Genomic DNA, 43,175 nt, shown 5'->3' with positions numbered 1-43,175 from the left:
GTGGCGGCCGGGTCGTGTTCCACCTCGACGCTCAGCGTGGACGAGCGGCTCTCCGGATCGGTGACCGTCGCGTACAAGCCCGGCGTCAGCGTGGTAGCCGCACCATTTCTGTGGGGCCAGACGTTCAACGCCGACACGGAAGGCTTGGAGAGCTCCACACTGAAGGTGGACCAGAGTGACCAGGCGCCGTTGACTCCGCCGGCGGTCGCGCGGGCGCGCCAGCGGAGTTTCCAGCCGTCGGACAATTTGCCCGCCGGGACCGTCACACTGGCTTCCGTGCCGCTGGTGGAGGGGCTCTGGGATGTGCCGGACCAGATCAGGCCGCTGCCTTGGCCGGTGGCGGCCGGGTCGTGTTCCACCTCGACGCTCAGCGTGGACGAGCGGCTCTCCGGATCGGTGACCGTCGCGTACAAGCCCGGCGTCAGCGTGGTAGCCGCACCCTCCTTGTGGGGCCAGATGTTCAACGCCGACGCGGTGGGGGCATTGGCGGGTGGCGGTGGCTCCTCGGTGGTGAATGTCCATGTGTGCGGAGTCATGACGTTGCCAGCCGTGTCGGTGGCACCGTTCACCTCGACTGCATAAACCGTGGTTCCCGAGAGCGTCTGAGCCGGCGTGAACAGCAACGTGGTGACGGTGCTGGCCGTCGTGTCGCCGGTTACAGGATTGCCGGTCGGCCCCTTGACGGTGATCTGGCCGTTCGTGACCGGTTCGCTGAAGGTGACCGCTACTTTGCTGGATAGCGTGACGTTCGTGGCACCTGTGGCCGGGACCGTATTGATCACCGTGGGAGCCGTTGTATCTAGCTGGCCCGTTGTGAAGGACCAGGTATAGGGCGCTTGCATCGTATTGCCGGAAGCGTCCTTGGCTCCGCTGACTCGGACGGCGTAGGTGGTCTCCGCTGCGAGTGGACTGCCCGGAGCCAGCACCCACCTTTTGCCCTCGTCTTCCACGGTTACGGCACTAGGAACAGGTGTTCCCGCGGCATCGGTCATGACGATCTCGGCATCTGACACCGGCTCGTTGAAGGTGACGCTTACCTTGGTGCTTGGAGCGACGCCCGTCGCGTCCTTCGCGGGGGCGGTCTCGACGACCGCCGGTGCCGTGCCGTCGGTGGTGAAAGACCACTGATAGGGAGACTGCGTGTTACCGGCCTGATCCTTCGCGCCGCTCACCTCCGCCTGGTAGGTCATTCCGGCGGCCAGCCGATTGAGCGGCGCGAACTCCAGCAAGGTCCCCCATGTGTCCAGGTTCCCTTGCCCCTCGACCGGGTTTCCCTGGTCGTCTTTGAGGGTGAAGACGGCTCCTGTGACCCGCTCGTCGAAGCGGACCATGACGCGGGACGACGTTGAGGTGTTCGTCTCGCCCGTACCGGGGACCGTGTGGGCCACCTGCGGGGGAGTGGTGTCCGTTTGAGGGTCACCTTCGAGCGGGGGTTCGGCGGGAAGGTCGTCGGCCTTCATCTCGAAGGGGTTGACCACCTGGGTCTGCAGCGCCTGAAGCTGCTGATGGCTCACCGGTTCCACGGGCACGGGCTCGGGGTAGGTCTCCACCTTCCAGGCGAGCGCCTGCTCGTAGGAGGGGGGCTCCGCCAGCGGTGGACCGTTGTGGCGGAAGATCACCGTCTCGGTCTCGGGCTCTGCCGGGATGTATTCGACCATGAGGGTGGGTGGGTGGCGGAAGCCCGGGTAGGAGGCGCCGCCGTATTCGCTGGAGTAGTACTGGCGCCAGTTGATCGCCGGGCTCTCGGTGACCGCTCGTAGCACCAGCCCGTGGTTGTCCGTGCCCTGTTCGATCCAGGCGCGGGCCATGCCGGTGATCCGGTGCACGAGCGCCGCTTCACTGGCGCACCAGGTGCCGCTGGCGTCGATGTTGTAGCCGGCCTTGTTGCCTGAGCCCCCCATGATGCCGGCGCTGGAGGGCTGGTTGGACCAGCTCAAGCCGGTGGTAGTCCAGACAGAGGTGATGAGCGAGGCGGCGATGCCCGACCCGATCTCGTTGCCGCACAGCTGGCCGTTGGGGCCGCCGGACTTGTAGTTCCAGACATACAGATCCGCATCAACCACCGTGGCGCCCTCAAGCTCCGGGACCTCGGTGTCATACCTCAGGTACACCCGAGCGATGTCGGCACTGGTCTGGGTGGTGCCGGCACGCAGCCATCCGGCCGCAGCGTTGTTGCTGCTCGGGCTGTTCTTGTTGACCCAGGCGTCGTCGGGGGTACCGCCGCCGAACCATTCGGAGGCGGCGGCGATCGTCACCGGATAGGTGACCGCCGGGTCGGCCAGGAACGTGGCGTCCGGTGTGAACACCAGCTGCGAGGTCTTGCCGGAGCTCTCCACCCGGGCGGTGACCGGGGAGCTCTTGCCCTCCTCGGGGGAGGCTTCTACCTTGGCGTCCATCGCGGTCAGCACGACCGGCGCCGCCTTAGCCTGCCCCTTGGCGTCCTTCAGCTGCGGCAGCCCCTGGGGACCCTTGCCGAACGAGGTGCCCTTGGGCAGCGTGAGCGGCAGCCGCACCGTCACCGGGCCGTCCGGCTTGCGCCGGAAGACCACTTGGGAGACGAAGCCGTCGGCCAGGGCCAGCACCACCAGGTCGGCTCCCGGTGCGACGGCGTCGGGGTAGGTGATCGTGTTGCTGGAGATCTTCGGCTCGGGAAGTGCCCGGGTCACCCCCAAGGCGACCTTGCCTTCTTCCTCGGCCGCTGACACCAGATGCTTCGTGCCGCGCCCGCCGAAGGTCAGCGGCGTCTTGACCCGTGCGGCCTGCAGCGTGCCGTCGCGGGTCACGATGCGGGTGTCGACAGGTTCCCAGGCGCCGCTGGCCTTGTTCTTGAGCTGGACGGGCCGGGTGTGTAGCTCGGCTCGCAGGTTCTTGCCGTCGGGGTTGGCCCAGACCTTCATGGTCTCGGTGAACCGGGAAGGCACCTCAACGGGTTTGCCGGACGTGGCCGCCTTCTCCCGGGCGGCCTTGAGTCCGGGATCGGTCGGTTGAGCAGTCGCCGCCGACGTCGGCGTAGGGGTGGGGGTGGGATCTGCGGCTGCCGGTGCTGCCGCCAGCGTGACGGGCATCAGAACCGCCAGCGCCATCGCGAGTAACCGCGAACGGCGTAATCTTCCTGAGACTCTCACTTACCACCTTCAACCAGGTAAAACGCGGGCAAAACAGATCATTTTTATCCCGGCTTTACCTGGAGCCACAACCCCTAGAGGCGAACTAGTTTTCGAAAGAAGCGGACGTGCCGTGTGCTTCATGCGCCGACCCAAGACGCCGGGGCCCCGAGCATGGCTCTCCGCTCGGGTCGGTGTCATAGGCCGCAGACAAGTAGGGGCGTATCCCCAGGTCAGGACAGCGCGCCGACGCCTGTCGAAATCCGCTCACCGACCCGTTCACCGACGTTGATTCTCGGCACGAGTTCTCGACGCTCACTACCTGCGACCTCGTAGTTTCCCGGCGGAGTATCGACAGACGAGGGTCTGTCGATGGTGGGAGCGATGGCGAGCCCAAGCGGTGGCTGAGGACGTGCGGACCGTCCCCGAGCGCGCCCGGATCGATGCGCCGACGCCGTCCCGGACGGGGATCGCCTCCATGGGATTCGGTCGTGATCTACGTCGACCGGTGGCCGATCTCGCCCAGGCGCGCCAAGAGCTCACGGTCGTCCGCGGGGAGATTGCCCTGCGCACGCTGCCGGCACCATCACCGCGATGCTGGCCGCCAAGCCGGCACCCCATGGTCGAGCACGTCGAACGCCCACGCCATACCTCCGCACCGCAAACGAGCGCACGACACTCGGCACCCGAAAAAGCACACATACAGGCGATTTCGAATGCTGGCCTATGAACAGGCGACAAACAAGATCATCCTGGTGGGGAGATCGCTACAGACAGTTGTCAACATGAGCGAGTCAAGACCGCAAAATCTCTTTGTTGCTGATCAGAGGTGTCGTGGAACCTGGCAGCCGCCCATGAGAAACCTGAAAGAAAGCTGTGTGATCTACATCGCATTGATGACTTAGGGGTGGGCGATGTGAAGGTTCGGGATGAACCTAAAAATCGGGCATGCGCTAAAGGGGTTTGTCAACAGGTCATCGCATCAGGAGCGGCGGGAATAGCCATTCCCGTGAGTTAGCGGTCACCGGGCAAAACGGGCACCACCACCCCCGTCACTCCTCGTCGAGCCCGGGGCCATTCTGCTCTGGAGACGCCGACCCGCCTTCAGGACGCGTCGGTGACCCCGACCTGGGCCGCAGATGCGCAGGCAGGCCGATGACTCCAGCGAGGTGCGCGTTGGTGAGGTTCGTGCCGCTGAAGTGCGCGCTAGTGAGGTTCGCGTTGGTGAGGTCCGCGCCAGCGAGGATCGCGTCGATACGGTACGTCGGCCGATCACGGTGAGAGCGGCTTCAAGATCCGTCCGCAGCCGCGCAGTCTGCGGCGGCGCGATTGGCGCTTCGCCGGTTGTGACGTCTCAGGAGTGCTCCCGGATGAAGGCGGCCAGCACCTCCATGACTGTGGGGTAATCGCGGGCGATGCGCTCCAGTGCGTAGATACCGCCTAGATGATTGAGTCCAAGGGGTCTGGCCACATTTAGTGGTCATAGGCGATCAGGGATCGTTTGATCGGCTGGCCGGTCTTGTCGTTGTGCCAGATCGCGGCGGTCAGCGCGAGGACCCGGATCAGCACGCGAATGACGACGCCCGCTGGGGTGCGTGCACGATGTCGTTCCAGGTCGAGCTGTCCTTTAAGGGTTTGGTTGATCGATTCGATGGTCTGCCGTAACGGTTTGAACAGTGCTGCTCCGGCCCGTTCGGGCTCGCCCTTGCGGGCCGGCCGTAGCAGCCGCACCTCACGCTCGGTGAGAGCCCGTTCGAAGTCACGGCCGTAGTAGTTCTTGTCAGCGATGATCGTCTGACCTGGGTGGGCGGCCATCAACTCCGGAGCGGCGTCCAGCATCCCCAGCAACGTCTCGCGCTCGTCGGCCTTGGCGCCGGTGAGCGCGAACGCCACCGGCAGCCCGCCCAGCGTGCACAACAGGTGCAGCCGCAACCCCCAGAAATAGCGGGAATGACTGGCGCAGTAGCCATAGGCCGCCCATCCGGCCAGGTCGCTGCGCTTGACCGTCTCGCGGGAGCGGCCGCACTCCACCAGCACCCACGCCGCGCCTGGACCAAGCGGTTCACCGACGAGCGCATGCCCGGCCCGGCCTGCATGGTCGGCGTCAGCGGCTGGGACCCCGGCGCCGCCCCCCGACCGGAGCCCGCTCACCTGTCGTCACTGCCTGAAACTCACCCACACCGAGCCCGCCGGCCAGGTCGCGCCCGAACCAGACGGAGCCTGACCCCACCGCCGGTCGCCGGCCCGTTTCCGGTGGGCGGGCCGCTGCCCCGTCCGAAGCCGGGGGCGGCCATCACCCCCGGGCGTGTTTCCTATTCAGGAGCGATGCCCTGGACCGCCGTCCCTACAATTTCCTGCCGTCTCAGAATTCAAAGTTCTCTGGCAGGGGGATCAAACCGGGCCTCGGATGCGCGCAGATCGATCCGGGTCAGGATGTGGCGCGTCCACGGTGCCACGCGCATCCTTTCGTGATCGCCAGGGACGATGAAGCGAAACCGGGCCACTTCCTCCCCGTCGGCCACCGGATCGCCGGCGGTGATCCGGCAGGCGAACACCGTCGTCACATATTCGACACGGTCACCGTTGCGATACTCGATGACGAGCTCGGGACCACCGAACACCCCGAGTACGGCTTTCGGCTCAACGTCAACGCCGAGTTCCTCCCACATCTCCCGGACGAGAGCGTCCGCCGGCCGCTCGCCAGGATCGATCGACCCGCCGGGCAGGGTCCACCAGTCGGTGTCGATGTCCTCTACCAGCAGGATGCGGCCCTCCTCATCGACGATGACGGCTGTCACCGCCGGCATCAGCACCAGGGCATGACCGACTCGCTGCCGTAGCCACTTCAGGTAGGCGGAAATCGCCATGGGGTCTCCTCGTTCAGCGTCCACCCTGCCCAGGGGCTGTGACGGCGATCATGCCTCAGCCCCGATAACAGACCGCGCGAATAGGGCTTGGGTCGGAGGGCACAAGTGGCTACGTGCCTCGGCTGTCGATCATCATCGTGACCAGGCTTGACCTATGCTGAGCCGATGACCGACAACGGCGCACCCACGAGAAGCTCGGGCGCTGAAGAGCCTGGCGTTGACGCGAAACTGCCCGCGACCGTGCGTATCGCCGGGGTTGTGTTGAGAAGGATGGAGAGCCCTTCATCGCTGGCCTGCTGGACCGGTTACTTCCCGGAGCCGACAGGCGCGGTCGAGACCGGGATGAGTCTGGTGATCGAGCCAGCCGCCCCGCCAGAAGAGGCCACCCTCCATTTCGCTCACGACGTCGTGAGCCACTTCGATGTCTTCGTCGACCAAGCTTTGGAGTACTGCCGCACCCGACTCCGGGAATCGCACTTCGAGCTCACAACTGAGGAACTGAGCTGGCTCGACCTTCCGGAGTTGCCACTGGCAGTTCCCGAAGCAACCGTGTGGGCCGACCAAACCTGGGCAATCCGTTTCACGGAGAGCAGGCTCCGGCTGGCGGACCCCTACGGAATCCTCGTGACGTTCAACGGAAGGCAGCCTGTCGACGTTGAGGGCCTCGACGTCGAGCAATGAACCGCTCGACGCGCCATCGGGCGTGTGTTCACGGGTGGCGGTTGGGTCGGTTGTCCCAGCGGTGGGTTGTCCAGGTCCGGTGGATCAGGCTGCGTACGGTGATGACGGTGTCGGCGAGATCGAAGAACGCGTTAATGACCGTTGCGTGGTGTTCGTGGCAGCGGGCGAGGCGCTGGAAGGCGTTCTGCCAGGCATGGGTACGCTCCACATGCCACCTGTCGCTTGCCTGGACCGGTGCCTTCTCGCCCTTGTGCGCGATCCGGCCGTCCAGGCCACGTTCGGCGAGCAGGGCGCGGGTCTTGTCGGAGTCGTAGCCGGCGTCCAGGTGCACGGTGATGTCGTCGGGCAGGGGCCGGAGGTCGTCCAGCAGGTCCAGGGTCGCGGCGAGCGGCGGGGAGTCGTGACGGTTCGCTCCGGCCAGGACACGGCCCAGCGGAATGCCGTAACCGTCCGTCATCCCGGAACGCTTCAAGCCCTGCTTGCCGCGGTCGACCGGGGAACGCCCCGCCACCTCACCACCACCAGGCGCCTTGGTGATGCAGCCGTCCACAGCAATCCGGTCCAGGACCAGGCCGACGATCCGGTCGTAGGACTCCAGCGCGATCCGCTTGAACTGCGCGAAGACATCCAGACGTATCCACTCGTCATGACGGTTGCGGAGCGTCGTGGCCGAGCACGTCGCATCCGCGATCGCCTCGTAGGAACAGCCGAAACGCAGCAGCTGCAGCAGCTTGTCGAAGACGACCCGGTCACCGATACGCCTGCGATGACAGCCCAACGGATGGCCCGGGTGGAACTCCGGCCGCATTGGCAACAGGGCCGCGAACTGCTCCCGCAGCGGTTCGGTCAGCCAGGACGGCAGAACAGGCACAAGTCTCCCCAACGATCACACAATGTCGCCACTCCATGATCGCCAGGACTCGTACCCGCTCTGCCACCAGTCTCCCCAACCGCCCCTATCCGCGCAGCCACTAAGTCAGGCCGGCCCGGGTCGGTCAGGGGTGGTCCAGGCGGCGTCCTTGGCCGCCCCGGGCTGACAGCGGGTCGCACCGAGGATGCGGGTTGTTTCCCGATTCTGCCGGTCTGACGGCCTTTCGAGATCCGACATCGCCCGGAGGTGAGGCCCGGCACGCGCCCGGTGACGACGGGTCCGCGCACCGGGCGCCTCCGTGGGGTCCCGCCGCTCAGCTGCCGCCGGGCACGCGGGTGAGACGGCGCCGGAACACCCAGTAGGTCCACCCCTGGTAGGCCAGCACCAGGGGCATGAAGATGACCGCGACCCAGGTCATCACCGTGAGCGTGTACGAGGTGGAGGAGGCGTTGTCCACGGTGAGGCTGTTGGCCGGGTCGAGTGCGGGCATCACGTTGGGCCACAGGCTCGCGAACAGAGTGACGGTGACCGCGACGATGGCCACCGTGTTGGCGGCGAACGACCAGCCGTCGCGGCCGCGCAGTGTCGCGACCAGGGCGCCCGCGATCGCGACGGCGGCCACCGCGACGCTGCCCCAGGTGGCGGGCTTGCCCACCATCAGCTGGGTCGTCACGAGGAAGGCGCCGCCGATGACCAGGGCCGCCAGTCCGATCACGCGGACCAGCCGCCCGGCGCGCTCCCGCAGCTCCCCGTCGGTCTTCAACCGGATGAAGACCGCGCCGTGCAAGGTGAAGAGCGTGAGCGTTGCCAGGCCGCCGAGCAGCGCGTAGGGGTTGAGCAGGGTGAGCAGCGAACCGGTGTACTCGTGGTCGGCGTCCAGCGGGACACCGCGCACGATGTTGGCGAAGGCCACGCCCCACAGGAACGCCGGCCCGAGCGACCCCCAGAAGAACGCCCGGTCCCAGCCGCGGGTGCTGTCGCTCTTGCCGCGGTACTCCAGGGCGACGCCACGCACGATGAGGGCCAGCAGGATGAGGAACAGCGGCAGGTAGAAGCCGGAGAACAGGGTGGCGTACCACTCGGGGAACGCGGCGAAGGTCGCGCCCCCGGCCACGATCAGCCAGACCTCGTTGCCGTCCCACACCGGCCCGATGCTCCGGACGAGGGTGCGCCGGTCGGACTCGTCGCGGCCGAGCAGCGGGAGCAGGATGCCGACGCCGAAGTCGAAGCCCTCCAGCACGAAGTAGCCGGTCCACAGAACGGCGATGAGCAGAAACCAGACGGTGGTGAGTTCCATGGCAGCTTCTTCAGTAGGACAGGGCGGGGACGGTGTCGGTGGGCTGGTCGGGCTCGCCTTCGGCGTCGGGGCCGATCCGGATGAACTTCAGCAGCAGCCGGATCTCGACGACCGCGAGCACCGCGTAGACCAGGGTGAAGCCGACCAGGGTGATGGCGACCTCGGTGACGTCCACGCCGGGTGAGACCGCGGCCGCGGTACGCATGATCCCGAAGACGGTCCACGGCTGGCGGCCCATCTCGGTGAAGATCCATCCCATCGAGTTGGCCAGGAACGGCAGGCCGATGCCCAGGATCGCCAGCCGGTGGAACCACGGGTTGTCCGGAAGCCGTCCGCGCCGGGTGGCCCAGAGGCCGGCGAGCGCGAGCAGCGCGGCCAGCATCCCGAAGCCGATCATGAGGCGGAAGGACCAGTAGGCGATGCCCACGACGGGCTTGTAGTCCCCGGGGCCGTAGGCGGCCTCGTAGCGGGTCTGGATGTCGTTGACGCCCTCGACGTGGCCGTCCAGCGTGTTGGTGGACAGCAGGCTCAGGCCGTACGGGATCTGCAGGTTGATGTGGTTGCGGCCGTTCTCGACGTCGCCGACGGCGAACAGCGAGAAGCCGGCGGAGTTCTCGTCCTCCCACAACGCCTCGGCGGCGGCCATCTTCATCGGCTGCTGCTCGGTCATGATCTGGGCCTGCCAGTGGCCCGACAGGGCGACTCCGATGGAGGCGACCAGGGTGACGGTCATCGCCGTGCGAGCGGAGACGCGGAACAGTTCGACGTCCTTCTTGCGCAGCAGGTGCCAGGCGCTCACCCCCGCGACGAACGCCCCGGCGGTGACGAACGCCCCGAAGATCACATGCGGGAACGTCACCAGGGTCGTGGAGTTGGTGAGCACCGCCCAGATGTCGGTCAGCTCGGCCCGGCCGGTGACGGGGTTGAGCCGGTAGCCGACCGGATGCTGCATCCAGGAGTTGGCCGCCAGGATGAAGTAGGCGGAGAGGTTCGTGCCGATCGCGGCCGCCCAGATCGTCGCCAGGTGGAGCCTCGGCGACAGCTTGTCCCATCCGAAGATCCACAGGCCGAGGAAAGTGGACTCCAGGAAGAAGGCCATGAGACCTTCCATGGCCAGCGGGGCACCGAAGACGTCCCCGACGAAGCGTGAGTAGTCGCTCCAGTTCATGCCGAACTGGAACTCCTGCACGATGCCGGTGACCACGCCCATCGCGAAGTTGATCAGGAAGAGCTTCCCGAAGAACTTGGTCAGCCGCAGGTAGGCGGGATTCCCGGTGCGGTGCCAGGCCGTCTGGAATCCGGCAACGATGATCGACAGGCCGATCGTCAGCGGCACGAACAGAAAATGGTAGACGGTCGTTATGCCGAACTGCCAACGAGAGAGGTCCAAGACGTCCATCGCGCTCCAAGTCATCAGTGAGTCACTGAAGCCTCACCGAAAAGTCAGGGTCCGCCGTAGGGCCGGCGGGCCCTGCTTGCAGGGACCTTGGTCCCGGCCCGTGTGGGGTGGACACCTGGACCGATGAGGTCGCCCGGCCGTGACGGGCGGGACTTTCGGCCCTGCCCCCGCGCCGCGCCGTAACGTAGCGTCCCGGCTGAGAAGACATCCACCTTCCGTTGGGGGAATCCCATGACCGAACGCATCACGGCCCCCGGTGACCTCGGCCGCCGGATCGCCCGACGGCGCGAGAGCCTCGGCCTCGATCGGGAGCGGCTGGCGCGGCGGGCCGGTATCGACCCCGGCTACCTCGCCTATCTGGAGGAGACGGCGGCCTCCCCCGCCGCCGAGACCGTGGGCCGCCTGGCCTCCGCGCTGGAGACCAGCGCCCAGGAGCTGCTCGGCGGGACCATTGATCTGCCGCCCGGGCACGGACGCCCCGCCGCCCTTCCCGAGTTGGAGAAACTGGACCCGGAGGAGTGCCTGCGGCTGATCTCCCCCGGAGGGGTGGGCCGGGTGGCCTTCAACGATCTCGGCGGCCCGGCGATCCTGCCGGTCAACTACGTCCTGCACGAGGGGTCCGTGATCTTCCGGACCGCCTTCGGCGGCCCGCTCGACGCGGACCTGCGCACCGGGATCAAGGGCGTCGATTTCAAGATCGCCTTCGAGGTCGACCGAATCGACGACGCCAACCGGGAGGGGTGGAGCGTGCTGGTACGGGGCGGTCTCCACCATGCCGCCACCTCCGAGGWGGAGGCGGCGGCGGCGGCCTCGGGGGTCCAGCCCTGGGCGGGAGGCGACCGCGGGCTCTACGTCAGGATCGTCCCTTCCGAGATCACCGGCCGCCGCATCCGGCGCGGGCACGACCTGCCCGACGGCCCGCCTCCTCCCGCCGGCGGCTGAAGCCGGACCGGGTGGTGACCGAGGCCGGCTCCGCCCTCAACGGCCGCCGCATCCGCCCCGCTCCTCCGACGCCGCCGGGGTGCTCTGCCGGGAGGCCGCCGGCCGTTCCCCGGCGATCAGGCAGGCGGTCGCCTCCACCGCCGGCGTCGTCGACCACGCCGGCCGGGTCAGAGGACTTCGCGCAGGCGGGCGGCGTAGGCGTTGGGGTGGGTGGTGTTGCCGTTGTGGCCGCCGGGGAACCACTGCAGGTCGGCGCCGAGCATGTCCGCCAGCGCGAAGGCGCACTTGTTGTCGAAGACGGTGCGCGGGGTGGTACGGCCGGCGATCGGCACGATGCGGGTCGGGGTGCCGGTGAGCGCGGCGACGTCGAGGGTGTCGCGGATGACCGCGGTGAAGTCGTGCTCGACGAAGAAGTCGAAGTTACGCATCCGCTGGGGGGTCATCGGCTGCGGGGTGAGGCCGGGCTCGACGTCGGGGCTGGCGGGGTCGATGCCGAGCACCTCGGCGATCACCTTGAAGGTCGCGGCCAGGCCGTCGCGGCGGTGGACCCGCTGGATGTGCTCGAGTTCCCTCTCATGATGGGCGCGCTGGTCGGCGGGCAGCAGCCGCGGGGTGACGGGCTCGTGGGCGATGAGCGTGCTGATCTGACCGGGGTGGTCGACGGCCAGATGGAACCCGATGGAGGCGCCGAGGCTGCAGCCGAGCATGAGCGCCGGCCTGTCGGTGAGGGCGGTCAGCAGCCGGTGCGCGTCGTCGGCGTGTTCGGTCATGGTCACCCCGCGGGCGGGGTCGTCCGGCGTGCTGCGGGACAGGCCGCGGCGGTCGTAGGTGACCACGGTGTAGTCGGTCACGAGTCGGTCGACCAGGTCCTTGCTGCGCCCGGCGTCGCCCTCGCCGCTCTGGGAGATCAGCAGCACCGGGCCGGTGCCACGGACCTCGTAGTAGAGCGTGGCGCCCGGCACCCGCAGCAGGCCCGTCGTCGGCTCTGTCGTCGTGGCGGTGTCCATCGGCAATGTCCTCTCGGCCAGGACCGGCCGGTTCCGGCCGGTCCTGGCCGACCATAAAGCATCAAAATAGATACATCAAGTTCGATGCATCTAAAGTGATGCGTTTTGGCGGGTGCGCGCTGCCCGGCTGGTCCTTTTGCCCCGCTTCCAGGGCACGGGGATCGAACCGTCCGGGCGTGGGAGGCGGCGCCGGGATGCCCGGCCCGCTTGACGAGGCGGACGGCGACGCCCGGCGGGCCGTCGCAGGCGAGGGTCAGGCCGGTGGCGCCGGAGCCGGCGACGTGGACGGGACCCCGAGCGCCCCCAGCAGTGGCAGCCACACCTCGTCCACGAACTCGATGATCGACTCGTCCGGCACCGCGCGCATCGTCATGAACATGTCGTGGCGCAACAGGTCCAACGGCAGGTTCACCACGCGGGGCGAACGCGGCACGTCGGGCAGCTCGCCGCGCTCGACCGCGCGGGCGACGATCATTATCCCCGAAAATCGCGAAACCGGCCGCGCCGGGGGTGCGGCCGGTTTCGCGAAGCGTCAGGCCATTCCGCGCTCGATGGCCTCGATGATCCGCGGCCGCAGCTCGGCGGCGCCGATGATCGCGTCCACCGAGCCGACCTCGACCGCGCGCTGGATGCTGTGCACCCGGTCGAACTCGGCGGCGACCTCGCCGAGCTTCTCCGCCCGGACGGCGGACTGCAGCTCGGCGAGCCGGGCGTTCAGCGCCGCCCGCTCGGCGCCGCTGGCCGCCGAGACCTGTGTCTGCAGATCGGTCACCCGCAGGTCGGTCGCGGTGCGGTTGTTCACCTCACCGGAGAACACCACGGCAGCCGCCGGGGCGCCGCCGAGCACCGAGGCGAACGAGCCTTCCAGTGCCAGCACGGTCATGTTCGGGTTGAGCGCCTTGGAGAACACCACGAACGCGCCGCCGTGGTAACGGGAGATCACGCAGAACACGATCGGCCCGTCGAAGTTGACGATCGCCCGGCCGATCTCCGCGCCGTACTCCAGCTGGAGCTTGCGCATCGACTCCGGCGAGCCGTCGAACCCGGACAGGTTCGCCAGCACCACCAGCGGCCGGTTGCCGGACGCCGAGTTGATCGCCCGCGCGGTCTTCTTCGACGACCGCGGGAACAGCGTGCCCGCGGTGTAGGTGTCCGGCCCGTCAGTGGGCGGGAAGCCGCGCCGCGGCACCGACCGCGACTCGATGCCGATCAGGCAGACCGGCCAGCCGCCGATGTGCACGTCCTGCACCGCGGACGTCTCCGCGTCAGCCATGCCCGCCCAGCGTTCCAGCACCGGGTGATCCTGGTCGGACAGGGCGCGCATCACCGTGCGGATGTCGAACGGCTTCTTGCGGTCCGGGTTGTGCTCGGCCGAGAAGATCTGGCCGACGGTGGTGAAGTCGCTGCCGACGATCGCGTGCGGAAACCCGGAGACGTCGCGGTCGACCGGGTCGGTGGTGCGGGCACGCCGCGGCGCCGTCTCGCCGGGCACGACGTAGGTGTGGTCGTAGTGCGCCATCAGCACGTCGCGGGCGGACTGCAGGTTGGGCGCCCAGTACTGCGCCTGGCCGTTCGGCCCCATCACGCGGTCGTAGCCGCCGATGCCGAAGTTGTCCTCGGCCGACACGCCGCCGGAGAAGTCCAGCGACTGCTTGCCGGTGAGCACCATCGCCGAGTCCGGCGTCATCACCAGGATGCCCTTGGTGTGCATGAGCATCGTCGCTTCGGCGTTCCAGTACGGCTGGGCGCCGACGGTGATCCCGGCGACCACGATGTTGATCTCGCCGCCGTCCTGGGTGAACGTGACGATCCGCTTGAGCGCGGCCGCGACCCAGTCCATGTTCTCGGTGCCCGAGGTCATCGAGATCCGCGCGCCCGCCGACAGCGCGAACCACTCCAGTGGGACCCGCATCCGCTCGGCGAGGTCGAGCGCGGCGATCACCCGCGAGCACTCCGGTTCCGACAGCGCGCCCAGCGCCTTCGTCGGGTCGCCGAGCAGGACCACACGGGTGACGCCTTCGGGGTGCCGTTCGGTCGGCGTCGTGACGACGCCCGCCACGATCGCCGCGGCGTTCCTCCCCTTCGGCCGGTCCACCGGCACGAGCGCGCCGTGGTCGTCGAGGTCGTGCTCGACGAAGCTGCCCTCCGGCCCGGCGAGCAGGCCGGTCAGCTCGTACGGGTAGACGTTCCCGCGCCGGGCCGCGCGCAGCACCTTCTGACGGTAGTCGTCCAGCGGCTGCACCGGCTCCGCCGACGGCGCGCCGACGTGCAGGCGCGCGCCGTGGCCCGGGTCGAGGGTGATCCGCACGGCGACCTCGGTCAGCTCGCCGGCCGCGGTGCGCCGGCGGGCTATGCACTGGACCTCCTCCAGCCCCGCGCCCGCGGTGGTCGGCAGGATGCGCTGGACCAGCGCGTTCAGCTCGTCGGTGGACAGCTCGGTCGACGGCCAGACGTACAACATGATCCGGTTGGTGTCGAACCGCTTGTTCTGGGGGCGCTGCGCCTGGATGTTGCGGATCGCGTCCAGGCCCGCGGTGATCGCGTCCTCCACCGCGGGCAGTGCGACCAGCCTGCCGTCGGCCTCGCGCAGCGGTGTCAGGTCGCGGACCTGGCCCATCGCGATGAGGCGCTCGTCGGCCGGATTGCTGCGCGCCACGGCCTTGAACAGGTAGATCTCCTCGTCCGCGGACGGCAGCCGGGTGAGGTCGAACTCGCGCAGCCGCTGCAGCTGCAGGCGCTCTGCGATCTGCGGGTGCAGGCCGCGGATCAGCCGGTCCTCGACGAAGCCCGCGCCGTCGGGCCGGAAGGTGAAGTGGTGGTGCATCACGGCGCCGCTGGTGCCGGCGACGGTGGTGGTGATCCGGCGGACGCCCGCGGGCTGCGGGTGCTCCGCGAGGAGCTGTCCGAGCCGCACCGCCATCGCGTCGGCGTCGGGCTGGTCCTCCCAGGTGACGTAGAGGTCGGCGACCAGCCCGTGCTCGTCGGCGCCGGCGTCGGCGGCGAACGTGCCGATGGCGCCGATGGCGCCGGGCAGGGCGGCGATGTCGACGGCGGTGGTGAGCACGCGTGTCACGCCGCCTGAGCCGGTGTGCTCGGCGGTGACGAACCGGCAGCCCGCGGTCTCCCGTACGGTGACCTCCGACAGCCCGCGGTTGCCGTAGTAGCGGCGGGTCAGCACCTCCAGCAGCGGCGCGTGGTCCCGCCCGAGCCGGCCGATCCGCTGACCGATCAGCCGGACCAGCGGCTCGGCGCTGGCCACCATGACCTGGATACGCTCGGCGCGGTCCGGCGCGTCCGGGTTGTGGTCCAGGTAACGCAGCTCATCGCGCACCGCGGCGTAGACCTTGGCGCGGTTGCGGCGCAGCAGCGGCTGGGCGAACCAGCGGAACACCACACCCCGGGCCAGGTCGGACACCATGGGGAAGCGCACCTGCGTGGCCTCGACCAGGTGTTCGAGGGTGAGCCCGACGCGCTCGCTGAGCGACTCGAGCGGCGGCGCGCCGGCCAGCCACTGGCGTAGCAGCTCCGACACGATCGCGACGTCGGTGCTCATCTGCTGCTGGGCCAGGAAGATCCGGAAGACCGCGGCCTCCAGCTCCGGCGTGCGGTCGAGATCGGCGATGCCGTAGTGGGCAAGGACCTTGGTGAGCTTGGCCTGGAAGCTCTCGGTGACGCCGGCGCGCTCGACGTCGAGGCTCCGCAGGTAGCTGTGGAAGAACTCGCGCGGGCTGTGCACCGGGCTGTCCGGCTCGACGTCGAGCTCGCCGCCCGGCTTGTTGCGGCTCAGCTCGGACAGGTCGGCGAACACGGTGAGCAGGTCCAGCTCGCCCTCGAGCGGCCGCCCGCCCAGCTCGGCGCGCGCGGCCAGGTAGTCCGACAGCACCCGCTTGTGGTCGTGGGGGTCGGCGTCGAAGCCGAGCAGCAGGCTGCGCAGGTCCTGCAGACCGCGCTCGACGCGCTCGGCCGCCGATGCCCCCGCGGGCTCCGCGGGCAGCTCGATCTCGATGGTCTCGGCGGCCGGCTCCCCCTCCTCGGCGCCCTCGTCGGACAGCGGTTCCAGCCGCATCAGCGGCGCGCCGGTCTCGACCTGGCTGCCCACCGACACCGGGCACTCACGGACGCGGGCGCGGAACGGCGCGCGCAGCACCGTCTCCATCTTCATGCTCTCCAGCACCAGGAGCGGAGCGCCCGACTCGACCTCGTCACCGACCGACAACGGCGTCGCGACCACCAGCGCGGGCGCGGGAGAGCGGACGACACCGCCCTCGTCGCGGCTGATCCGGTGCGTGACGCCGTCGACCTCGACCAGGTGGATCGGCCCGTGGGTGGCCGACATCAGCCGGAACCTGCGGCCGTTGACCACGATCCGGCCGCTGTGCGCGTCGAACCGCTCCACCTCGACGTCGGCCGGGGCGTCACCGCCGGAGAGGCCGACGCGGAACCGCCTGTGCCCGACCCGGGCCACGCTCACCCGGTAGCCGACACCGCGGAGCTTGAGGGCCAGCGGGCGGCCCGAGTCGTGCTGCACCTGCGGGCGCCCGCCGCGCGCGGTGGAGAGCAGCCGCTGGCGGCTGACCTCCTCCTCGTCCTGGTAGGCCTCGATCGCGGCGGCGGCCAGGGCGATCGCGGAGTGCCGATGGTTGACCAGGCGGCCTTCGGCGCGCACGCGGTCGATCCAGCCGGTGTCGGCGCTCGCGTCGATCACCTCGGGCTGGTCGAGCAGGTCGAGCACGAAGCTCTTGTTGGTGGCGCCGCCCTCGATGATCACCGTGGTCTCGGCCATCGCGCGGCGCAGCCGGCCCAGCGCCTGCTCGCGGTCGCGGCCGTAGGCGATGATCTTCGCGATCATCGAGTCGAAGTCGGCCGGGATGGTGTCGCCCTCGCTGACGCCGGTGTCCACGCGGATGCCGGGCCCGGTGGGCAGCATGAGACGCGCGATGCGGCCCGGGGCGGGCGCGAAGTCGCGGTCGGGGTCCTCGGCGTTGAGCCGGGCCTCGATGGCGTGGCCTGCCTCGACCGGCTGGGCGCCTTCCAGCTTCCCGCCGTTCGCCACATGCAGCTGCAGCCGGACCAGGTCGGTGCCGGTAGTGATCTCGGTGATCGGGTGCTCGACCTGCAGCCGGGTGTTGACCTCAAGGAAGGCGAACAGCTTCTCGCCGGGGTGGTAGAGGAACTCGACGGTGCAGGCGCCGCAGTAGCCGACGGCCACGGCGAGCCGCTCGGCCGACGCCTTCAGCTCGGCGGTCTGCTCGATCGTCAGAACCGGGGAGGCGGACTCCTCGATGACCTTCTGGTTGCGCCGCTGCACCGAGCAGTCCCGGACGCCCAGCGCCCACGCGGTGCCCTGCCCGTCGGCGATGACCTGGACCTCGACGTGCCGGGCGCCGGTGACCAAGCGCTCCAGGAAGACCACGCCGGAGCCGAACGCGCGCAGCGCCTCCTGGCTGGTGCGCTCGTAGGCGTCGGCCAGGTCCTCCTCCGAGGCGACCATGCGGATGCCGCGCCCGCCGCCGCCCGCGGTCGCCTTGAGCATCAGCGGGTAGCCGATCTCGCCGCCGGCGCGCAGCGCGTCCTCGAGGGTGGCGACCTCGCCGCGGCTCCACGGCGCGACCGGGACGCCGACCTCCTCGGCGATGAGCTTGGCGCCGATCTTGTCGCCGAGCTTGCGCATCGCCTCCGCGCTCGGCCCGACGAAGGTGACGCCGATCTTCTCGCACAACTCGGCGAACGCCGGATCCTCGGCGACGAACCCCCAGCCGACCCACGCGGCGTCGGCCCCGGTCTCGGTCAGCGCCCGCTCCAGGACGGCGTGGTCGAGGTACGGGCGGGCAGAGGCGGGGCCCAGCGAGTAGGCGACGTCCGCTTCACGGACGAAGGTCGCGTTGCGGTCGGCCTCGGTGTAGAGGGCGACCGTCTCGATCCGCGCCCCGGTTTCCGCCGAAAGTTCGCGGACGGCGTGGATGAGCCGCATCGCAGCCTCTCCACGGTTGACGATGGCGACACGACTGAACACCAGCTGAGACTCCCAACTACCCACGCACAGAAGGCGACGCCCGGGACCCGGAGCGTCGCCTGTACCTGTCTACACCCTGCTTGATTACCGCCGGGTACACCAATGTCCCCCATCGTGCATGGCGGAGCTGCTTCGTTGTGGGAACTCCACAAAAACCGTACCGGCCACACCGCCCGGCCGCCGTTTCACGCAAGGTCTGCCACAAAACACGACTGCGCCCTGCGACATGGGTGACCGGAGAGACGCCCGGATCGCGGGGACCGGCCAGGCGGCCGGACCGAATGTCCGGTCCGCCGGCTGTCGGCCGGGCGGCCGTAAAACCGTTTGTGCGCACGGCGCGCGGCTCCCTAGCCTGAGCCGCATGTCGTTCACGTGCCACGCGCCCCAGTTCTTCATCCGCTTCCGCCACAACCCGGCCTCGGGCCGGTAGAGAAGGCTCCTGCCTCTCTCTGCGCGAGCCCTGGGCCTCCGAGACCACTTCCTCTCGGACCCGAAAGGGCAACACCTGTGGCGCAGTCCTTCGCTCACGGAAACTACTCGCACACCCAGAAGAAAGCCCGCGGCGGCGGTGGCAGAACCGGCCGCGACCAGGCCAGGCGCACCCTGTCGCAGAACTTCGTCGTCGACCCCGACGCCGTCGCCCGGATCGTCGAGGCCGTCGGCCCGCACGACCTGGTGCTGGAGCCCGGCGCGGGAGAGGGCGTCCTGACCCGGGCGCTCGCCGAGACCTGCGGCCAGGTCGTCGGCTACGAGGTCGATCCGCTGCTGGCGGGGAGGCTGGCCGCCCGCACCCGGGACGACGCCCGCATCCGCGTCGTCCGGGGAGACTTCCTGACCGCCCGCGCGCCGCGCGAGCCGTTCGCGGTCGCCGGGAACATCCCCTACTCGATCACCTCGAAGATCGTCGACTGGTGCCTGCGGGCGCCCGAGCTCACCTCGGCCACCCTGACCACCCAGCTGGAGTACGCCCGCAAACGCACCGGCGACTTCGGCCGGTGGAGCATGCTGACCGTGCAGACCTGGCCCTGGTACAGCTGGGAGCTGCTGGGCCACCTCAGCCGTGAGGTGTTCCGGCCCGTCCCCGCGGTCGACTCGGCCATCCTGCGGATCGAACGCCGCTCCCAGGCGCCCGATCTGCCAGGCTACCGCGCCTTCGTCGACTACGGCTTCACCGGCCTGGGCGGCTCCCTGCACGCGACCATGCGGCTGCGCTACCCGGCCGACCAGGTCGACGCGGCCTTCGCCGCCGCGGGCGTCGCCCGCGGCGCGGTCGTCGCGCACGTCCACCCCGATCTGTGGCCGCTCCTCTTCGACCGTCTCCACCACACCGGATGATCACCCGGCCGGGGACCGCGCCGCGCGGTCCCCGGCCCGCTCCGCCGTCGCACCGCTGACGCCACCGGGTTCGGACCGGTCCGGGTGGGAAGAACCGGCCCATCGCACCTACGCCGACACCCGGAAAGAGGCGCCGTGTCCCTGTCCCCGACCTATGACGACGTCCGGAGCGCCGCCGCCCTCATCGCGCCACACGCCCACCGCACCCCGGCGCTGCGCTCACGCCGGATCAACGAACTGGTCGGCGCCGACGTGGTGTTCAAGTGCGAGAACTTCCAGCGCATGGGCGCCTTCAAGTTCCGCGGCGCGTTCAACGCCCTGTCGCGGTTCACCCCCGAGCAGCGGCGTGCCGGCGTGGTCGCCTACTCCTCGGGCAACCACGCCCAGGCGATCGCCCTGGCCGCCCGGATGCTGGAGATCCCGGCCACGCTCGTCATGCCACACGACGCGCCGGCCGCGAAGGTGGCCGCCACCAAGGGGTACGGGGGGCAGGTCGTCACCTACGACCGCTACACCGAGGACCGGGAGGAGATCGGCCGTGCGCTGGCCGCCGACCGCGGTCTCACGCTGATCCCGCCCTACGACCACCCTCATGTGATCGCCGGTCAGGGCACCGCCGCCAAGGAGCTGTTCGACGAGGTCGGCGACCTCGACGCGATCTTCGTGCCTCTCGGCGGCGGCGGGCTGCTCTCCGGTACGGCGCTGTCGGCCCGGTCGCTCTCGCCCGGCTGCGAGCTGTACGGCGTCGAACCCGAAGCCGGGAACGACGGCCAGCAGTCCCTGCGCCAGGGGGCCGTGGTCCATATCGACACCCCTGAGACCATCGCCGACGGCGCGCAGACCCAGCATCTCGGCGCCCACACGTTCGAGATCATCCGTCGCGAGGTCGACGACATCCTCACCGCCACCGACGCCGAACTCGTCGAATGCATGCGGATCTTCGGGTCGGTCATGAAGATCGTCGTCGAGCCCACCGGATGCCTCGGTTTCGCCGCCGTCCGCAAACTCGCCCCCCGGCTGCGAGGCCGACGGATCGGTGTGATCGTCAGCGGCGGCAACGTCGACCTCGACCGCTTCGTGTCGCTGCTGGCGCCATGATCACCGACCGGCGCGGAGAGGCCGCCGATGGTATCCGCGCTGACCGCGTGGTCGCCGGCCCTGTCGGGGGGCGGTTTTCCTGGCGATCCGCACCCTTCGGGAGAGCTCCGAGCCCTTCCGGGCCGGAAAATGACGGGCAGAACCCGGGTGGCCTCGTACTCCGGCCCGCACAGGTGGTACCGTTAATCCAGTTGCAGTTGCGGTACCCATGAAACTCTGTGTGCACCTGGCGGGATGTGACCCTCAGGTGCATTTTGTTTTACCGGTCATCTCCGGTGGGCTCATCGCGGCGACGCGGAATCCGTGCAAGGCGGATTCCGGCTCTGCCCCCTATCGAAGGAGATTGACATGGCGACTGGAACCGTGAAGTGGTTCAACTCGGAAAAGGGCTTCGGCTTCATCGAGCAGGACGGCGGCGGCGCTGACGTCTTCGCCCACTACTCGAACATCGCCGCCCAGGGCTACCGTGAGCTGCAGGAGGGCCAGAAGGTCTCCTTCGACATCACGCAGGGCCAGAAGGGCCCGCAGGCCGAGAACATCGTTCCCGTCTGACGCAGCACACGCCCGAGACAGGGCCCGCACCTGGAAAGGTGCGGGCCCTGTCCCGTTCCGGGGTCGGAGCAGGACCGGCCCGGGCGGCCGGCCGGTTCCGCGCGGTCACGGGGTCCCCGGTGCCGCTCGCGTCGATCGCGCCGTCCCGCTCCTTCCCCCGTGGTGGATCATTGGTAGTAGCCCTCGACCGCCTTGCTCGCCTCCTCGAACAGCGCCGGGCCTTCCTGGCGGGCGCCGGCGCCTGTGGCCGGCGGCTTGAGGCCGGTGAGCTGTTCGGTGGAGAGCGCGAACACGACGCGGCCGAGGCCGGACCGTTCGATGGCGCCCGCGCACATGCCGCAGGGCTGGCAGCTGGTGTACATGGTGGTGGCGGCGGCGGTCTCGGGGTCGAGTTCGCGGGCCGCCCATCTGGCCAGCTTCAGCTCGGGGTGGGCGGTGATGTCGGAGTCGGTGAGAACCGTGTTGCGGTCTTCGGCGATCACGCTGCCGTCCGGTCCCGCCAGCAGTGATCCGAACGGCGGGTCGCCGGCCGCCCGTGCCGTACCGGCGAGCTCGATGGCCCTGCGGAGAAGTCGTTCGTCGTCGTGTGTCACTGGTGCTCCGTCGATGTGAGGGTGTTGTGGTCCCGGCAGGCGGCTACGGTCGCGAGTGCCCGCCACGCCGTCTCCGGACGGCACGTCTCGCGCGGGTCGCCGTTGAACGGATCGAGCACGACGGTGTCGGCGCCGAGGAGACGGAGCTGTTCCAGGTCGTCGACGACCTGGTCGATCGTGCCCTCGCCGGCGAGCCGCCCGGGGTCGGTGATCGGCGACTCGGTGAGTCGCAGGGCGATGCGAGGGGCCAGGGCGGGCACCGGCCGTCCCTGCTCGTCCGCGACGGTCTTCATCCTGTCCACCGCCTCGCGCAGCCAGGGAAGGGTGGACCGCAGCGGATGCCATGCCTCACCGAGACGTACCGCCCGGCGCAGGCCGGCGTCGCTGTTGCCGCCCACCCAGATCGGTATCCGCCCGCTCCGGTAGTCCTTGTCGTCGTCCCAGGCGCTGCGCACGGCCCGGAGATGATCGTCGGTCAGCTTCCCGCGCTGGTGGAACGGGACTCCGAGTGCCTCGAACTCCTGCCTCGCCCACCCGGAGGCCACGCCGAGGACCAGCCGTCCCCCGCTGAGCTGGTTGAGGTTGGCGGCCATGCGGGCGATGAGCAGCGGGTGCCGGTACGGCACGATGAGCACCGTGGTTCCGAGCCGGACCCGGCCGGTGATCCCGGCCAGCCACGCGAGGGTGGTGAAGGGTTCGTAGAACGGCGCCGGGTACTGCTCCGCGACGTCGGGTGTCACCACGACGTGGTCGGAGACCATCAGCAGGTCGAAGCCCAGTCCCTCCACCGTCTGCGCCCAGCTCCGCAGCATGCCGGGATCGGTGCCAGGTCCAAAATTTGGAACATTAATGCCTATTTGCACCTGTTTATGCTATCCAGCGGTCACCTCCCACTGGAAGAGACCTATGCCGGTGTACAGCGCTATAAGCCGTGGATCTGCCGGTATCTTTGCCCGATGACCGAGATTCTCGACGCCACCGATTGGGCGATCCTGGCCGAGGTCCAGAGAGACGGCCGTATCCCGCTCACCGAGCTGGGGAGGCGGGTGAACCTCAGCGCCTCCGCGACGACCGAGCGGGTCAAGCGGCTGGAGGCGGCGGGCGTCATCACCGGCTACCACGCCGCCGTCGACCTGGCGAAGGTCGGCTTCCCCGTGCTCGCCGTGGTGCGCCTCAAGTATCCCGGCAGCCAACACCAGCCGCTGCACCGGCTGCTCGACGAGCGCTTCGAGATCCTGGAATGCCTCAGGACCACCGGCGACGACTGCTACACGCTGAAGGTGGCCGCGGCCTCCATGCCCCACCTCGAACAGCTCGTCAACGAACTGGCCCGGCTCGGCAGCACCACCACCAATATCGTCTACAGCCAGACACTGCCCTACCGCGGGCCTCGGGAGCCTCGGGTCTGAGATGCGCGGCAGCCGTACGGACCCCGCTGAGTCGCCGCGAGTGCCGCAGGTGTTGAACCTCATTCCCTCAAAGGAGTTCAGGCGGCCGGCGCCCGGGCGGGGCCTTCTCGCCTCCCCGCCCGGGCGCCGCTACCCGCTTCGCCGCACGATCCCGGCCGCCTACCGGTCAACCGGGATCGTGTCCGTCAGTTGTGTGCCGATCAGATCGGCCGGAGATAGAAGTACACGGATTTGGGAGTCGTGCAGCTGCCCCCGCCTCCTCCGTTGAGAGCGAACTGCTGCTGGAAGTACAGCTTGCCGCCCCTGCCGAAGGCCACTGTCTTGTTGAAAGTGAACGTCTTGGTGACCCCGGCCTTGGACACCGGCCCGACATTCCAGAGGCCGTGCCACTTGTTGGTGCCGTTGCCGTCGACCAGATCCGACGCGCCGAGGGTCGCCCCGGAGGCGGCGGGGGTGAATGTGATCTTCAACGTCCGCACGTACGCGGAGGTGGAGGTGACATTGGACACCGTCCAGGTCGGGTAGAACTTGGCCGCCGCGGTGGCGGGGCAGCCGATCCCCAGGTCGGAGAGGTCGTACCAGATGCTGGGCGCCAGAACGGTCCGCACCGTCGCCACTTTTTGCGCCGTGCCATCGGAGAACTCCTGGTGGGCCAGTGCGGGATTGGCCATCAGGACTACCGCGGCGGCGGCGACGGCGGAAACCAGAATTCCTCGTCTCCGCTTGGTTCCAGCGCGTCGTGTCGCGACCGCATGAGTCATTTCGTCTCCTCTGAGGTTTCACGTCCGATGCCCGGTCACGGGCGCGTTCGGGGTTCCGGCGACCGGGAGGTCATGGCCGCCGGCGAGAGAAGCCTGCCGTTGCCGGAACGGGGGTCACAACACTTTTCGGTCCTCCCCGAAACCCCTGCCTCTGTGCTCCGTCAGGCGATCGGCGGGGTCCGGCGCCGGTCGAGGAGCCGCCGTCGGACCTCGATGTCCGACGGCGCGTCGCGGTACGTCATCGCATGCTCCCCTCGTGATCGCCGAGTCGGAGGACCTGACGGAAGGGCAGCGCGATGAGGAGTGCGACTGCGACCAGGGCGCTACTGGCCCAGACGGGTCCCAGTTCGGCCAGGCGCGTGTTCAACGTGGCGGCGGCCATGACGGGACCGGCGGTAGCCCCGACGTTGAGAGCGGCGGTGGCGTAGGAGCCCGCCATGGTCGGCGCTCCCGCGGCCTCGTACAGCACGCGTGCGATCAGCGTGCTCCCGAGGCCGAAGGAGAGCGCCCCCTGGGTGAACGCGAGGATCAGCAGAGCGATCGGATCGGACGCGGTGAGGCCGAGGGCGATCCAGCCGCCGAGCAGCAACGGCCCGCCGACTGCGACGACGGCGCCGGGCCGCTGGTCGGACAGCCGCCCGGCGGCGGTGACGCCGACGAAGGACCCCAGGCCGAACAGCACCAGTACGGCGGAGACCCACAGCGGATCCAGTTCGGCCACATCGGTGACGATCGGAGCGAGGAAGGTGAAAGTGCCGAACGTCGCGGCGTTCACCAGCGCGCCCAGCAGCAGGACCAGGAGCAGTCGCGGACGCCGTAGTTCGGCGAGCTCCCGGCGTAGATCCGGCCCTGCCGGCTCGCCTGGTCGTTCCGTCCTGGCGGGAATGCCGCGCACTACGCCGAGCGCCGAGGGCAGGCACAACAACGCCATCCCCCAGAAGGCGGCGCGCCAGTCGAGTAGCGTCCCCAGCAAGGCGCCGCCGGGGACCCCCGCGACGGTGGCGACCGTGGTGCCCGCCAGCAGGACGGCCAGGGCCCGGCCCTTCCGGTCGGAAGGGACCAGTTCGGCGGCCGCGGTGAGCGCGACCGCCAGGAAACCGGCGTTGGCGAGCGCCGCGACGATCCGGGTGGCGAGCAGGACGGTGAAGCTGCCGGTGCATGCGCCGACGACGTGTGCGGCCAGGAACAGGCCGAGAAAGCCCAGCAGGCTGGATCGCCGTGGCCACCGGCGCGCGAGTCCCGCCATGAGCGGGGCGCCGACGACCATTCCGACGGCGAAGGCCGATGTGAGCAGTCCCGCCGTCGCAACCGGAACGCCGAGGTCTGCGGCGATGTCCGGCAGCAGGCCGGCGAGCATGAATTCTGACGTGCCCATGGCGAAGAGCGCCACGGCAAGCAGATAGAGAGGGAGAGGCATCCAGAGACTCCGGGGTGATGAGAGATCAGATGAGACGTCTCGTCACCGCGGCCAGCGGCCCGACTACTCCTGTCGCCTGCCGCCATCGTGCGGCGGAACAGGACGGTTCAGTGGTTCAGGGGGCTGACGGGTGACCGAAAGCCCCCACCTTGGATGCCTCTGGGCTCGACATGGCAAGCACGATACTCAGCCGAACCGCTCTGCGCACATCGGTTCTCGTCCCCGCGACGGAGCCCAACGCCGAAGCGGGCAAGGTTTCCGGTGGAATGTGCCGGTTACCATTACATTTGAGCCACGCCTTCCCATTGAGTGCCTTAAAAGCTCAATAAAAGGACAAATCCCCCATGAGGCGACGGCTTGCCCTGGCGGTCGTCGTGAGCCGCAAGGAAGATGGGCAAGGTTTCCATCTGTTGGAGTACGTCCGCGCGCAGAACACCCCCATTCCGCCGGACTCCAAGAACACCTGAGGCGTCGATCCCGCGCGGTCGCAGGCCGTCTCCCAGGAGATGGATAGTATCGAGACGACCTCACGGCGCGTGACCGGTCAGAAGCGGGGAGGCGTCAGATCCCCGGGGCCCAGGAAGGCGCCCCGCCACTCGCTCAGCCAGTCCTCGACCGGGCGGGCGTCCCGTCCGGTCGCCTGGCGCACCTCGTCGGTCACCGTGTCGCAGCCGCCGTTCCGGATCCATTCGAACAACTCGATCATGCCGTCGGCCTGCCAGGCGGGCAGGCCGTCCGCCAGCATCGTCTCCCGCGCCCGCTCCGGAGGCACGTCGGCGTAGTCGACCTGCCGTGCGAACACGGTGGATATCCGGCCGGCCACATCCGCGTAGCTCAACGCCTCCGGTCCGGTGAGGACGTGGACGCCGTCCTCCTGGCCGTCACCGGTGAGCGCGTGGACCGCGGCCGCCGCCACGTCACTGGCCGCCACGAAGCCGACCCGGCCCGCCCCCGCGGGGGCGGTGAGCGCGGCCTGTTCCCGGATGGCGCCGGTCGCCGACAGCAGGTTCTCCATGTACAGGTTCGGGGCGAGGTAGGTGACCGGCAGGCCCGTCGCGTCCAGATGCGTCGCGACCAGCCGGTGGTTGCGCATGAAGCGCACCTCGCAGTCCGGCTCCTGGAACCCGTCCGCGGCGACCTTCACGATGCGCGGGCCGTGACCGGCGGCGATCAGCGCGTCCACGAACGACATCTCGAGTTCGACCTGTCCCTCCTCGGAGGGGGAGAGCAGGAAAACCCGCTCGAATGTCTGCAGGACCTCGGCCGGCGGGGGCCCGTCGAGGGTCCCCACGACATGCCGCACCGAGGTCGGCAGGTCCTCCGCCTCGGCCTCCACGCGCACCATCGCCGTAGCCGGCACACGCGCGTCGGCCAGCTGTTCCAGCAGGTGGTAGCCCACGTGCCCGGTCGCTCCGGTTACAAGGATCACGCCGCTGCCCCCTCGATCGACGGCGGCCGCGCCGCCTTCGGCGGGCTCCGCGCACGGAGCCCCACTCCCCCACAGCAGTCTTCCCGCGGTCCCGGCCGGCCACTCGGTGGCGAGAGGTGTTTTACCGGCCCGGCCAAGCGGCCGGCGGCGCCTGCCGGCCTCGGTCGTGGTGAGGACGGCGCCACCCGCCTGACTGGACCACAAGCTATGTTGTATTCCTAACTAGCTTGCTCTACGGTTTAGATAGCAGAGCCGTACCGGAGGTTCCCCCATGTCATTCACCCCCTTGACGCTTGTCCTGGCGGTCGTCCTTGTCGGCTACCTGGCCGTCGTCAGTCCCCTGCTCGGCAAGCGCTCCTACGACAAGCTGGCCCGCACCCGCGATCAGGACCCCACGGCCTACCGCCGGATGTTCACGTTCTGGAGCGCCGAGCTGTGGGTGCTGGCCGCCGTGGCGCTGCTCGTCGTCGCCGTGGAACCGGGCCTCGACGCCGCGGACATCGGCCTGGTGATCAAGGAGTCGCTGGACACCACCCTCGGCGCGATCGTCGGATTCCTGGTCGCCGCCACGGCCGTGGTGCTCGTCCTCAGGTGGCTGACGGCCAAGGGCAAGTTCGTCCCCGGCAAGCAGACCGCCCCCGGCCGGCAGGCCGTCTCCCACCTGCTGCCGCGCACCTCGGCCGAGCGCTGGTACGCCGCAGGCCTGTCGGTGACCGCCGGCATCACCGAGGAGATCGTCTACCGGGGCCTGCTCATCGCGGTCGGCATGGGCGCGCTCGGCCTGAGCAAGGAGGTCGCGGCCGCCGGCGCGCTGGCGGTGTTCGTCGTCGGCCACCTTTACCAGGGGTGGCGCGGCATGCTCGTGGTCACCCTGCTTGGCGCCACCCTGACCTCGGTCTACCTGAGGTCCGGCAGCCTGCTCCTGCCGATCCTGCTCCACGCGCTGATCGACCTGCGCGGCCTGGTGTTCTCCCCGCTGCCGCGACGCGAGGTAGTCGAGCACGCGGGCTAGATAGGATCACTACCATGACGAGCGACCGACGCGCGAGCTGGCTCAAGGGTGTGCTCGACCTGCTCGTTCTCGCCAGCCTGACGGCCGGCGAGAACTACGGCTACGAGATCGCCAAAGAGCTCGCCGAGTCGGGCCTCGGTCAGATCAAGGGCGGCACCCTCTACCCGGTGCTCAACCGGCTGGAGGAGGCGGGGCTGGTCACCGCCGAGTTCCGGGCGACCGAGCGCGGGCCCGGCCGCCGCTACTACCGGCTCACCGACCAGGGCAGGCAGACGCTCGCCGAGCAGGGCGGGCTCTGGCTGGGCTTCGACGAGTCGGTGCGCGCCGTGCTGGCCAAGGGCCGCACGGAGACACCCCAGCCCGTGGGCCCGCGTGAAGGAAAACTCCGATGAGCGGCCACGTCAACGAGACCGCCGGCGGCTATTTCGACGAGCTCGCCGTGATCCTGGCCGAGGCGGGCATGCCGGCCGACCGGATCGGTACCACCCTCGACGATCTCGCCGGCTACCTGGCCGAGAGCGGCGGCGACCCCGAGGAGGAGTTCGGCCCGGCGGCCGAGCTGGCCCGGGAGCTGGCCGTCACCTCGGCCCCGCCCGCCGAGCCCGCCGCGGACGCCCGCGCCTGGCACTGGACCGCCGACCTGTTCCACGACGTCAAGATGCTCAACGAGTACGGCGCGCAGGGCTGGGAGGTCGACAGGGTCGACGCGAAGGGCCTGTTCGTCAGCGCCCGCGACCCCGAGCACCCCCAGCAGTGGGAGTACAGAAGAGAGCTGGTCACGTCCGGCCGCCGCCGGAGCGTGCTCGACCTGCTCGCTCCCGACGGCTGGGAGCCGTGCGGCACGTGGGTGTGCTTCGAGTACTTCAAGCGGCCCAGGGCCGCCAGCCTGGGGCCCGCCGCCGAGCTGACCGCCCCGCCGCGGACTCCGCGGCGCAACGTCTTCCTCAGCCCGAAGTTCTACGCCTTCGTCTCCGCCCTGCTGGTGCTGACGGCGGTGGCCCTGGTGCCGCTGTTGCGGGTCGCCGCAGCGGAGATCGACGGCTCCGACGACAGCCTCGACACCATCTTGGGCCTGCTCACCGGAGCCGCCGTGGGCGCGCTGGTCATGACGGTCGTGCTGTGGCTGGCCGTTCGACGGGGCGGCAGGAGGCGCTGAGCGCCGAGCGCCATGTCGACGACCCGGTGGGCCAGCAGGCGGGCGGGGTCGAGAACCGGTACGGGGACGCGCGAGGCGTCCAGAGCCAGGACGAGTTCGGTGCACGCGGTGACGACCCGCTCCGCGCCGCGGTCGGCGAGGGAGCGGGAGAGTTCCTCCAGTGCCCGCCGGTGGGCCGGTTGGGCGCCGCCGCTCTTGACGGCGCCGATGGCCGCCGTGACCTGCCGCTGGCCCGGCTCGTCCGGCTCGATCACCGCCACGCCACGCCGTCGCAGAGCCTCCGCGTACAGACCGGCGTGCATGGTGCCCGAGGTGGCCAGCACGCCGGCCGCGCGGACGCCGTCGGCGGCGAGGGCGTCGGCCGTGACCTCGATGATGCTCACCAGCTCCAGCCCGGCCTCGTCGGCCAGCCGCGGGACGAAGGCGTGGGCGGTGTTGCAGGGCACGGCGAGCACCTCGCACCCCGCCCGCTTCAGCCCCTCGATGCCGCGTCGCAGGTACGGGGTCGGGTCCTCGCCGCCGCCGAGCAGGTTCAGGGAACGGTCGGGGACGCGGGGGTCGCCCCAGATGACGACGGGCACGTGTCCCTGGTCGCAGGTGGCCGCCGTCTCCTCCACGAGCTTGCCGTAGAAGTCGACGGTGGCCGCCGGGCCCATGCCGCCCAGGATGCCGACCAGCCGGGTCTCGCTCACCGGGCACCGCCGGCGATGACGTGGCCGGGCAGTGCCGTGCCGGTGCCGGGCGACACGGGACGCCCGCCCGTGGCCACGACGGCCGGGTCCGCGACCGCGTGCGGGCCGGACCCGGGATCGACGGCCCGTCCCCCGGCCGGCACCGGGGCGCAATCGTGGAGCTGGGTCATGGGGAAGCGTCCTCCCGTGCGGTGAGCTGGGCGAGCCAGGGGCGGCTGCCCGCACAAGGATCGAGGTATAAGGTGAACCCGGTGTTCAGACGCAGGAATGTGACACCGAAGGAGTGATCGTGCAGGTTTCCGGCATCGAGCCCCAGCGGTTGCTGTCGGAGACCGACCTCGAACTCATCGACGCCCTCCAGATCAACCCGCGAGCGAGCTGGGTGGACGTCGGGACGGCGACCCGCGCTGATCCGGTGACGGCGGCGCGGCGCTGGCAGCGGCTGAACAGCACGGGCGAGGCATGGACCACCGCCGCCCTGGGGCATCGTCAGATGCACGCGATGAGCATGGTCTTCCTGGAGATCGACTGCGAGGCCGGGGCGGCGGTCGAGGTCGCCGGCACGCTCGCGACGGCGGGCCACCTCATCACCGTGCAGCACGTCGCCGCCGGTCACGACCTGTTCGTGATCGCCGTCGCCGCGTCGATGCCGGCGCTGGCGGACTACCTGCTCACAGGCCTGCCGCGGGTGCCCGGCGTGGCGAAGGTGCGCACCCACGTCGCCACGCGCGTCTTCGAGGCCTCGTGCCGCTGGCGGTTGCGGGTGCTGTCGCCACGATCCGCGGGTGCGCTGGCCAGGCGGCCCGGGCCGGCGGAGTCCACCAGGCAGATGGACGAGGTCGACCGGCTGCTGTTCAAGGCCCTGCTCACCGACGGCCGCGCCACCTACTCCGAGCTCGCGGAAGCCGTCGGCAAGTCCGAGCGCACGGTGCAGCGCAGGCTGTCACGCCTGGTCGCGACCGGCGACATCGACTTCCGCTGCGACCTGGCGCGCTCGCACGCGGGCTGGCACTCCTCGGCGGTGCTGTGGCTGCGGATGCCGGACGGCCTGCTGGAGGAGACGGGCCGGGCGCTGCTCGACTGGCCGGAGACACGGACGTGCGCGGCGCTCGCCGGGGCCCGCAACATGCTCCTCACCGTCGGCCTGCACGGGGTCTCCGACCTGCATCCGCTGGTGATGCGGCTTGAGGAGCGGTTCCCCTACGTGAGCATCGCCGACCGGCAGATCGTCCTGAGGCAGTCGAAGCTCTACGGGCGGGTCCTCGACCCCTTCGGCCGCTGCACGGGCGTCGTCCCGGTGGACCCGTGGAGCCTGTCGCCGCGTACCTGACGTTCAGCGCGGCGCGGGGATCGCGCCTCCGCCGGCCTCCCAGCACAGGCCGGCCCGCAGCACGTCGGCCTCGCCGCGCCCCACCACCTGCAGGTCTCCGATGGCCAGGGCGGGCAGGCCGAGCGCGGACACGACGGAGGTGATCCGGCCGACCTCGCCGCGGACGGCGGCCTCGTCGCAGCCGGCCCGCGGCGCGGGGCCACCGAGCGTCGGCGTGATCAGGACGTCGACGCCGGACATCTCCGCCGAGAACCGGGCCCGGACGGCCAGGAGTTCCTCCACGGCCCGGCGGTACTCCCGATGGCCGATCCCGGCGGCGTCGTCCAGCTTCCGCCGCACGCCCGCGCTGTAGCTCGCGGCGTTCGCCGGGTAGGTGGCCTCGTGGGTGCGCCGGGCCTGCGCGCCCACGATCGTCCAGTACGGGGCGAGGATCTCGTACGGCAGGGCGATCTCGCGGACCTCGGCGCCCAGGTCCGCGAACTCCCCGGCCTGCGCGCATCCTTCGGCCACGCCGACGACCAGCCCCGACAGCGAGCGCGGTGGCTCGACGGCCTCCCCGGAGAGCACCCGCCACACATGCGCGCAGTCGGCGACCGAGGTGGCCATCGGCCCGACCACGTCGAACATCGGGGCGAGGGGCGCGACCCCCTCGGAGGAAAGGACGCCGGCCCTCGGACGCAGTCCGACCACGCCGCAGCAGGCCGCCGGGATCCTCACCGAGCCGCCGGTGTCGGTGCCGAGGCCGACCCGGGCGATCCCGGCGGCGAGCGCCGCGGCCGTGCCGCCGCTCGACCCGCCGGGCGCCAGGTGCTCGTGGCGCGGGTTGCGCACATCGCCCCAGTGCGGGTTCTCGCTCGTGACGCCCCAGGCGAACTCGTGCTGGTTCGCCTTGCCGACCAGCAGCGCCCCGGCACGTTCCAGCAGTTCGACGCAGGGTGCGGTGGTCAGCGCCTCCTCGCTCCCGTACAGGGCCGACCCCCGGGTCGTGCGGAGCCCGGCGACGTCGATCATGTCCTTGACCACGAACGTCCAGGCCCACAGCTCGGGCGGGGTGGCGGGCACCGGCCGGTCGCGGCGTGCGAGCCGGTCGATGACCGGCTCGGGGCCGGACTCGATGAGGATGTTGTGCCCGCTGTGCAGGCGTATGGCCTCGGCGGACCTGGCGATCGCCGCCTCGTGTTCCACGGTCAAGAACCTCCTAAAGCCCGCCCCGGCCGCAGGGAAGCCGGGCAGGTGACGATCGGCGCGCCGGGTCCGTCACCGGCCGCGCCCGTAATCCGGCACATGCTGGCAGATCCACCGTGTCCAGTCGAGTGCGCGGGAGCGGTCAGACCGTCAGCGCGTCCAGCAAGGACTGCAGCCGGGCGGTCTCGCGGTCGGGATGGACGAGGGTGAAGATGCTGCGGCTGATGTTCAGCCACGGCACGTCGACGACCATGACGTCCGGGCCGTGCCCGCGCAGCGCGAGCTCGGGGACGAGCGCCGCGCCCATCCCCGCCCCGATCATGGCTATGGTGATCTTGAAGTCGTCGGAGTGGCAGGCCACCCGGGGGTGCAGACCCCAGTGGGCGAACAGGCCTTCGAAGAGGGAGGCGTCGCTGGTCGCCGGGTGGTGCATGATCCACGGCAGGTCGACGAGCTGCTCGGCCCGGTAGGGCGCCAGGTCGGGCCAGCTGCTCGGCAGGACGAGCTTGTAGCGGTCCTCGGCGATCCAGCGCCGGCCCAGCGCCGACGGCCATGACAGGCCGGAGTTCCCCACCTGGTAGATGATCGCCGCGTCCATCTCGCCGCCGGCGCCCAGGCGTGGGATGAGCTGGGAGGACTCGGCCACGGAGACCCTGATGCCGGCGCGCTCCTCGGGCTCCATCCGCCGCAGGACTCCGGTCAGCACGTCGACGAAGCTGGGGAAGATGCCCAGGCGGATCTGCCGCTCGCTGTTCCTGTGCACGGCCTGGACGGTGGCGACCATGCGCTCGATGTCGATGAGCACGGTCTCCGCGTGCCTGGCCAGCACCTCGGCGGCGCCGGTGGGCAGCACGCTGTGGGCGGCGCGGACGAACAGCTTCACGCCGATCTCCCGCTCAAGCGCGGCCATCTGCTGGGAGACGGCCGATGAGGTGTAGCCGAGCCGGTTGGCGGCGGCGGCGAAGGATCCCAACTCAACGACTTCACGGAGAGTGCGCAGGTGGTCTGGCTTCAGCATTAGCATTCCTTGTGCTCAGCGTTGCTAAATGTCGTGTTTATAGCGCTTCCTACTTCTTTCCGCCACTCCTACAGTGATGGCCACCGTTCCTCGAGCCCTAGAGAGTCACATGAGCATCCGCGTGTACCGCAACGCCGCCATCCGTACAGGAGACAGCGGCAACCCGTTGGCCCAGGCCATGGCCGTGGACGGCGAGCGGCTGCTGGCCGTCGGCGGAGAGGCCGAGGTACGCGAGGCCGCGGGCCGGGGAGCGGAGCTGATCGACCTGGAGGGCGCCGCCGTGCTCCCCGGGCTCTACGACGCCCACATCCACACCGCGCAGTACGCCCAGAGCCTGGACGCGGTGGACCTGCGCGACGTGCGGTCCCTGGACGAGGCGCTGACCATGGTGGCCGCGCACGCGGCGCGGCTGCGACCGGGCGCCTGGCTGTTCGGCGGCCGGTGGAACAGCAACACCTGGGATCCGCCGGCGCAGCCGGACAGGTACGCGCTGGACTCGATCTGCCCCGAACTGCCGGTCGCGCTGCCCAGCGTCGACGGCCACACGGTGTGGGCCAACTCCGCCGCCCTGCGGCTGGCCGGCATCGACGCCACCACCCCCGACCCGGTGGGCGGCGAGATCGTCAGGGACGCGAGCGGGGAGCCCACCGGCATCCTGCGCGAGTCGGCCTCCTACCCGCTGCGCAACCTCATGGTCTCCGCCGACCTGCGCGACCAGCTCCGCGCCGGGCAGGAGGAGCTGCTCGCACTCGGCCTGACCAGCGTGCACGACATCGACGGCGAGGACTGCCGGGCCGCCTACCTGGAGCTGCGCGAGGCCGGTGAGCTGAAGCTGCGCGTGCACAAGGCGATCCCGATGGTCCACCTGGAGGCGGCCATCGCCGAGGGGCGCCGCACCGGGCAGGGCGACGACTGGTTCCGCACCGGGCCCGTGAAGATCTTCAGTGACGGGGCGCTGGGCTCGCACACCTGTCACATGGGCGAGTCCTTCGCCGGTGAGCAGGGCAACGTGGGCATCGCGGTCACGCCGTACGAGGACCTGGTCAAGCTGTTCGGCACGGCCGCCGGGGCCGGCATCGCGGTGGCCACGCACGCCATCGGGGACCAGGCCAACCACCTGGTCATCGACGCCTACGAGGCCATCGGCCGTACGGCGGGGCTGCGGCACCGCATCGAGCACGCCCAGCACCTGCGGATCGGCGACCTGACCAGGATGGCCAGGCTGGGCATCGCCGCCTCGATGCAGCCCGTGCACTGCACCAGTGACATCGACCTGGTCGACTCGCTGCTGGCCGGGCACGAGCTGGCCTCCTACGCCTGGCGCGGGATGCTGAACGTCGGCGTCGCGCTGGCCTTCGGCTCCGACGCCCCGGTCGAGCACCCCAACCCCTTCGCCGCGCTGTACGCCGCGGTGACCCGTACCCGCACCGACGGCACGCCCGTCGGTGGCTGGCAGCCCGAGCAGCGGCTGAGCATGGGCGAGGCCCTCACCGCCCACACCCTCGGCGCGGCCTACGCCGCGGGCGAGGAGGACCACAAGGGCGTTCTCGCCCCCGGCAAGCTCGCCGACTTCATCGCGGTGGACACCGACCCCTTCGTGGAGTCGCCAGACGCGGTGCTGCGTACCAAGGTCATGACCACTGTCGTCGGCGGCGAAGTCCGCTGGCAGCACTCCTGAAGGAGCACCCCCCTTGAACACCCGGATTCTCACCACGCTCGCCGCCGGCGCACTGCTGGCCGCCACCACGGCGTGCGGCGCCCAGTCCCTGGACGGCGGCACGTCCGACGCGGCGGCCACGGCGCCGGCCGTCGTCCTCGACCCTGCTCCCACCGAGGAGAAGGCGGCCGACGTCATCAACGCCATCACCCCCGACAAGGACCTCGCCGCCAAGGCGCCGGCGAACGTGAAGTCCGCCGGTCTGAAGGTCGTCTCCTCCATCGGCTACCCGCCGATGGAGATGTTCGCCAGTGACGGCAAGACCCCGATCGGTTTCGACCCCGCCCTGACCAGGGCCATCGCCAGGAAACTCGGCGTCAACGTGACCATCACCGACGAGGAGTTCAACTCACAGATCCCCGGGGTGCTCACCGGCCGCTACGACTTCGTCATCTCCTCGATGACCGACAACGCCGAGCGGCAGGGACAGGTCACCTTCGTCGACTACGTGCAGGCGGGCTCGGCGCTGCTGGTCAAGAAGGGCAACCCGGCCGGTATCGCCGGGCCGGCGGACATCTGCGGCAAGACCGTCTCCGTCGTCGACAACGGCTCCTCGATGGAGCTGGCCGAGAGCTACGACGCCGACTGCAAGAAAAACGGCAAGACCGCAATGAACATCCTGAAGTTCCCCGGCGACACGGAGGCCATGCTCCAGGTGAGCAACGGTCGCGCGCAGGCCACCGTCACCGACTACGTGGTGGCCGCCTACAAGTCCACGGATCCCAAGCTCGCCATGGAGGCGATCGCCCTCGAAGGCACCGAGAGCCCGTGGGGCATCGGGATGAAGCCGGACAACAAGGAGCTCATCGAGTCCGTCAAGGGCGCGCTGGACTCGCTCATCCAGAGCGGGGAGTACGGCAAGCTGCTCTCCGCGTGGAACATCGACAAGCTGGCCGTCCAGTCCGCTGTGATCAACGGCGGTAAGTGACCGTGCGGACCGAACCGATCACCGACGCGTCGGGCAGGCCGATCCCCGTCGCGCGGACCTGGCACTGGGGCCGCTGGCTGGCCGCGGTGGTCGCGCTGGCGGTCGCGGCCCAGCTGGCCTACCTCATCGTGGCCAACCCGAACCTGGACTGGGGCAAGGTCGCCGAGTACGTGTTCCACGACCGGATCCTGAGCGGGGTCTGGGTCACCATCGAGATCTCGGTCCTGGCCACGGCCCTCGGGCTGATCCTGGGCGTGCTGGTCGCGATCATGCGGCTGGCGCACAACCCGGTGCTGAGCGGGCTGGCCACGTTCTACATCTGGTTCTTCCGGGGCACGCCGGTGCTGGTGCAGCTCATCTTCTGGTACAACCTGGCGTTCCTGTTCCCCGAGCTGGTGCTCAAGATCCCGTTCACCATGATCGGCGTCAAGTGGGACACCAACGATGTGATGACCGGCTTCACCTCGGCCATGCTGGGGCTGGGGCTGAACCTGGCGGCCTACTTCGCCGAGACCGTGCGCGCCGGGATCCAGGCCGTCGACAACGGCCAGACCGAGGCGGCGTACGCGCTGGGCATGACCCCGGCCAAGCGGATGCGGGTCATCGTGCTGCCCCAGGCGCTGCGCATCATCATCCCGCCCACCGGCAACGAGTTCATCTCCATGCTGAAGACCACCTCGCTGGTCTACGTGGTCGCCGGGCACGACCTGATGACCAACGCCAGCCAGATCTACAAGGCGAACAATCGGATCATGGAGCTGCTGATCGTGGCGAGCCTTTGGTACATGCTCATGACCGCCGTGGCGACCTTCCTGCAGGGCAGACTGGAGCGCCGCTTCGGCTCCGAGGCCGTACGGCTGGTGCGCGGCGGCGGCCTGGCCGCCAGGATCCTGCCGAAGGCGGCCGCATGAACGCGCCGGACAAGCAGCCGGACAAGCAGGTCGTGCAGGCCTCGGGCGTCCGGATGAGCTACGGCGAGGTGCAGGTGCTCAACGGCGTGGACCTCACCGTCGCCTCCGGCGAGGTGAGCTGCATCATCGGCCCGTCGGGCTCGGGCAAGTCCACGTTCCTGCGGTGCCTCAACGGCCTGGAGCCGGTGCTCGGCGGCAGCCTGCGGGTGCTCGGCCAGGAGGTCGGCCACACCCTGCGCGGCGACAGGTACCACCCCTGGACGCCCAAGGAGTTCGCCGCCTTCCGCAGGAACATCGGCATGGTGTTCCAGCGCTTCAACCTGTTCGCCCACCACAGCGCGCTGGAGAACGTCGCCTGCGGCCCCGTCCACGTCCTGGGCACCCCCGGGGACCGGGCGCGGGCGCTGGCCATGGAGCACCTGGAGCGGGTGGGCCTGGCCGACCACGCGCACAAGCGGCCCCACCAGCTCTCCGGCGGTCAGCAGCAGCGGGTGGCCATCGCCAGGGCACTGGCGATGAACCCGGCGCTGATGCTGTTCGACGAGCCCACCTCCGCCCTGGACCCGGAGCTGGTCGACGAGGTCCTGGAGGTCATGAAGGGCCTGGCCGCCGAGGGGATGACGATGGTCGTGGTGACCCACGAGATCGCCTTCGCCAGGGAGGTCGGCGACTGGCTGACCTTCTTCGCCGACGGCGTGGTCGTCGAGCGGGGCCGGCCCCGCGAACTCCTGGCCAACCCGGGCCACGAACGGACCAGGGCCTTCCTGTCCAGCGTGCTCCACCCGAAGGAGCGCCAGGATCACCAGTAGTGCTCTGCCAGGTGGCCGGGGCGGCGCCCCTGCCCCGGCTGCCGGCGGGGATCCGGCCGGCGAGCGGCCGGTTCGGCCTTCGGACGGCGACGGCCGCCGCCTGGATCACCTCCGCCGCCGGGACGGCGCTGCGGCCGGGCTCGGCGTGTTCCACCGGACCGGTCGCGCGGACGCCGGGCGATGCCACTGCCTGTCGTGCGGCTCCCTATCCTGGCGAGGACAGGTCTGTCACCGGACGGAGGGAGCCGAGTGATCCGCGTTCTGCTGGCCGAGGACATGAGCATGCTGCGGGAGGCGCTGGCCGCCCTGCTGGCGTTGGAGGACGACATCGAGGTCGTCGCCGAGGTCGGAGCCGGTGATGTGATCGTGTCGACGGCTCTGCGGACTCGCCCCGACGTGGCCGTGATCGACATCGAGCTTCCCGGCATGGACGGGCTCAGCGCGGCCGCCGAGCTGCACGAACGGCTGCCGGAGTGCCGGACGTTGATCCTCACCGGCGTCGGGCGGCCCGGCAGCCTGCGCCGGGCGCTGTCGGCGCACGTGGCGGGGTTCATGGTCAAGCACTCCCGGCCGAAGGAACTGATCGAGGCCGTCCGCACCGTCGCCGGGGGCGGCCGGGTGGTGGATCCCCAGCTCGCCTTCGCGGCCCTCGACGTCCAGGGCAGCCCGCTGACCGAGCGGGAGGCCGAGGTGCTCCGCCTCACCGCCTCCGGTGCCGAGCCGCCGGAGATCGCGGCGCGGATCGGCCTGTCATACGGGACGGTGCGCAACTACCTGGCCTCGTCCGTCACCAAGCTCAACGCGCGCAACCGGGTGGACGCCATCCGGATCGCCGCCGAAGCCGGCTGGATCTGAGGCGCCCCACGGCGGCCGCCACCGGTTCGGCCAGGTGGGCCCCGCTCCGGGCCGGCGGAGACCAGCCGCCCGCCGTCACAGAACCGGCGCGTGCGCGCCTCCTGCCCGGACGCCCCGGACGGCCATCGGGTACGCCGCGGATTCCGGGTGTGCAATCTGCATGTCCATGGCACGCGGAGCGCAGCCCGGGACATGCGGACACCATCGGGAACGGTGTGGGAGACACTACCCGCACGACCATGCCCGTTGCGAAGCTTATGCAGGTCAAGACCGCTTGGAGTGGTCAACCCGATGATGGGACTACCTGTGAGCTTTGAAGAGAAGATCGAACCGTTCCGCGTCGAGATCCCGCAGGCCGACCTGGACGACCTGGCCGACCGGCTGGCCCGCACCCGGTTCGCCGAGGAACTGCCCGAGTCCGAGGTGACCGACGGGGTGCAGCGGGGCCCGGTACAGCCCGGCTGGGAGTACGGCGTGCCCGTGTCGTTCGTGCGGGATCTGCTGGCGCGGTGGCGCGGCTCCTACGACTGGCGGGCGTGGGAGGCCAAGATCAATGCTTTCCCGCAGTTCACCACCGAGATCGATGGGCAGCTCATCCACTTCGTCCACGTCAGGTCCCCCGAGCTGGCCGCCACGCCGCTGATCCTCACCCACGGCTGGCCCAACACCTTCGTGGAGTACCTGGGCCTGATCGGCCCGCTCACCGACCCCGCCGCGCACGGCGGCGACCCCGCCGACGCCTTCCACGTGGTCATCCCGTCCCTGCCGGGATTCGGATTCTCCGGCCACACCCGGAGCAAGGGCTGGGACGCGGCCCGCACCGCCGACGCGTGGGCCGAGCTGATGCGCCGCCTGGGCTACGAGCGGTTCGGCGCGCACGGCAACGACGCCGGCGCGATCGTCAGCCCCCTGCTGGGCCGCCGCCACGGCGACCAGGTCATCGGCGTCCACGTCAACCAGATCTTCTCCTTCCCCTCCGGCGATCCCGCCGAGTTCGAGAGCCTCTCCCCACAGGACATGGCGTATCTGGGCTTCCTGCAGTCCTTCGTCGAACACGCCGTCCACGACCGCGCCCAGCAGGCGCAGCCGCAGACCCTCGCCCACGCCCTGGCCGACTCGCCTGCGGGACAGCTCGCCTGGATCGGCCAGCTGCTGGGCGGCGTCCCGGACCCTGACCTGATCCTCACCAACGCCACGATCTACTGGCTGACCAACACCGCCGCCTCCTCGGCGCGGTTCTACTACGAGAACCACCACGGCGACAAGGAGACCGAGCCGACCACCTTCCCGATGGGCCTGGCCTCCTTCGCCTACGACTTCCGCCCGCTGCGCCGCTTCGCCGAGCGCGACCACTCCAACATCGTGTCGTGGAACGAGTACGACCGCGGTAGCCACTGGGCCGCCCACGACGCCCCCGACCTGCTGATCGACGACATCCGCGGGTTCTTCCGCAAGCTCGCCTGACGGCCCGGCCCGGCTCCCGGCGACGTGACGCGGCTTCCCGCGGACGGCGGCCGGAATCCGGGAGGGGCGGTAGTGGCGGCGGGGGCTTGCTGTTTGAATTATCCGGATCGTAACGGTTCAGGGCCTGGAGTCCGAGTGGCCGTTGTGGAGCTGGGCCGGGTGAGTGGAGACGTGCCGGATGGCGATGGACGGCGGTACGGCCGCGGGACGGGTGGTTTCTCCGGTTCTGGTAGGGCGTGAGGACCAGTTACGGCGTCTGGTGACCGCGGTGAGCCGTCCGCCCGCCGTGGCGGTGCTGGAGGGAGAGGCCGGCATCGGCAAGACCCGGCTGGTGACGGAGATGGCGGCTCACCCGGATGCGGCGGGTCGCCTGTTCCTCGTCGGGGGCGCCCGGCGGATCCGGGAGCCGTTCCCCCTGGGACCGGTGGTGGAGGCGCTGCGCGGCCTGGGTGGACCGCTGGCGCGGGCCGAGCTGTCACCGGTCGCGGGCGCGTTGCGGGGGTTGCTGCCCGAGCTCGCGGAGGTGCTGCCGCCTCCCCTGGAGCCGCTGGACGACCGGGCGGCCGAACGCCACCGGCTGTTCCGCGGCCTGGTGGAGGTGCTGGACGCGCTGGGGCCGGTGGTGCTGGTGATGGAGGACCTGCACTGGGCCGACGAGCAGACGGTCGAGTTCCTCGCCTACCTGCTGGCGGCCCTGCCTGCCCGGATGTCGGTGGTGCTCGTCTACCGGGGCGAGGAGGTCGGAGCCGGCATCCGGGAGACGACGGGCCGTCTCCCGGACTCGGTCTTCCATGACCATGTCGTGCTGGAGGCCCTGGACGCCGAACAGACCGGCGTGCTCGCGGCTTCGATCCTGGACGCGAAGGACGTCACCCCCGACTTCGGGGCGCACCTGCATGAGCTGTCGTCGGGTCTGCCGCTGGCGGTGCAGGAACTGCTGGCGTTGCTGCGGGAACGAGGTGCGCTGATCCAGCTGCGCAGCGGGCGATGGGCGCGTAAGGCGCTGGCCGAGCTGGACGTGCCGCCGGGGGTCCGTGACTCGGTGCGCGAGCGGGTGGGCCGGCTGTCCGCGGCGGCGCGCGGGGTGGCCGAGGCGGCGGCGGTGCTGCAGGTGCCGGCGCGGGTGGCGGTGCTGGCCCAGGTGGGCGGGCTGTCCCGGCCCGAGACCGTGGCCGGGCTGGATGAGCTGCTGGTCTCGGGGCTGCTGGCCGAGCAGGACGGGACGGTGGTCTTCCGGCATGTGCTGGCCGCACAGGCGGTGTACGGGGGGATCCCCCTGGGGCGGCGGCAGGACCTGCACACGCGGGCGGCGGCCGCCGTACGTTCGGTGAAGCCGGTGCCGCTGGGGCAGGAGGCTCACCATCTGCGCCATGCCGGTCTGCTGAGGGAGTGGGTGGACGCCGCGGAGCAGGCCGCCGGCCAGGCGTCGGAGCTGGGCGACGACGCCGAGGCCGTGCGGATTCTGGAGGACGTGCTGCGGAACGCGCCGCTGGAGCCAGAACGCCGGGGACGTCTGGCGGTGCGGCTGGGCTGGGCCGCCGGTCAGGTGCTGCGTCCCCCGGAGGTGATCGACCTGCTGTCGGAGGCTCTGGAGTCCGAGCAGCCGGGGCCGTCGCGCGGGCAGCTGCACTTCCTGATCGGCCTGCTGCAGGAGAGGCTCGGCGACGATCCCGGGGCGCAGCGGCGTGCCTTCGTCGCGGCGGTCGACGATCTCGGCGACCGGCCCGAACTCGCGGCGTGGGTGATGGCGGCGCTCGGCAGGCCGATGGACGCGGCCGTGACGCTGGCCGAGCACACCGTGTGGCTGGACCGGGCGCTGGAGGCGGTGCCCGCCATAGGCGATCCGGTAGAGGAGATCTTCGTGCTCGGCAAGATCGCGACCTCGCTGAGCGCATTCGGTGATCCGCGCTGGGCCGCGCTGACCGACGGCATCCGCCGGCGGACCGGCGGCCGGCCGCGGCACCGCCAGGAGGTGAACGCCTACCGGTCCATCGCGGAGAACGTGTGTTGCGCCGGGCATTTCGAGCTCGCGGATCAGCTGCTGACCGCCGCGTCGCAGGGAGCGGCCGGTGAGGAATCCTCCCGGGAACCCCTGGCCCGCTGCCGGCTGGTCGCGCTGCTGCTGTCCTACTGCCGGGGCACATGGGACGGGCTGGACCAGGAGACCGCGCTGCTTCTCGACGAGTACGGCGGGCGCCCGGCCGACCGGATCACCGCCGAGACGGTCGCCGCCTGCCTGGCGCTCGCGCGCGGCGACCTCGACGCCGCCCGGCGCGACCTGCACGATGTCGTCCGGCGCACCGTCGCCCTGGGCGGCTACGAGCTGCTCCCGCTGTCGGTGACCGGATTCCTCAGGCTGTCCAGCGCACGCGGCGAGGCTGAGGCGGCGCTCGCGGTGACCGGCGCGGCGGTCGCCGTGTGGGAGACCAAGGGGCTCTGGCCGCTGGCGGTGCGGGCGGTGCCCGCGCTGGCCGAGGCGATGGCCGGCGTCGGCAGGCGCGACGAGGCCGCCGATCTGATCGCCCGGCTCTCGGCGCTGCCCGACGGCCTGGACGCTCCGCTGGCTCCGGCCGCGCTGGCGCACGCGCGCGGGCATCTGGCGGCCGGCCGTACGGCCGCCGCGGAGCAGTTCCTGGCGGCCGGGTCCGCCTACGACCGGCTGGGCGCCCCGTACGAGGCGGCCCAGGCCCGTGAACAGGCGGCCGGCTGCCTGTTCGCCGCCGCGGACGCACGGGCCGAGGAGCCGCTACGCGCGGCGATCACGACGTTTCAGGCGTTGGGCGCCCGATGGGATCTGGACCGTGCCGCGCAGCTGGCCCGCAAGTACGGGGTGGCGGTGAGGGGGCGGTACCCCGGTGGCCCGCAGGGGTACGGCGGCGGGCTGTCGCCCCGGGAGCGGGAGATCGCCGAAATGGCCGCCGCCGGGCTGACCAACCGGGAGATCGGCCAGCAGCTTTTCGTATCACCCAGAACGGTGGAGAAGCATCTCGGCGCCGTGCTGCGCAAGCTCGGACTCCGCTCTCGCGCGGCCCTCGGGATGCACCTGGGCGTCGACCGCGACGGCCTCTGAACCGGGCAGATCTGTACGGCACCGCCTACCCCCGTAGTACCCCACCCGATCGGGGCCCTCCGAATGGGGGGCCCTACCCATAGTCCCGGCGTGCCGCGCAAGCGACGCTGGCGGCATGTCCGAAACCGACTCCACGGATGGCCGCCTGGCCGGCGCCGCCCCGGAGGCCGACGCAGACCGGGAAGGGCGGGTATCCCCCGCCGCCCCGCCGGATGCGGCCGCCGCCGAACTCCCCGACGACACCCCCGAGGGG

At 70.3% G+C, this 43,175-nt stretch carries 34 protein-coding genes and 2 pseudogenes; 17 read left to right on the top strand and 19 right to left on the bottom strand.

Features of this window, described 5'->3' with window-relative positions; genetic code table 11:
- The 4 genes and pseudogenes from CA984_RS12320 to CA984_RS12305 form a co-directional block, all read right to left on the bottom strand.
- Positions 1-3,083, bottom strand: a 3,083-nt coding sequence (locus CA984_RS12320) for an Ig-like domain-containing protein (RefSeq protein ID WP_133061643.1), incomplete at its 3' end; no start/stop codon positions are given.
- A 1,073-nt stretch (positions 3,084-4,156) separates the two neighbouring features.
- Positions 4,157-4,351: a pentapeptide repeat-containing protein gene (locus CA984_RS49255; RefSeq protein WP_423229302.1), complete on the bottom strand. Its 195-nt coding sequence runs from the start codon at positions 4,349-4,351 to the stop codon at positions 4,157-4,159.
- 226 nt (positions 4,352-4,577) lie between these two features.
- Positions 4,578-5,135: pseudogene (locus CA984_RS12310) on the bottom strand (transposase); the annotation flags it as partial.
- Between the two features lie 338 nt (positions 5,136-5,473).
- Positions 5,474-5,971, bottom strand: coding sequence for an NUDIX domain-containing protein (locus CA984_RS12305; RefSeq protein WP_086571405.1), 498 nt, complete (start codon positions 5,969-5,971; stop codon positions 5,474-5,476).
- Positions 5,972-6,136: 165 nt separating this feature from the next.
- On the opposite strand from CA984_RS12305, the gene CA984_RS12300 reads away from it, so the two are divergent.
- Positions 6,137-6,652, top strand: a complete 516-nt coding sequence (locus CA984_RS12300) for a hypothetical protein (protein ID WP_133061642.1) — start codon at positions 6,137-6,139, stop codon at positions 6,650-6,652.
- Between the two features lie 28 nt (positions 6,653-6,680).
- Here the strand turns inward: CA984_RS12300 and CA984_RS12295 are convergent, their stop codons facing one another.
- The 3 genes from CA984_RS12295 to CA984_RS12285 all read right to left on the bottom strand — a co-directional run bounded on the left by CA984_RS12295 (position 6,681) and on the right by CA984_RS12285 (position 10,219).
- Positions 6,681-7,523 (bottom strand): IS5 family transposase, encoded by an 843-nt coding sequence (locus CA984_RS12295; RefSeq protein WP_086571401.1) that lies wholly within the window; start codon positions 7,521-7,523, stop codon positions 6,681-6,683.
- Positions 7,524-7,836: 313 nt separating this feature from the next.
- Entirely contained in the window at positions 7,837-8,820 is a 984-nt protein-coding gene (cydB, locus tag CA984_RS12290; protein ID WP_086571399.1) for a cytochrome d ubiquinol oxidase subunit II, read from the bottom strand.
- A 10-nt stretch (positions 8,821-8,830) separates the two neighbouring features.
- Positions 8,831-10,219: a cytochrome ubiquinol oxidase subunit I gene (locus CA984_RS12285; RefSeq protein WP_086571397.1), complete on the bottom strand. Its 1,389-nt coding sequence runs from the start codon at positions 10,217-10,219 to the stop codon at positions 8,831-8,833.
- A 231-nt stretch (positions 10,220-10,450) separates the two neighbouring features.
- On the opposite strand from CA984_RS12285, the gene CA984_RS12280 reads away from it, so the two are divergent.
- Positions 10,451-11,161 carry a pyridoxamine 5'-phosphate oxidase family protein gene (locus CA984_RS12280; protein WP_086571395.1) on the top strand — a complete coding sequence of 237 codons (711 nt, stop codon included), beginning with the start codon at positions 10,451-10,453 and terminating at the stop codon, positions 11,159-11,161.
- 167 nt (positions 11,162-11,328) lie between these two features.
- Here the strand turns inward: CA984_RS12280 and CA984_RS12275 are convergent, their stop codons facing one another.
- The 3 genes from CA984_RS12275 to CA984_RS12265 all read right to left on the bottom strand — a co-directional run bounded on the left by CA984_RS12275 (position 11,329) and on the right by CA984_RS12265 (position 18,181).
- Positions 11,329-12,168: an alpha/beta fold hydrolase gene (locus tag CA984_RS12275; protein ID WP_086571393.1), complete on the bottom strand. Its 840-nt coding sequence runs from the start codon at positions 12,166-12,168 to the stop codon at positions 11,329-11,331.
- Between the two features lie 253 nt (positions 12,169-12,421).
- A complete protein-coding gene (locus CA984_RS12270) occupies positions 12,422-12,643 on the bottom strand; it encodes a TetR/AcrR family transcriptional regulator C-terminal ligand-binding domain-containing protein (RefSeq protein ID WP_086571391.1) in 222 nt (73 codons plus the stop codon).
- Positions 12,644-12,700: 57 nt separating this feature from the next.
- Complete coding sequence (locus CA984_RS12265) at positions 12,701-18,181, bottom strand: ATP-binding protein (protein ID WP_086571389.1); 5,481 nt, start codon at positions 18,179-18,181, stop codon at positions 12,701-12,703.
- A gap of 603 nt (positions 18,182-18,784) precedes the next feature.
- Here CA984_RS12265 and erm point away from each other — a divergent pair.
- The 3 genes from erm (at position 18,785) to CA984_RS12250 (ending at position 21,166) form a co-directional block, all read left to right on the top strand.
- Positions 18,785-19,516, top strand: coding sequence for an ErmE/ErmH/ErmO/ErmR family 23S rRNA (adenine(2058)-N(6))-methyltransferase (gene erm / locus CA984_RS12260; protein ID WP_423229301.1), 732 nt, complete (start codon positions 18,785-18,787; stop codon positions 19,514-19,516).
- A gap of 135 nt (positions 19,517-19,651) precedes the next feature.
- Entirely contained in the window at positions 19,652-20,614 is a 963-nt protein-coding gene (locus tag CA984_RS12255; RefSeq protein WP_086571385.1) for a threo-3-hydroxy-L-aspartate ammonia-lyase, read from the top strand.
- A 348-nt stretch (positions 20,615-20,962) separates the two neighbouring features.
- Positions 20,963-21,166: a cold-shock protein gene (locus CA984_RS12250; RefSeq protein ID WP_012891170.1), complete on the top strand. Its 204-nt coding sequence runs from the start codon at positions 20,963-20,965 to the stop codon at positions 21,164-21,166.
- 167 nt (positions 21,167-21,333) lie between these two features.
- Here the strand turns inward: CA984_RS12250 and CA984_RS12245 are convergent, their stop codons facing one another.
- Positions 21,334-21,759 (bottom strand): nucleoside deaminase, encoded by a 426-nt coding sequence (locus CA984_RS12245; RefSeq protein WP_086571382.1) that lies wholly within the window; start codon positions 21,757-21,759, stop codon positions 21,334-21,336.
- The gene (locus CA984_RS12240; RefSeq protein WP_242675905.1) at positions 21,756-22,571 is read right to left on the bottom strand and encodes an LLM class flavin-dependent oxidoreductase; all 816 of its coding nucleotides are present in this window, start codon (positions 22,569-22,571) and stop codon (positions 21,756-21,758) included. The genes CA984_RS12245 and CA984_RS12240 overlap by 4 nt, the downstream gene beginning before the upstream one ends.
- A 144-nt stretch (positions 22,572-22,715) precedes the next feature.
- On the opposite strand from CA984_RS12240, the gene CA984_RS12235 reads away from it, so the two are divergent.
- Positions 22,716-23,168 (top strand): Lrp/AsnC family transcriptional regulator, encoded by a 453-nt coding sequence (locus CA984_RS12235; protein WP_086571378.1) that lies wholly within the window; start codon positions 22,716-22,718, stop codon positions 23,166-23,168.
- 200 nt (positions 23,169-23,368) lie between these two features.
- Here the strand turns inward: CA984_RS12235 and CA984_RS12230 are convergent, their stop codons facing one another.
- From CA984_RS12230 to CA984_RS12220, 3 genes are all read right to left on the bottom strand, one after another.
- Complete coding sequence (locus tag CA984_RS12230; protein WP_133061641.1) at positions 23,369-23,839, bottom strand: hypothetical protein; 471 nt, start codon at positions 23,837-23,839, stop codon at positions 23,369-23,371.
- 328 nt (positions 23,840-24,167) lie between these two features.
- Positions 24,168-25,346, bottom strand: a complete 1,179-nt coding sequence (locus CA984_RS12225) for a Cmx/CmrA family chloramphenicol efflux MFS transporter (protein ID WP_086571374.1) — start codon at positions 25,344-25,346, stop codon at positions 24,168-24,170.
- Positions 25,347-25,890: 544 nt separating this feature from the next.
- Positions 25,891-26,775, bottom strand: a complete 885-nt coding sequence (locus tag CA984_RS12220) for an NmrA family NAD(P)-binding protein (protein ID WP_165781215.1) — start codon at positions 26,773-26,775, stop codon at positions 25,891-25,893.
- A gap of 271 nt (positions 26,776-27,046) precedes the next feature.
- Between CA984_RS12220 and CA984_RS12215 the strand changes: the two genes are divergently transcribed.
- Genes CA984_RS12215 through CA984_RS49250 form a run of 3 tightly spaced genes read left to right on the top strand, consistent with a single transcriptional unit; the run spans position 27,047 to position 28,943 of the window.
- The gene (locus CA984_RS12215) at positions 27,047-27,787 is read left to right on the top strand and encodes a CPBP family intramembrane glutamic endopeptidase (RefSeq protein WP_086571370.1); all 741 of its coding nucleotides are present in this window, start codon (positions 27,047-27,049) and stop codon (positions 27,785-27,787) included.
- 14 nt (positions 27,788-27,801) lie between these two features.
- Positions 27,802-28,179 carry a PadR family transcriptional regulator gene (locus CA984_RS12210; RefSeq protein WP_086571368.1) on the top strand — a complete coding sequence of 126 codons (378 nt, stop codon included), beginning with the start codon at positions 27,802-27,804 and terminating at the stop codon, positions 28,177-28,179.
- Positions 28,176-28,943 carry a hypothetical protein gene (locus tag CA984_RS49250; protein ID WP_423229300.1) on the top strand — a complete coding sequence of 256 codons (768 nt, stop codon included), beginning with the start codon at positions 28,176-28,178 and terminating at the stop codon, positions 28,941-28,943. Before CA984_RS12210 ends, CA984_RS49250 begins: the two co-directional genes overlap by 4 nt.
- A gap of 23 nt (positions 28,944-28,966) precedes the next feature.
- On the opposite strand, the pseudogene cuyB reads toward CA984_RS49250, so the two are convergent.
- Positions 28,967-29,635, bottom strand: a pseudogene (gene cuyB, locus CA984_RS12200) (cysteate racemase); the annotation flags it as partial.
- Positions 29,632-29,805, bottom strand: coding sequence for a hypothetical protein (locus CA984_RS46040; protein WP_165781214.1), 174 nt, complete (start codon positions 29,803-29,805; stop codon positions 29,632-29,634). The gene CA984_RS46040 and the pseudogene cuyB, both read right to left, overlap by 4 nt.
- Before the next feature lie 119 nt (positions 29,806-29,924).
- Here CA984_RS46040 and CA984_RS12195 point away from each other — a divergent pair, with 119 nt between their 5' ends.
- Positions 29,925-30,965 carry an Lrp/AsnC family transcriptional regulator gene (locus CA984_RS12195; RefSeq protein WP_165781213.1) on the top strand — a complete coding sequence of 347 codons (1,041 nt, stop codon included), beginning with the start codon at positions 29,925-29,927 and terminating at the stop codon, positions 30,963-30,965.
- A gap of 3 nt (positions 30,966-30,968) precedes the next feature.
- Here CA984_RS12195 and CA984_RS12190 read toward each other — a convergent pair whose 3' ends face one another.
- Positions 30,969-32,150, bottom strand: a complete 1,182-nt coding sequence (locus CA984_RS12190) for an amidase (protein WP_242675907.1) — start codon at positions 32,148-32,150, stop codon at positions 30,969-30,971.
- A 142-nt stretch (positions 32,151-32,292) separates the two neighbouring features.
- Positions 32,293-33,168, bottom strand: a complete 876-nt coding sequence (locus tag CA984_RS12185; RefSeq protein WP_086571360.1) for a LysR family transcriptional regulator — start codon at positions 33,166-33,168, stop codon at positions 32,293-32,295.
- 109 nt (positions 33,169-33,277) lie between these two features.
- Between CA984_RS12185 and CA984_RS12180 the strand changes: the two genes are divergently transcribed.
- From CA984_RS12180 to CA984_RS12150, 7 genes are all read left to right on the top strand, one after another.
- Positions 33,278-34,846, top strand: coding sequence for an amidohydrolase (locus tag CA984_RS12180; protein WP_086571358.1), 1,569 nt, complete (start codon positions 33,278-33,280; stop codon positions 34,844-34,846).
- Between the two features lie 13 nt (positions 34,847-34,859).
- On the top strand, positions 34,860-35,813 hold the full coding sequence (locus tag CA984_RS12175) for an ABC transporter substrate-binding protein (protein WP_086571356.1): 954 nt from the start codon (positions 34,860-34,862) through the stop codon (positions 35,811-35,813).
- A gap of 2 nt (positions 35,814-35,815) precedes the next feature.
- Positions 35,816-36,724 carry an amino acid ABC transporter permease gene (locus CA984_RS12170; protein WP_242675904.1) on the top strand — a complete coding sequence of 303 codons (909 nt, stop codon included), beginning with the start codon at positions 35,816-35,818 and terminating at the stop codon, positions 36,722-36,724.
- Complete coding sequence (locus tag CA984_RS12165; RefSeq protein ID WP_086571352.1) at positions 36,721-37,533, top strand: amino acid ABC transporter ATP-binding protein; 813 nt, start codon at positions 36,721-36,723, stop codon at positions 37,531-37,533. Before CA984_RS12170 ends, CA984_RS12165 begins: the two co-directional genes overlap by 4 nt.
- Positions 37,534-37,782: 249 nt before the next feature.
- Entirely contained in the window at positions 37,783-38,388 is a 606-nt protein-coding gene (locus CA984_RS12160) for a response regulator transcription factor (RefSeq protein WP_086571349.1), read from the top strand.
- A gap of 306 nt (positions 38,389-38,694) precedes the next feature.
- A complete protein-coding gene (locus CA984_RS12155; protein ID WP_086571347.1) occupies positions 38,695-39,852 on the top strand; it encodes an epoxide hydrolase family protein in 1,158 nt (385 codons plus the stop codon).
- Between the two features lie 178 nt (positions 39,853-40,030).
- Positions 40,031-42,922 (top strand): helix-turn-helix transcriptional regulator, encoded by a 2,892-nt coding sequence (locus CA984_RS12150; protein ID WP_086571345.1) that lies wholly within the window; start codon positions 40,031-40,033, stop codon positions 42,920-42,922.
- Positions 42,923-43,175 lie beyond the last annotated feature (253 nt).

The organism is Streptosporangium minutum, from assembly GCF_002149035.1.
In the GTDB taxonomy this organism is placed as follows: domain Bacteria; phylum Actinomycetota; class Actinomycetes; order Streptosporangiales; family Streptosporangiaceae; genus Streptosporangium; species Streptosporangium minutum.
Note: the sequence above shows the minus strand (reverse complement) of the source record. Positions and strands in the feature narration are given on the sequence as shown.

What these genes read in the sequence shown, in the direction of transcription:
- CA984_RS12210 (WP_086571368.1), top strand. Translation starts at nt 27,802, where the DNA reads ATGACGAGCGACCGACGCGCGAGCTGGCTCAAGGGTGTGCTCGACCTG.
- CA984_RS12230 (WP_133061641.1), bottom strand. Translation starts at nt 23,839, where the DNA reads ATGGCCAATCCCGCACTGGCCCACCAGGAGTTCTCCGATGGCACGGCG.
- CA984_RS12300 (WP_133061642.1), top strand. Translation starts at nt 6,137, where the DNA reads ATGACCGACAACGGCGCACCCACGAGAAGCTCGGGCGCTGAAGAGCCT.
- CA984_RS12305 (WP_086571405.1), bottom strand. Translation starts at nt 5,971, where the DNA reads ATGGCGATTTCCGCCTACCTGAAGTGGCTACGGCAGCGAGTCGGTCAT.
- cydB (WP_086571399.1), bottom strand. Translation starts at nt 8,820, where the DNA reads ATGGAACTCACCACCGTCTGGTTTCTGCTCATCGCCGTTCTGTGGACC.
- CA984_RS12235 (WP_086571378.1), top strand. Translation starts at nt 22,716, where the DNA reads ATGACCGAGATTCTCGACGCCACCGATTGGGCGATCCTGGCCGAGGTC.
- CA984_RS49250 (WP_423229300.1), top strand. Translation starts at nt 28,176, where the DNA reads ATGAGCGGCCACGTCAACGAGACCGCCGGCGGCTATTTCGACGAGCTC.
- CA984_RS12150 (WP_086571345.1), top strand. Translation starts at nt 40,031, where the DNA reads ATGGCGATGGACGGCGGTACGGCCGCGGGACGGGTGGTTTCTCCGGTT.
- CA984_RS12225 (WP_086571374.1), bottom strand. Translation starts at nt 25,346, where the DNA reads ATGCCTCTCCCTCTCTATCTGCTTGCCGTGGCGCTCTTCGCCATGGGC.
- CA984_RS46040 (WP_165781214.1), bottom strand. Translation starts at nt 29,805, where the DNA reads ATGACCCAGCTCCACGATTGCGCCCCGGTGCCGGCCGGGGGACGGGCC.
- CA984_RS12250 (WP_012891170.1), top strand. Translation starts at nt 20,963, where the DNA reads ATGGCGACTGGAACCGTGAAGTGGTTCAACTCGGAAAAGGGCTTCGGC.
- CA984_RS12270 (WP_086571391.1), bottom strand. Translation starts at nt 12,643, where the DNA reads ATGATCGTCGCCCGCGCGGTCGAGCGCGGCGAGCTGCCCGACGTGCCG.
- CA984_RS12285 (WP_086571397.1), bottom strand. Translation starts at nt 10,219, where the DNA reads ATGGACGTCTTGGACCTCTCTCGTTGGCAGTTCGGCATAACGACCGTC.
- CA984_RS12240 (WP_242675905.1), bottom strand. Translation starts at nt 22,571, where the DNA reads ATGCTGCGGAGCTGGGCGCAGACGGTGGAGGGACTGGGCTTCGACCTG.
- CA984_RS12165 (WP_086571352.1), top strand. Translation starts at nt 36,721, where the DNA reads ATGAACGCGCCGGACAAGCAGCCGGACAAGCAGGTCGTGCAGGCCTCG.
- CA984_RS12275 (WP_086571393.1), bottom strand. Translation starts at nt 12,168, where the DNA reads ATGGACACCGCCACGACGACAGAGCCGACGACGGGCCTGCTGCGGGTG.
- CA984_RS12215 (WP_086571370.1), top strand. Translation starts at nt 27,047, where the DNA reads ATGTCATTCACCCCCTTGACGCTTGTCCTGGCGGTCGTCCTTGTCGGC.
- CA984_RS12180 (WP_086571358.1), top strand. Translation starts at nt 33,278, where the DNA reads ATGAGCATCCGCGTGTACCGCAACGCCGCCATCCGTACAGGAGACAGC.
- CA984_RS12185 (WP_086571360.1), bottom strand. Translation starts at nt 33,168, where the DNA reads ATGCTGAAGCCAGACCACCTGCGCACTCTCCGTGAAGTCGTTGAGTTG.